This window comes from Pseudomonas sp. GW823-FHT02F05 (genome assembly GCF_058797315.1).
Genome location: NZ_JBXAJM010000009.1, coordinates 194,900 through 235,515, shown reverse-complemented (window position 1 = coordinate 235,515; position 40,616 = coordinate 194,900). Strand labels below are relative to the sequence as shown.

Genomic DNA, 40,616 nt, shown 5'->3' with positions numbered 1-40,616 from the left:
TGTTTACCAAGGAGTTTTCCGTTTCGACTGCGCCGGAAGTGGGGCGAATTATAGGCTTCCAGAATCTGCCGTCAACCCAATTATTCGGTTTTTCTATCAAATACCTCAAAAACCCGATATTCCCACTATATAGATAGCTACAAGTCAGTACTTGAGCAATATATTGCTCATTCACTGACAGGCAAGCATCATAGCGCCACGTATTTATCGATCATGACTTCGGAAGAACTACCGCAATGACCACTTCACCTCGCAGCCTGGCAACCGCATTGTTTCCGATCGGCCTGCTATTGATCGCCATGGCGTCCATCCAATCCGGTGCGTCATTGGCCAAAAGCATGTTTCCTATTGTTGGCGCACAAGGCACCACTGCTCTGCGTTTGATTTTCGCCAGTGTGATCATGCTGGTGCTATTACGCCCATGGCGCGCCACGCTGACAGCCAAGTCCTTGCGCACGGTGATCATTTACGGGATGGCGCTGGGCGGCATGAACTTCCTCTTCTATATGTCCCTTCGCACCGTACCGCTGGGGATTGCCGTAGCACTCGAATTCACAGGCCCGCTTGCCGTCGCTATCTATGCCTCGCGCCGAGCTGTCGACTTCCTGTGGATTGCCCTGGCTATCATCGGCCTGCTGCTGTTGATTCCGACGGGCGAGGCCAGCAGCGGTATCGACTGGGTCGGCGCGGCGTACGCACTGGGCGCAGGCGGATGCTGGGCCTTGTATATTTTGTTCGGCCAAAAGGCTGGGAACGACAATGGTGTTCAGACCGCCGCACTCGGCGTAATGATTGCCGCCCTGTTCGTCGCACCGATCGGCATCGTGCATGCGGGCGCCGCGCTGCTGACGCCGGCCCTGATCCCTATCGCCATTGGCGTCGCGATTCTGTCCACCGCCTTGCCCTACACCTTGGAGATGGTCGCACTGACTCGCCTCCCTGCTCGCACCTTCGGCACGCTCATGAGCATCGAACCGGCGTTCGGCGCCCTCTCCGGCCTGCTCTTTCTGCATGAGCACTTATCCCTGGCCCAATGGCTGGCCATCACCTGCATTATCCTGGCTTCCGTAGGCGCCACGTTGACGATGCGCAACGAATCCAAACCACTGGTGCCTGCCGACTGATCATCTTTAAAGCCAGCTCTGGTATTTGCCGCTCATTTAGGCCATGTTTAGTCCGTAACCGAATGTCATTCATGGAGAATTTCGACACGGACAGCATGAACGCTTCGCTCGAGAGCGAGTAAAGCGGCTCTGTTCTTTTGCAGGGCGGCTATTAAGGATGGGAATGAAACGAATTTTGATACTGTTGCTGGTTATGGGCATCGCTGGCTGTGCTGCAACCACAAAAACAGAAGTGAAACGGGGTAAAAAAGGGCTGCATATCAACTGTTCGGGCCTGTCCTCCTCCTGGGACCAGTGCTACACCAGTGCAGCCAATTCATGCGGTGCCAAGGGCTACCGGGTGATAGCCAAATCCGGCGACAACTCCGAGGAGCCTGGGGACTATCCCTTCGGCCTCAACCCTGCCGGCTATACCAGCCGCAGTATGATCGTCATCTGCAAATAGCTGCCCGAGCAGTCTTTCCTGACTGCTCATCTTAAATTCCGGCCAATTGCGGCACGAAGGCTAAACTCCTACTCGATCATCGAGCCAATGGAGTTCCCATGCCGCACAACAAGAAAATCGTATTAGTAGTGGGTGCCGGTGACGCGACCGGCGGCGCCATAGCCAAACGCTTTGCCCGCGAAGGCTACATCGCCTGCGTCACCCGTCGCAGCGCCGACAAACTGCAGCCCCTGGTAGACAGCATTCAGTTGGCGGGCGGTGAAGCCCATGGTTTTGCCTGTGATGCACGTAAAGAAGAGGACGTGATCGCTCTGGTCGAGCAAATCGAAACCGAGCTGGGACCTATTGAAGCGTTCGTCTTCAACATCGGCGCCAATGTGCCTTGCAGCATTCTGGAAGAAACCGCACGCAAGTACTTCAAGATCTGGGAGATGGCGTGCTTCTCCGGCTTCCTGAACGCACGGGAAGTCGCCAAACGCATGGTCACGCGTAACCGCGGCACTATCCTGTTCACCGGAGCCACCGCCGGCTTGCGCGGAAGCGCGGGGTTTGCTGCCTTCGCTGGCGCCAAGCATGGGATACGCGCCCTGGCACAAAGCATGGCGCGGGAGTTAGGCCCGATGAACATCCATGTCGCCCATGTGGTGGTCGACGGTGCAATCGATACCGACTTCATTCGCGAGAACTTCCCGCAAAAATACGCCCTCAAGGATCAGGACGCCCTCCTCAACCCGGACCATATTGCCGACAACTACTGGTTCCTCCATCGCCAGCCACGGGACGCCTGGACGTTCGAACTGGACCTGCGCCCCTGGAACGAAACCTGGTGACTCCCTCTATAACAATAAGTAGTGAGTACAGACCATGAGTAAAACCCTGGAGTTCTTCTTTGATCTCGGCAGCCCCGCCACTTACCTGGCCTATACCCAGTTGCCGGCGCTGTGCGCCAAAACGGGCGCACAGGTGGTGTATCAACCGATGCTGTTGGGTGGTGTATTCAAGGCCACGGGCAATGCCTCGCCGATCATGGTGCCCGCCAAGGGGCGCTACATGCTCGATGACCTGGCGCGTTACGCCAAACGCTACAACGTGCCGCTCAGGTTCAACCCGCACTTTCCCATCAATACCTTGGTGCTGATGCGCGCCGTCACCGGCATTCAAATCCACCAGCCTGAGCGTTTCCTCGACTTCATCGACTGCCTGTTCCGCGCACTCTGGGTGGAAGGCCGTCACCTGGGCGACCCAGAGGTCGTGGCCAATGTGCTCACCAAACAGGGGTTCGATCCCGAGCAGGTACTGGCCCTGTCCAATGACGCAGCCGTCAAGGACGCTCTCAAGGACAAAACCGAACAAGCCATTAAACGCGGCGTGTTCGGCGCTCCCAGTTTCTTTGTAGGAAACCAGCTGTTCTTCGGCCAGGACCGTCTGGACTTTGTGCGTGAAGCCCTCAGCTAGATGTTGATTGCGGCCGGCAATGCCTTGGCCGCAACCGATCAAATCGCCGCAGTGCGCACCTGCAACCATTCAAGCGCTGCACCCTTGAGCAGCGGGCTCAAACGCTCACGCACCTGGGCGTGATACGCGTTGAACCATTCGCGCTCATCCGCCGTCAGCAACGACGGCTCCAGGCAGCGGGTATCAATCGGGCACAGGGTCAGGGTTTCGAACTTGAGAAATTCGCCAAACTCGGTCTTGCCCGCTTCACGGTTCAACACCAGGTTCTCAATGCGCACGCCCCAACGGCCAGGGCGATAAGTACCCGGCTCAATTGAAGTGATCATCCCTGGCTGCATCGCCGTTTGTGGCGCCGCAGCAGCCTGATAGGCAATCACCTGCGGGCCTTCATGCACGTTGAGGAAATAACCTACGCCATGGCCTGTGCCGTGACCGTAGTCGACGCCTTCTGCCCAGATCGGCGCACGGGCAATGGCATCCAGCAACGGTGAAAGAATGCCCTTGGGGAACTGCGCACGGGACAGAGCAATCACGCCCTTGAGCACTCGCGTGCAATCGCGTTTCTGCTCCTCACTCGGTGTACCGACAGGCACCATCCGCGTGATGTCCGTGGTTCCGCCCAGGTACTGGCCGCCGGAGTCGATCAACAGCAAGCCATCACCTTCGATCAGCGCATGCTCTTCTTCGGTGGCGTGGTAATGCGGCATCGCGCCATTGGCGTTGAAAGCGGCAATGGTGTTGAAACTCAGCGATACATAGCCGGGGCGGCGGGTACGCGCAGCGGTCAGGTGCTCGTCAATCGTCAGTTCGGTAATGCGTTCACGGCCCAGGGCGCTATCGAGCCAGGCAAAGAATTCACACAGCGCCGCCCCATCCTGCTCCATGGCTTGGCGAATATGTTCCGCGTCCGCCAGGCTCTTGCGGGATTTGGCCAGTGTGGTGGGGTTGAGGCTTTCAACCAGCTTGACGCCCGCGTCGAGGTTTTCCAGCAAGCCGGCGGTGACGCGGGCGGGGTCTACTTGCAAGCTTGCACCCGCCGGTACCGCTCGCAACGCTTGCGCCACCTCGCTGTAATCACGCAGGGTCACGCCATCCTGCTCAAGCACCGCCCGCAGTTGCGCATCGACCTTGCCCAACGCCACAAACAAAGTGGCCTGTTGCTGATTGATCAAGGCAAAGGACACAAACACCGGATTGAACGACACATCAGCGCCGCGCAGGTTGAATAGCCAGGCGATGTCATCCAGCGTCGCGATGAAATGCCAATCGGCGCCCTTGTCTTTCAAACTGGCGCGCAAGGCGGCCAGTTTCTCGCCACGACTGACGGTGGCTTGGGGCGGCAGATGCTGATAGATCGGCTGGTTCGGCAACGCCGGGCGGTCTTGCCAGACTTCATCGAGCACATCGATATCGGTACGCAGACGCGCGCCACGCTCGGCTAATTTGCCACCCAGGGTACGTGCCGAGGCCACGGCCATGACCGCACCGTCCACCGCCACCACGCCACCCTCAGGGGTTTGCTCGGCCAGCCACTCCAACGGTCCAGGCTGACCCGGTTGCAGCTTCACCAACTCGATACCGCTGCCCTTGAGCTCCTTGGTCGCTTGTTCCCAATAACGGCTATCCGCCCAGATCCCGGCAAACTCCGCCGTGACGATCAGGGTGCCGACCGAACCATGAAACCCGGACAACCACTGGCGCCCTTGCCAGTAACCCGGCAAATACTCGGACAAGTGCGGGTCCGCCGACGGCACCAGCAGGGCGTGAATGCCTTCGCGGCGCATCAGTTCACGGGTATGCGCCAAGCGCTGGGGAACCGTTCCATGGGTCAAAGGCTGCGTACTCATTGTGTCTCCTGCTAACCACTAATAATTGTTATGTATTGCAAATGAAGTATCAGACAGCCCAGAACGCTGGTGCGCTGGCCTGTACCGTCTTGATCAATTGCACAGCGTCGTCGATATCCCGCTCGGTGGTGAACCGGCCCAGGCTCAAGCGAATAGTGCGACCAGCGCTGCGGGCATCATGCCCCAGGGCCACCAGGACGTGGGACGGTGCATTGCTAGCCGAATTGCACGCTGAAGTCGCCGAAAAGGCAATGCCCGCACTCAAGGCGGCCGCATTGAATTCGCCTTCGCTGAACGTCAGGCTGAGGGTGTGGGGAATACGCTGGGTTGGGCTGCCATTGAGGCGTACTCCGGGAATCGACGCCAACTGCTCCAACAAACGTTCACGCAAGGCCACGATCTGCGCCTTTTCCTCGGCAAAGTACGCCGCCGCCAGAGCGAACGCAGTGCCCATGCCCGCAATCTGATGCGTCGCCAGGGTGCCCGAACGCAAGCCACCTTCGTGGCCGCCGCCATGAATCTGCGCCAACACTTTCTGTTGCGCACGAGGCCCAACGTACAGCGCGCCAATGCCTTTTGGGCCGTAGAGCTTGTGGGCGGAAAAAGACATCAAATCCACCGACCACTGCGCCAGGTCAATGGCAACCTTGCCCGCCCCCTGTGCCGCGTCCACGTGAAACAGCGCGCCCTGCTCACGCACCCGCGCGCCGATAGCCGGAATGTCGTTAAGGGTGCCCAGTTCATTATTGACCAGCATCAACGACACCAGGAAGGTGTCCTCACGCAATGCCTCACTGACAGCCTGAACGCTGATCAAGCCATCGGCATCGGGCACCAGATAGGTCACAGCCACGCCGGCTTCCTGCAACTGCCGCGCGGTGTCGAGTGTGGCTTTGTGCTCGATCTGGCTGGTGATGATATGCCCACCCGCCAGCCCTCGCGCCTGGGCCACCCCTTTGATCGCAAGGTTGTTGGACTCGGTGGCACCGGAAGTCCAGACAATTTGCTCAGGCTGGGCGCCGACCAATTCGGCTACCTGCCGTCGCGCCTGCTCAACCGTTTGCCGGGCCGCCTGGCCGAATGCATGGGAACTGGACGCAGGGTTGCCAAAATTGGCATTGAAACCCAGGCACTCGACCATCACCTGGATAACTCGCTCATCCACTGGCGTGGTGGCGGCATAGTCGAAATACAACGGACGTTTATTCATGGCGTAAAACTCGCAGAGCGTGTTCCCGAGAGCGGCGTCCCGGGGGCATCGAACAGAACAGAGGTCGTCAGGTTTAACTGATCGAGTGCCATTGAAGAAGAACCACGTGATGTAAATGTGCGTAGGAACGCTCCTGATTTTCAGCTTAACAGGCTCAAAGGCGATTGGGTGCAAATGCAAAAAGCCGAAAAATCCGCCATACGGACTTTTCGGCTTTTAGTGCAGCGCGAGGCGACTCAAACGTTAGTAAACAACCCGCTCACCGGATCGATGTTTCCGTTGTAGGGCACAACGGTTCCGGCTGCCCGGGCGATGGTGGCCCAGATTCGCTGCATATCGACCATTTTATTGCCAATGACCGGGTTGCCTTCTTGTTGACGATCACCCTGGGCCGTGATGTTGAAATAGCGTCCTGCGCCATTGCCGCTCTTCAACAACCCGCTGGCCCCGCCCATCAGTACCAGCGGCATATCCTTCGTATGCTCCGGGGCACCATCGGCCATCTCGCTGGTGAATACCACCAGCGTGTGTTCAAGCAGGCTGTCACCCGGCACATCGGGATCGGCATGCTTCGCCAACTCGTCCATGAACAACTTGGCTCGCTGGGTATACCACTGCCGGGATCGTTTCCATACGTCCAGCCCAGCATAACGATGGGCGCAGTCATGGGGGTTGGTCACATTACTGACGTCCAGTATATTGAGCGACTCCGCCGAGCGCCCGACTTGAATCGTCGCTACACGCGTGATGCCACACCCCAGCGCTGTGGCAACCACCTGATGGTGGTGATGCTGTACCTGGTTACGAAATTCCGCAGATTTGAACGGCAACGTTTCCATCTGCAAAGGCGAACATTCGCCAATGGGTGGCAGAGTTTCTTCCATGTCTTTCATGACCTGCTCAACCGAATCAAGCTGCATATCGAGCTTCTGCTTTTGCGCCCCCACAAGCCTGCCTCGCAGCTCGTTGATATCCGCCAGCACCGGATCAAATACATGCATGTTTCGCACCTGCTGCTCGCGCACCTCACGACTGACCGCGCCAAAGATTTTCTCGTACATCAACACCGGGTCCTGCTCAGGCCTGCGCATTGCGCCGCCATTTTCCGGCCCTTCCCAGGATACCTGCCAGGCGGTCCCGTCAATGCCTGAATGCGGTCCGGCAAAAAGACTCCGCTGGGACGGATCGGTCCCCGGCATATGGCGGCCAAGCAACACATCAATCGACGCCATCTTCTTCTCACGGTCGCGCAACGCCCACGTCCAGCCGTTATGGCCTTCATTGCCAGGGCCCAGAATCGTGCCACGCAGGTACAAGGACTGGTCTTTATAGGCCGCAAGCTCCTGGCTGACCTCGTTGAGCTGGAAGTCGGAAGTGTCCAAAGCTTCGGCAGCGGGATGCCAGAGGCCTCGACCATCACTGGAATAGGCGGTTGCAGAGTCGACTGCCAGGCCATCAGGTACCACAAAGAAAACCACTTTTAACTTGGCCTGCTGGTTTTGCCCGGCCAAGGCCATGCGCGCCAGGCCACACTGGGTGAGCGGGCCGAACACACCTACCGCAGCCAGGCCGGCCAGAAAGCGACGACGACTTTTCAAGATATCCATGATCAATCCCTCTGCGTCTTGAATTGGAACGCGTTGGAGGTACCCAGCGTGCGCAGCATCCCTGGTAATGAGCCATTGCCCTTCAGCCCGTCGACCAATGCCTTGACCGTTGCGGAAGTGGACTCGTCGGATTTGTTGCCCGAAGCGAAACGGAAATAGCTATCCGCCATGCAGAACAGAGACGCCGAGTTGTGCGCGATCAGCTTGGAAATACCTCGTACATCGTCGATAGGCACCGCGCCATCAACCCCAATGAACGGACCGGACGCTTTGATCGGCAACTGCACAGGGAACTGCGCGTAGTTGTAGGCAGGCTCCTGCTGGCGATAGCGCCCGGCAGCGTCGTAATGCTCCATCGATGCGCCGGTGTCGTTCATGTACTGATGGCACTGCCAGCAACGCCCTCCCGAAGCCTGCTCACCATTAATCAGGTCCCAGCGTTCACGGGTACTGATCGCACGCGCAGGGTAGGCCGGCTCTGTGGGCTCGGCTTCGACCGGCGCCCCAAACTCCCGGCAGAAAAGCTGCTCGCGAATGGCAATGCCGCGCTTGACCAGTGAGGTGACCTGATAGTCAGAGGTAGAGGCCTGAAAAAGCCCCAAGTGCAACAAGCCACCCCGTTTCTCATCCACGGCGACTTTGTGCAGCGTGTCACCGGTTACGCCGCCGATACCGTAGTGTTCGGCCAGAGCCTTGTTGAGGAACGTCACACCGGGGTTGAACAGCTCGTCCAACGTCCCCTTGCCGTCGAGCATCACGTGACGGGTCAACAGGGCCTGCTCCTGGGTCATCAACTGGATCATCTGTGCGCTCAGGCCGGGCTTCTCCTGCACCCCGCGCTGAGTCTTGATGTAGTAACTGATGAACCGATTGAACTGCTCAAGCCCGCGCTCACTGCGCATCATCCGGTCTATTTCTGCGCTGATTTGCTGCACTGTCCGCAACTCGTTGCGCTCTGCCTTGGCCAGCAGTTGCGCGTCCGGAGTGGTGCCTTGATAGGTGTAGGACAATGCAGTTGCGGTCTCATAAGGGGTGAGCTTGTAGACCTCGGCCTGCCGCGCGACAGCCTGGCCCAACTCCGAGCGATACAGGAAGTTGGGCGACAACAGCAGCGCAGCGATCAGCGCCCGCTCGCCGTGCTCATCCAACACGGCCTGATAACGCGACAGCTCTGACGGGCTCAAATGGCGGCGGAACACTTGATAACCCAGGGCACTGACCTCAAGGGTACCGGCAGTGGATTTGAAGCGTTTTACACGCTCAGGTGCTACCTGCTCGGCGACCGACACCGCCATGTCATACAACTGCTTGATGTCTTCAGCCTGCAACAGCCCTTTGCTGGCTTCACCTGGGAACTTGAAGTCTTTCTCGGATTTATCTGCCGGCAGCTTCTGGGTATTGACCTCCACGCCGAGTATGTCCTTGACACTGGCCGCGTATTCATCGCGCGTCAGCAAGCGCAACTGGCGCTGACCGTGAGCCTCGTTCGGGCTCAGGTAAGGCGCCCACACCACCTCAAACAAATGCTTGCTGATTTCGGTCGCACAGGTGGTGTCGCAATGCCCGGCCACCGGCATGCTCTGGATTTGCCGCACCAACGCATCCTGGCCAGCACTGCTCCACGCCACCGCCATGCGCAGGTTGTTGAAAAACTCCACCGCGTGGCATTTGGTGCAGGATTCGGCAAGCACTGTTTCGCCCAACTTCGCTTCATGACGGTAACTGATAGGTGTCAGTTGCTCGTCCTGGCTGTCCTCGTTGATACGCAGCGCTACCTGTTCCGGCTGTGGCAGTTCCTGTGGGTAAAAGGGATAGATGACCTCGTAATCCCCATAGTCCAGAAGCTCGGTGACACTTTCGCCCCAAGGCACCTGCACCACTTTGGGCTCGGTGCTCGTAGAGCCCTTGAGCTTGAGGGTGAAATGCCAAGTGGAATCCGTTACTGACGCAGGCTTGGGCGGCGCCAACACCGTGATGTTGATATCCAGCTTGATCGGCCGCTCACGGTACTGCATGTTCAACACGTGCTTGTTGTCGTCGGCAGACAAGGTAAGTGAAGTATTGCGCGTCTGTGGAATCCAGTTTTTCACATCATTGAGCCGAACCTGGTAAGTCCCGTAGGGCAAACCCTTGAGCACCAATGCGGCATAACTGTCAGCAGGGTTGAAGGATGCATGGAACTGGCGGGTATTACCGCCCGGCGCAATCAACGTGCCACTGATCATCTCATTCTCCAGCTCAGGTGCCGGTGCGAGCGCCGGCCGCAGGGTCAACTCTGTGTTCGGCAACCCTGCTGGGTCATAACTGACGCGATAAATCACCCCGGCGACGTCATCGGAGATCAGCAGGCTGTTGTCCGGTAGCACCAGGAAGTCAGCCGGCCGACCAATGCAGGAGTCGTCCAGGCAATACACATCGAAACGCAGGGGGTCTTGGATAAACCCATTGATCAACGGGATCTGATTGACCACTCGCGTTCCGTCCTGGATCGAGACGAGTCGCACATCCATACCCGGCCGCTCGGCCGTGCCCGCCCCATGCACGGCAACCAGCATGTTCTGCGAACGTGCGCGAGCCGGGTAACCACTCCAGAACTTCAGCCCCAGAGGTGCGGTGTTGGTACCCAGCTCGAAGGCGGCAGGCACGTAGTCTTTCGGGTCGATCTGCTGCCGGGACTTATCGGAAACAATCGCTCCCTGAACCAAGGGCGGCTGGATCACCGCCGGGTTGCCAAACTCCTCATCGGTGAAACCCGGCGTGCCTTTGCCAAACAGATAGGGCACACCGAAGTGCTGGTTTGGGCCGCTGATGCGGTTGATTTCGTCGGGGTTGGGGTAGCCCTGGCGGTTGTTGTCGGTGAACCAGATTTCACCGGTCTGCGGGTTCCAGTCGAACCCCACAGAGTTGCGCACCCCTTTTGCAAGAATCTGCGCTTTACCGGTCACGGTGTCATAACGCAGTAACGTGCCGTAACGCGGGTCAGGCGGGATCATGCACAAGTTGCAAGGAATGCCGACGGCGGTGTACAGGCCAGTGTCGGCGGGGTCCAGCGGGTTGAAATGCAAAGGGTGCTTCATATGCCAGAAGCGCGTGCTGGAGCCAGACGCCACGGAAGGCAGAGGAAATGGCGCATCGTCGGCGGGGAATTTGAACACCCGCTCAGGCGAAGGATCCTTGTAATGCGCATCGGCATCGCGCAAACGATAGAGGCCGCCAGTGGTCGAGTAGTACAAATCACCGTCGCGATACACAACCCCGTGCGGCTCCTCCAACCCGCTGGCAATCACGTAGATGCCGGTGGGTTTGCCGGCATTGTCCAGGGGCAAGGCATAGATCATATCGGCGATTTTCCCGTCATAGACGTAGGATGGAATCGCACTGGAGCCCACATAGAGCACGTCCTTGCCCATCGCCATCTGCCGAGGCTGTATCAGCCCCTGGGCAAACAATTCAATCTTGACCCCTGGCAGGCCGCTGAGCCTGCCCACCTGCACCGGTGGCCGATACTTCAGGGTGACCGCCTGTTCTTCGCCCTCCTCTCGCTGGAAGGAAACGATACGCGGTGTGTTCAAGGGCACAAACCCACCAGCAGGGTTCATCACCAGTTGGTAGTCGCAGGCCTTCAGGTTATCGAGGTGAATAGTTTCGCCGGACTTGGCACTGATCGGGATTTCCTCGGCTTTGCAGCGCAATACGCCAGTGACTACCTGATCGGCCCGCGCCACGCCCGGGGTTGGCTGGCTGATCGGCCCCCGGCCGCTTAACGTGCTGAAGTTCAGGGTCAGACGGTTACCCTGGAAGCCACCGCATTCCCCCAGATCCTTCCAGGCATCGCCCCAAATCTCGACACCATGAGAGGATGGCTGCCCGGGGTTGTAATCGGACTGGTTGCACCATTGCCAACTGCCCGGCCCGTGCGGCGACTTGTCAGTGTCTTTCCAACATTCAAACTCGTGGGCTTTGTCCTGCTGGTTTTTGTTCTGCACCCGATTGCCTTGTTCATAGACGGTCCCAGCTTTGTAGGCAGGTGCCGTACAGGCCGCCGCCGAAACCTCCACACTCAGCAACGCGAAGAACACGCCAGGCAAACCCCAACCACAGCGCGAAACAAGCAAACCCCACCCGATCGACATCCTCATGATCACCAGCCTCAATGGCAGGCCAGGCGTATTTCTATCGAAGAAAGACTGCGCAGTTTTACGATCCCGTCAGAAAGCACCCGGCACGGAGTCACGCGCCCCGAACGGCTGACGCAACCCGAAGTACATTCAATTTGGAATGTCTTGCAATGCTATTCCACAGCGAAACTACGACATGGCACGAAGCCAAAGAGACAGGAAAAATCAGACACTCGACTCAACCATCCGCCTGCATCATGCAGCCGTGATGCGTTGCTAAGGCTAAGTTCTAGCCGACAGATATCAGCTCGTCAAACTGGAAGACGTACCTATCGTCACCCGGCTCTCAACTCGCACGGCCGCTGCGCTGTGCGGCGCGCTGTGCGTTCATTTCAGCCTGCTGATCAAAGCCAAAGGTTTTCTGTGGCTGGCCAGTCAGGGCAGCACGCTGCTGTTGGTATTCATCAAATGACAACCCGCGACGACTCAACGCTTCCAACGCCAACTGTTTGGTTTCTTCTGCCGTGTAAGGGCGCATCTCAGGCGATGGGTGAGTCGCGCACCCGGCGAGAACAGAGATGACAAACAATAACGAAATAGCGAATAGACGGTTCATGGCGGCGGTCCTGCTGAGGAGGTTTCGAGTCAATGAACACAGGCTACTCCCGCCCCCCTGCCATGAAAAATCAACGCCCGTGATAGTCGCTATCAACCGTTACAGCAGGTTCGATAGCGCAACCTATATATTCGTTTTCGATCTATAAATATTTAAATGCATTCGTTTACGGAATAAATTCAACCCTCTATAAATGGCGTCACGTAGCCCGACTGTTCGCTACGCAACCGTTGCCCTGGCGACAGCCCTTCAACGAGGTGCCCATGCAGTTGTTGACTCTACCGCCCTCCCCCACACTCGCGACCTCGATCCGCGCCACCGCTCAGGTCTTTGAAGACCCTAAATCCCAGGCCTTGCTCAACCACATCCAGCAAGTGGCGCCCAGCGACGCAAGCGTGTTGATCATCGGCGAAACCGGTACCGGCAAAGAGCTGGTGGCGCGCCATATCCACAACCTCAGCGCACGGCGCAACCGGCCGTTCGTGGCGGTGAACTGTGGGGCATTCTCCGAATCCCTGGTGGAAGCCGAGCTGTTCGGCCATGACAAAGGTGCCTTTACCGGCGCCCTGAGTGCCAAGGCTGGCTGGTTCGAAGAGGCCGAAGGCGGGACCTTGTTCCTCGATGAGATCGGCGATCTGCCAATAGCAATCCAGGTCAAACTGTTGCGGGTATTGCAGGAGCGTGAAGTCGTACGCCTGGGCTCGCGCAAAAGCATTGCGATTGATGTGCGCGTGCTCGCCGCGACCAACGTACAACTGGAAAAGGCCATCAACGCCGGGCATTTCCGCGAAGACCTCTACTACCGTCTCGGCGTGGTCGGCCTGGAACTCAGCCCACTGCGCGAGCGCCCTGGCGATATCCTGCCGCTGACCTGGCACTTTATCGAAGTCTACAGTCGGCGCCTGGGCTACGGCCCCATCACCATCAGCCGTGAGGCCGAGCACAAGCTCAAGAGCTACAGCTGGCCAGGCAACATCCGCGAATTGGAAAACGTCATCCATCACACCCTACTGATCTGCCGCAAAGGCGTGATAGGGGGCGACGATTTGCGCCTGTCGAACATGCGTATCGAGCGCCAGGACGACAACCCGCACCACATTGGTAACAGCGCCGAAGCCTTGCTGGCGCGGGCGTTTCAAACGCTGTTCGAGGAACAGACCGGCGCCCTGCATGAAAAGGTCGAAGACGCACTCTTACGTGCGGCCTACCGCTTCAGCCATTACAACCAGGTGCATACCGCCAACCTGCTGGGCCTGAGCCGCAACGTCACGCGCTCGCGCTTGATCAAGCTCGGCGAGCTGGCGGTGAACAAACGTCGACCTGGCGAAAACGTGCAGGGCGGGCGGATGCTGCATTTATCCATTTAGGCGACAGTGCAGCGCGTTGTCATGGCTGCGCTCAAAGCTTTGCAGCACCTGGAACGAACCGAAGGTCACCGCCGTTGCCTGGTGGGCGCGAATCAGCGTCCAGAAATCTTCGCCGCGCTGCTCGAAGAACTTGAACGCCGCCTCGCCATCTGCGCGCGATTGCCATTGCAAGTAATTGAGCACCCGCCGGCCGTCCTCGCTGACCTGCACGCTGGCACTCAGAAAACCATCGTGGCCCTCGGCCAGTCGTTCGCTTTGAGTGGACAAGGCCGCCACCAGGGCATCTTGCTGCTGGGGGTTGATCTGAAACTCGATCAATTGAGTGAAGCCGCGACACTTCTCCGATACCTGCATGAACACTCCCCTCTCGTTGTAGGCAGAATCTTGCGATTCGATGCCACGCAGGGTAAAACCTCTAGTTAAGTCGAGGTCAAGCACTGTTTGGGAGATGTTCATGCTCAATAAGGAACTCAGCGTCGGGCAGCTCGCTGCTCGCAGCGGCGTAGCGGTTACTGCCCTGCACTTCTACGAGGCAAAAGGGCTGATCAAGAGCAATCGCAATGCGGGTAACCAGCGGCGTTATCCACGGGATGTATTGCGGCGCGTAGTGGTGATCAAGATCGCCCAGCGCCTGGGCATTCCGCTGGCTACCATTGGCGAGGCATTACGCACCTTGCCCGATGAGCGCGCACCCAATGTTCACGACTGGGAGCGCCTATCGGCGTTGTGGCGTGAAGATCTGGATGAGCGCATCAACAAACTGGTGCTGCTGCGCGACAAGCTCAATGGCTGCATCGGTTGCGGGTGCTTATCGATGGAGGCGTGCCCGTTGCGCAATCAGGACGATAAGCTCGCTGAGTATGGGCCGGGCGCCCAACTGCTGGAGCCCACCACACCGCCTTGATAAAAGCACCTCGTCGGTTGCCCGCAGGCCACGCATTACGTGGCCTATAGTGAAATGTTCATACCTCGACTCAGGGAGAATGTCATGAACGTTAAAGCTATTCCCGACGGTTATCACAGCCTCACACCTTATATGGGCATCGACAAAGCGGGCGAGGCCATCGAGTTCTACAAAAAAGCCTTGGGCGCCACGCAAGTCATGCGCCTGGACATGCCCGACGGCAGGGTGGGTCATGCCGAACTGCGGATTGGTGATTCGTCGCTGATGCTCGGTACGCCCTGCGATCAAATGGCCCTGCGCAATCCGGATGAGCACACCAGCATTGGTCTGCATCTGTATGTGGAAGATGTGGATGCACAATTTCAACGAGCGGTTGATGCCGGCGCCACCGTGGTGTCCGAGCCGAAGGATCAGTTTTATGGCGACCGCTCTGCGAGCGTGAAAGATCCGTTCGGTCATCTCTGGTTCCTGGCCACACACAAGGAAGACCTCACCGAGGAGCAGATCCGCCAGCGCGCCATGGAGTTGTTCAAGCAAGGCTGATAGTTGCAGCGCAATGCACCTCCCATGTAGGAGCTGGTTTGCCTGCAATGAGACGACTCGGTGCATCCGTTGGATCGAGTCGATGTCATCGCAGGCAAGCCAGCTCCCACAGGGTTACGCCATAACCCTGAATGCAATCCTGAAACATTTTCTTTCATATACGCCTTAGGGATTTCTCATTCTCATCCGTCTTAACTTAGATACAGCCTGTCGCGTCAGCAAAAGCTACGACTGGCCTTTTCCGGGCCTCCATCGCCCCCTCCGATCAAGACCCTCATTCATATGTCGAAGAAGTCACGCTCCAAACTCTGGTTTCTCGTTCATAGCTGGCTGGCGTTGCCCATCTGGTTCTTTGTGCTGATCGTCTGCGTCACCGGCACGCTGGCCGTGGTGAGCCAGGAAATCGTGTGGCTGGCCAACCCGGATATCCGCGCCAGCAAGCCGTCAGATGAAGCCCAGCCGTTGAGCTTTGACCAGGTGATCGCGGCCATCAAGCGCGATGAACCCAAGGCTATCGTCCAGTCCATTATCCGCCCGGATGAGTCGCACTTCGCGCTAAGCGTCGGCCTCAGCTACCCGGATGGGCGCTCCGTGGAGGTGTATGCCAACCCCTACACCGGCGCGATCCAGGGCATCAGCCCCTCGTTCAATTTCCAGCAATTCACCCGCGCCCTGCATGGCTGGTGGCTGGTGCCGTTCACCAATGGGTACAGTTGGGGCTGGTATCTGGTGTCCGCGTTGGGCTTGCCGCTGCTCGCCTCGTTGGTCACCGGCCTGGTGGTGTACAAGCGCTTCTGGAAAGGCTTCCTGCGCCCTACCCTGCGCATCCGCCATGGCGCGCGAATCTTCTGGGGCGACTTTCACCGCCTGAGCGGCATCTGGTCGATCTGGTTTATCGCGGTCATTTCAATCACTGGCACCTGGTTCCTGATCGAGGCTGTCCTGGGCGACAACCAGATATCCATTTCCAGTGAACCCATCGTGCCAGTGATCGCACGGGATAAGGTGCCGCTGTCGGCGCCGGGCGTGCCGGCACCGATGATCCCTATCGACAAGGCGATCGACATCGCCGCCGAGCGAATCCCCGGCCTGGACGCCAGCTTTGTGTTCATGCCAAGCAACGCCTACAGCCACCTGCAGATCGGCGGGCGTGGCTGGTACCCGTTGATGTTCCAGACCGCACAGCTGAACCCCTATGACGGTGAAATCGCGGTCTCCAACCTGTTGTCCGACCGTACCCCGCTGGAATTCGTCACCGAGTCGATGCGCCCACTGCACACCGGGGACTTTGGCGGTTTGTGGATCAAGCTGATCTGGGCATTCTTCGGCCTGGTGCTGAGCATGATGGTATTGAGCGGCTTGCTGATCTGGACCAAGCGCACCGCCCTGGCCACCCTCAACGCCCTCAAGCGCGAGGCCAAGACGCAACGTCAGCACGCGCCCATCCCGGCCATGCACGCCGACACCTCGGAGGCTCAGCGATGAGCAAGGTCGCAACCGTACTCCCGTCCCCGCTGCGCGCCTTTTGGCTGAAATGGCGTTTCCATATCAACATCCTGATGTTGCTGGTGCCGCTGGGGTTCATGCCCAAATACTTTGCCGACGCCGCGTTGTTTCGCGGGGATACCGGCATCGGCGAGCGCGTGGCCGGGCAAGTGCAAGTCGGCCCCTGGAGCCTGACGCTGGCTGAGTTTCGCAACGAAGGCCCGAGCCCGAACCCGGCTGGCCCGATGAAGTTCTTCAACGCTGCCCTGTGCGATACCTGTGCCGAGCAGGTCAAGGCCACTTACCTGCGTATCGGCAAACCCCGCAGCCTGCGCGCCGCCGGAGTGATCTTCTTCGGCACGCCGTACCGTATGGGCGCCGCCCTGCCGATCCCCGAACGCACCCCGGCGGACGCCGAAATATGGGTGACCATGGAAGGGTGGGACGGCAGCATGCACCAGGGTTCCATCCCGCTGAGCCAGGCCTCGCCTGCCACCATTGCCTGGCTGAACAAGCAAGGAGTCAAACCATGACGTTCAAGCGCTTCACCCGCGCCGCGCTGTTGCTGTGCGCCGGCCTGAGCACCACCGCCTTCGCCCACAACCCGATGTGCGAATGCAAGGAAATCCCCGGTGAGCAGATCCAGTGCAAAGGCGGGTTCTCCGACGGCAGTGGCGCCCCCGGCGTTACCCTGGATGTGATCGGCTACGACGAAACCATCCTGGTGCCGGGCAAGCTCGGCGAGGATTCGACCCTGACCTTCAAGAAGCCCGCCGCCGAATTCTACGTGCTCTTCGATGCCGGCCCCGGCCACGTGGTGGAAATCGACCAAGCGGATATCCCGTCGCAATGAGTACCACACAGGTTGTACGCCCCGCCGGCGCGGGCCACGAAACCCTTTATGTGTTGCTGTTGTGTCTGATCATCCTCGCGGTGGCGGGCACGGTCGTGGCGCTGCATGGGGAAACCCAGGAAGTCGCGGCGGTGCCAAGCCATCAGCTGGACGCCCGCCGCGACCTGAGCGCCGCCGAGCAAGGCATCTACGCCGACCTGCGGGTGACCCTGGATGAAATCCACCTGTTGCAGCAGGAACACAGCGCCCTGCCGACGCCTGAGCAACTGGCCGAAGAAGGCTTCGCCCCCTTTGCCCAGGACGCTAGCTCAGTAAGCCGAGGCGGCCACCGCTGGCAGTTGCTGGCACCGGCTGCCTACCTGGGCTTGAGCCAGGCGCCGGCCACCAGCGGTTCGCTGCTGATGCGCGTGCAAGGCAGTGAGCCGGATATCTGGCTCAACCGCAGCGCCAACCTTGCCGCTCCATCCGACCTCACTGACCAGGCGCTGATCGCGGCCGGCTGGCAGCAGGTGGTCGCGCAATTCGATGCCGGCGTTACCCGCCAGCACCGTCACTGAACGAGAAGACCGATTGCCCATGTCTATGTCATCGCCCCTGTTGCGCCTGTTGCTGGTTGGCCTGTTCAGCCTGATGCTCGCCCCCCTTGCCAATGCCGAGGCGGCCAAGCGCCTGCGTATCGGCATTACCTTGCACCCCTATTACAGCTACGTGGCCAATATCGTGGGCGACAAGGCCGAAGTGGTGCCGCTGATTCCCGCCGGTTTCAACCCCCATGCCTACGAGCCGCGCGCCGAAGACATCAAGCGCATCGGCACCCTGGATGTGATCGTGCTCAACGGCGTCGGCCATGACGACTTCGCCGACCGCATGATCGCCACCAGCGAGCGCCCGGACATCCCGGTGATCGAAGCCAACGCCAACGTGCCGCTGCTCGCCGCTACAGGTAACGCGGCACGCGGTGCGGGCAAGGTGGTCAACCCGCACACCTTCCTGTCGATCAGCGCGTCGATTGCCCAGGTCAATAACATTGCCCGTGAGTTGGGCAAGCTCGACCCGGACAACGCCAAAACCTACACCCAGAACGCCCGCGCCTACGGCAAGCGCCTGCGCCAGATGCGCGCCGACGCCCTGGCCAAGCTGACCAGCGCGCCCAACCCCGACCTGCGTGTCGCCACCGTACACGCGGCCTACGACTACCTGTTGCGCGAGTTTGGCCTGGAGGTCACCGCCGTGGTCGAGCCGGCCCACGGTATCGAGCCAAGCCCCAGCCAACTGAAAAAGACCATCGATGAACTGCGTGCTCTGGATGTGAAAGTGATCTTCTCGGAGATGGATTTCCCGTCCACCTACGTCGATACCATCCAGCGTGAATCCGGGGTCAAGCTGTACCCGCTGTCACATATTTCCTACGGCGAATACAGCGCCGAGAAATACGAAGTGGAGATGACCGGCAACCTCAACACCGTAGTACGGGCGATTCAGGAGTCGGGAGCATGACCGCCGCACAGCAACTGAACCCCGTCAGCGTCGGCCCCACCCTGAACTTCGACCAGGTCTCGCTGACCCTGGGGCGCACCGTGATCCTTGATGGCGTGAGTTTCCAGGTACAACCGGGCAGCATCCACGCGCTGGTCGGCCCCAACGGCGGCGGCAAAAGCTCGCTGATCAAGACCCTGTTGGGGCAGACGCCGCACCAGGGGCGTTTGAGCCTGGAATGGCCAACCACACCCGGCACCATCGGTTACGTGCCCCAGGCGCTGGAATTTGACCGGGGCTTGCCGATGACTGTGGACGATTTCATGGCTGCCATGTGCCAGCGTCGCCCGGCGTTTCTGGGCCTGTCCAGGCATTACGCAGCAGCGATTGGCGATGCCCTTGAACGCGTCGGCATGCAAGACAAGCGCAAGCGCCGCATGGGCGCGTTGTCCGGCGGTGAGCGCCAGCGCGTACTGCTGGCCCAGGGGCTGATTCCGGCGCCGCAGTTGCTGGTGCTGGATGAACCGATGTCGGCCCTCGACGAGGCGGGTATCCAGGTGTTCGAGCGGCTATTGAACGACTGGCGCCTGGCTGGGATTACGGTGCTGTGGATCGAGCACGACCTGGAGGCCGTTGGCCGCCTGGCCGACCGCGTCACCGGTCTGAACCGCCGCGTGCTGTTCGACGCCACACCGAAAGAGGCGCTGACCCCGGACCGCCTGCTCACTCTGTTCTCCACCCACCCTCGGAGCCCGGCACCATGAGTTATGAAGCCTTTCGCTTGATGGTCCAGGGCTGGGCCTCTGCCGGTTACTTGCCCGAAGCCCTGGCCTACGGGTTTGTGGTCAACGCCCTGCTCGCCGGCTTGCTGATCGGCCCGGTACTCGGCGGCCTGGGCACGCTGGTGGTGGTCAAGCGCTTTGCGTTTTTCTCCGAAGCGGTCGGCCATGCCGCGCTGACCGGCGTGGCCGTGGGCATCCTGCTGGGAGAACCCTATACCGGGCCTTATGGCAGCCTGTTTGGCTACTGCCTGCTGTTCGGCATCCTGCTCAATTACCTGCGTAACCGCACCGGCCTGGCGCCCGATACCTTGATCGGCGTGTTCCTGTCCGTGTCCCTGGCACTGGGGGCAAGCCTGCTGCTGATCCTGGCCGGCAAGATCAACGTGCACATTCTCGAGAACGTGCTGTTTGGCTCGGTGCTGACGGTCAACGGCAACGATCTGCTGGTACTGGCCATTGTCGGCTCGCTGGTGATGGCCCTGGCATTGCCGTTGTACAACCGCATCATGCTGGCCAGTTTCAACCCGCAATTGGCGGCAGTGCGCGGGGTGGCGGTGAAAAGCCTGGACTACCTGTTCGTGATCCTGGTGACCCTGATCACCGTTGCCGCGGTCAAGGTCATCGGCGCAATCCTGGTCGGCGCCTTGCTGGTGATTCCTGCCGCTGCGGCGCGCCTGTTGAGCCAGTCACTCAAAGGGTTTTTCTGGATCTCGGTGTTGATCGCTACCGTCAGCACCCTGTGCGGCATCCTGCTGCCGATCATCTTCGACCTGCCCATCCCATCCGGCGCCGCCATCATTCTGGTTGCCGGTATCGCCTTCGCCTTCGCCGCCATCGCCCGTGGCGTTGTGCCCAGCCTCAAAGGGAATCTTGGATAATGCGCCCTGTCTTTCGCCCATTGGTCCTGGCCATCGCTTGCTTGATGAGTACGTCGGCGCTGGCCGTCGACGGTTTCGACGCCAAGGACTTCAAAGTCAACCAGGGCCTCGGTCACGCAGCCCTGACCAAGACCAAGCAGCCGGTCAAGGTGCTGGCCTCGCTGCCGATTACCTACGGCTTGGCCGAGGCGCTGCTCAAAGGCACCAACGTAGCGCTTGAACGCGCCGCGCCGGCCAATCTGCCGGGTTCGCGGCAGGTGTCCTACTTCACCGGCCGCGGTGCTGCGGCACTGAATAAGCTGGCGCTGGACGCCGACGCGGCTATCGGCCTGCGCTCGCTGTGGGCCGATGACCCGCTGTACCCCGTGGCGCGGCGCAGCAATATCCGCATCGTCGAAGTCGATGCCGCACGCCCGGTGGACGGCGGCTTGCCGGGTATCGCAGTACAACCGGGTGTCACCGATGGCTTGAACAGCCAACCCTGGCAATCGAGCAACAATATGGGGCGCATGGCCGACGTGATGGCCGCCGACCTGAGCCGCCTGGCGCCGGCTGCCAAACCCAGGATCGACGCTAACCTGGCCGCGCTCAAACAGCGTTTACTCAAGCTCACCGCCGACAGCGAGGCGCGCTTGGCCAAGGCCGACAACCTGAGTGTGCTCAGCTTGAGCGATCACTTCGCGTACCTGGTCAGCAGCCTGAACCTGGAAGTGCTCGGCACCGATGCACGGCCCGATGCCGAGTGGACGCCCGAGGCGCTGCAAAAACTCAGCAGCACGTTGAAGGACAACGATGTGGCCGTGGTGCTGCATCACCGTCAACCCAGCGATGCAGTCAAAACCGCCATCACTGCCGGCGGCTCCAGACTGTTGGTATTGAATGTGGACGGCGCCGACCCGGTGACGGAGTTGGAAACCAATGTGGACCAAGTGATCAAGGCACTCACACCCTAGGCAAGCCACCGATCCGTCAGAGATAAACTCGGTTCATTGTGGGAGCTGGCTTGCCTGCGATGCGGACGCCTCGGTTTATCAGGCGCACCGAGTCGATACCATCGCAGGCAAGCCAGCTCCCACATGGGTTCGCGGTGCACAAGCCGCTACACCACATCCACACCCACATGAATCGCATCATGCCGCCAGAACTCCAGGTCACAGTCGATCAGGCGTTGATGCTGGTCGTAATTGACCCGGGCGATGCGCAAGCCCGGGCTGCCTACCGAGACGCGCAGCGCAGCGGCCGCTTCCACCGGCAGTGAGGTCGGCACAATCTCGAAGCGCACCCGCCCGTAGTGCAAGTCATATTTGCTGGCATACAGCTCAGTCATCGACTGATTCAAATCACACGCCAGGATTCCCGGAAAATACTGCGGGTTCAGATAGTGCTCCACATACAACACCAGGCGCCCGTCAATCCTGCGCCCCCGGCAAATCTGGATCACGCTCGACAACGCCGGCAACTGCAACCACGCGCACACCGCCGCCGACGCTGGTTGCAAGCGTGCGGAAATGACCTGCGTGGAAGCCTCACGCCCCTGGTCGCTGACCATCGCGTGAAAATGGCTGCGCTGCATCAGGTTATAGGCCAGCCGTGGCGGCGAGACGAACCAGCCCCGACGCTCTTCGCGGTAAATCTGCCCTTGGGCCTCAAGCTGTAACAAGGCTTCCCGCACGGTAATCCGAGTGGTACCAAACAACTCGCTGAGCTTGCGTTCGGCGGGCAGTTTGCTGGCAGGCGGCAACAGGCCATGGTCGATCTGCTCTTGCAGCGCCAGGCCGATGGAGGTTACCGCCTTGATTGCCTCATCACGCATCAACGTTACCTATCTGGACTAGACCAGCACCGTTCAGGTGCACAAAACGCGCTCTATCTGGGCTTCTGCTGCTGTGTGCCAGCCTAGGCACTCCACATGACCGACAGATGACAAAGGCTGTCGACTGCCTCTACCACCCCCTGCAATACATCGGCCAAGTCCAGGGCCTGCGGGCACTTGGGCATGGTCTACGCTAAGTCGGAGCTGAGCGACATCAGCGCTTCAAAAACGACATCGACATGAAACTGTCATCCATGGGGCCTAGATTGGCTCAGGTATTGCTGACCTAGACCAAACCACCGCTAACGTTCAGATAAAACGCCGCGTTGAAAACGCCCATAGGAGCTTCGGATGAAACAGCTTTTCCTGGCATCACTGTTAGGCTCGACCATTGCCATGTGCACCGCCGCCATGGCTGCTGATACCGATCTAAAAACCTTGGAAGCCGCCGCCAAAGCGGAAGGCGCCGTCAACAGCGTCGGCATGCCCGATGACTGGGCCAACTGGAAAGGCACCTGGGAAGACCTGGCCAAGACCTACGGCCTCAAGCACATCGACACCGACATGAGCTCGGCCCAGGAAATCGCCAAGTTCAAAGCCGAAAAAGACAACGCCAGCGCCGATATCGGTGACGTGGGCGCAGCCTTCGGCCCGATCGCGGTGAAACAGGAAGTCACCCAGCCATACAAACCGTCCACCTGGGCGCAGGTGCCGGATTGGGCGAAAGACAAGGACGGTCACTGGGCCCTGGCCTACACCGGCACCATCGCCTTTATCGTCAACAAGAAGCTGCTGCACGGCTCCGAAGTGCCCACCACCTGGGCTGACCTGCAAACCGGTAAATACAAGGTCTCGGTGGGTGACGTGAGCACCGCCGCCCAGGCTTCGAACGCAGTACTCGCCGCAGCCATCGCCAACAAAGGCGACGAGAAAAACATCGCGCCGGGCCTGCAATTCTTCACCAAGATCGCCCAGCAAGGTCGGCTCTCGCTGTCCAACCCGACCATCGCCACCATGGAAAAAGGCGAAGTCGAAGTGGGCCTCGTCTGGGACTTCAACGGCCTGAGCTACAAGGCCAAGATGGCCAACCCGGATGACTACGTGGTGCTGATCCCCTCGGATGGCTCGGTGAAATCCGGCTACACCACCATCATCAACAAATACGCCAAGCACCCGAACGCCGCCAAGCTCACCCGGGAATACATCTTCAGCGATGCCGGCCAGCTCAACCTGGCACGCGGCAATGCGCGTCCGATCCGGGCTGAAACCGACTTGAAACTGCCGGCGGACGTTGCCAAAAACCTGATCCCGGGCGAGCAGTACACCAAGGCCAACCCGCAGCCGATCAAGGATGCCGATGCCTGGGAAGCGACGTCCAAGAAGCTGCCACAGATGTGGAACGAGCAAGTCATCGTAGAAATGAAGTAATCGGTCTCTCTGATCCAAAGGCGGTCAGTGTGGGAGCTGGCTTGCTGTGGCGAGGGAGCTTGCTCCCGCTCGACAGCGTAGCTGGAGCCGGCTTTTTGGGGGTGCTCCGCACCCCAGCGCAAGCAAGCTTGCTCGCCACAACAAGCCAGCTCCCACATTTGATCCCATTTCAAGTTGATACTGAGCCATACCCTCTGTTGCGGAGCCCCAGCCCCCATGAAGCACAATGTCATCCTTGTGGTGCTCGACGGCCTCAACTTCGAGGTTGCGCGGCACGCCATGGGGCACTTGCAGGCCTATGTCGGCGCAAGACGCGCAGCCCTCTACACACTGGAATGTGAACTGCCTGCCCTGTCCCGCCCGTTGTACGAGTGCATCCTCACCGGCGTGCCGCCGATCCAAAGCGGTGTCGTGCACAACAACGTCTCGCGCCTGTCCACCCAGCGCAGCATTTTCCATTACGCCACCGACGCCGGCTTGAGCACCGCGGCGGCGGCTTACCACTGGGTCAGCGAGTTGTATAACCGCACGCCCTTTCTCGCCGCCCGCGATCGTCATACCAACGACAAGGCGCTGGCGATCCAGCACGGGCATTTCTACTGGAATGACCACTACCCCGATTCCCACCTGTTCGCCGACGCCGAAAGCCTGCGGCTCAAGCACGCGCCAAACTTTTTGCTGGTGCACCCGATGAACATCGACGACGCCGGCCACAAGCATGGCCTCGACACCGCGCAATACCGCAACAGCGCACGCTCGGCCGACATTATCCTGGCCGACTACCTGCAAGGCTGGCTCGACGCCGGCTACCAGATACTGGTCACCGCCGACCATGGCATGAACAACGACCGCTCCCACAACGGCCTGTTGCGCGAAGAACGGGAAGTGCCACTGTTTGTCATCGGTGACGCCTTCAGCCTGGACACCGACGCTGCGCCGAAACAGACCGACCTGTGCGGTACCGTCTGCGAGCTGCTCGGCGTGCCCCACGACAAACCTGTGTGCCGGGAGCTGCTCAAGTGAATGCATTGACCCGCGGCAAATGGCTGGCCCTGCTGTGCCTGCTGCCCTTCGCACTGTTCTTTATCGTGTTCGAGATCGCGCCACTGGTGTGGGTGCTGATCAGCAGCCTTCAAACCGAAGAGGCCGGCTGGGGCCTGGAAAACTTCACCCGCATCTTCACCTCGAAGTTCTACCGGCAGGCCATCCAGTTCAGCCTGGAGATCAGCTTTTACTCCAGCATCTTCGGCATCATCATCGCCACCTTGGGCAGCTACTCACTGCGCCGAGTGGATTCGCCGCTGCGCAACTTCGTCACCGCGTTCGCCAACATGACCAGCAATTTCGCCGGCGTGCCCCTGGCCTTCGCGTTCATCATCCTGCTGGGGTTCAACGGCAGCATCACCCTCATGCTCAAGCAGGCCGGGATCATTGAGGACTTCAACCTGTACTCGAAAACCGGCTTGATCATCCTTTATACCTATTTCCAGATCCCCCTCGGCGTACTGTTGCTCTACCCGGCCTTTGACGCATTGCGCGAAGACTGGCGCGAATCTGCCGCGCTGCTCGGTGCGAATGGCTGGCAGTTCTGGCGCCATATCGGCCTGCCGGTGCTCACCCCGGCCCTGCTCGGCACCTTTGTGATCCTGCTGGCCAATGCCCTGGGCGCCTACGCCACGGTCTATGCGCTTACTACCGGCAACTTCAACGTGCTGCCAATTCGCATTGCCGGCCTGGTCTCTGGCGATGTGTCGCTGGACCCGAACATGGCCAGCGCCCTGGCCGTGGTGCTGGTGGCGCTGATGACCGTGGTCACGGTGGTGCATCAACTGCTGCTCAAGAGGAGCTACCATGTCTCGCGCTGAAGCCGGTACGGCCTCCCTCTACCATCGGGTGGTGGTGTACCTGTTGTTCCTGATCCTGGTGCTGCCGCTGGTGGGCACTTTTGTCTACTCGATTTCCAGCAGTTGGTCGGCAACCATCCTGCCTGCCGGCTTCAGCGTGAAATGGTATGTACAGCTGTGGAGCGACCCGCGCTTTCTGATGGCCTTCGGGCAATCGTTGCTGGTGTGCGTGGGCGCACTTATCCTCTCGGTGGTGTTGATCTTGCCGCTGCTGTTCGTGGTGCATTACCACTTTCCCAAGCTCGACGCGCTGATGAACATCCTGATCCTGCTGCCCTTTGCGGTGCCGCCGGTGGTGTCCTCGGTGGGTCTGCTGCAACTGTACGGTTCCGGGCCGCTGGCGATGGTGGGCACGCCGTGGATTTTGATCGGCTGCTACTTCACCGTCGCGCTGCCGTTCATGTACCGAGCGATCACCAACAACCTGCAAGCCATCAACCTGCGCGACCTGATGGACGCTTCGCAACTGCTCGGCGCCAGCACCTGGCAGGCCGCGATCCTGGTGGTGCTGCCCAACCTGCGCAAGGGCCTGATGGTGGCGCTGCTGCTGTCGTTCTCGTTCCTGTTCGGCGAGTTCGTGTTCGCCAACATCCTCGTCGGCACCCGCTACGAAACCCTGCAGGTGTACCTCAACAACATGCGCAACAGCAGTGGCCATTTCACCAGCGCCGTGGTGATCTCTTATTTCTTCTTTGTACTGGTACTGACCTGGGCCGCCACTCTCTTGAACAAGGACAAAAGCCAATGAGCTTCGTCAGCGTCCAACACCTGCAAAAAGGCTACGCCGGCACCCCGGTGTTCAGCGATATCAATTGCGAGGTCGCCAAAGGCGAGTTCGTCACCCTGCTCGGCCCGTCCGGTTGCGGCAAATCCACCCTGCTGCGCTGCATCGCCGGGCTTACGCCGGTGGACAGTGGCCAAATCCTCCTGGATGGCCAGGACATCGTGCCCCTGAGCCCACAGAAGCGCCAGATCGGCATGGTGTTCCAGAGCTACGCGCTGTTCCCCAACATGACCGTGGAACAGAACGTTGCCTTCGGCCTGCGCATGCAAAAGGTCAACGCCGACGACAGTCACAAGCGCGTGCAAGAAGTGCTGCAACTGGTGGAACTCAAGGACCTGGCCGGCCGCTATCCGCACCAGATGTCCGGTGGCCAGTGCCAGCGCGTCGCCCTCGCCCGCTCCCTGGTAACCCGCCCGCGCCTGCTGTTGCTCGATGAACCGCTGTCGGCGCTGGATGCACGTATTCGCAAGCACTTGCGCGAGCAGATCCGCCAGATCCAGCGCGAGCTGGGGCTGACCACGATCTTCGTGACCCATGACCAGGAAGAAGCGCTGACCATGTCCGACCGCATCTTCTTGATGAACCAGGGCAAGATCGTGCAGAGCGGCGATGCCGAAACCCTCTATACCGCGCCGGTGGATGTGTTCGCTGCTGGGTTTATCGGCAACTACAACCTGCTCGATGCCGACAAGGCCAGCCAACTGCTGCAGCGACCGATCAGCGGGCGTATCGCGATTCGCCCCGAGGCCATCGAGTTGAGCCGCAGTGGCGAGCTCGATGCGTTGGTGCGTAGCCACAGCCTGCTGGGTAACGTAATTCGCTACCGCATCGAAGCCCGTGGTGTCGAGCTGGTGGTGGATGTGCTCAATCGTTCGGCCGACGACCTGCATCCGGACGGCCAACGCCTGGCACTTTCCATCGACCCCAGCGCACTGTGTGAAGTAGCCTGACAGGCAGCGACCTATTGAGAGAGAGCATCACCGATGGCATTGGTAATTTTTGATCTGGACGACACCTTGATCCACGGCGACTGCGCCACGCTGTGGAGCGAACAGATGGGCCGCCTCGGCTGGGTAGACCCTGAGTCATTCATGCGCAGGAACAACGAGCTGATGGATGCCTACAGCCAGGGCAAGCTGTTGATGGAAGATTTCATGGATTTCAGCCTGGAGCCGATGATCGGCCGAACCCCGGAAGAAATCGAGCACCTGGTGGAGCCGTGGGTCGAGGACGTGATCGAGCCGCTGATCTACAGCGACGCCACCAAGACCATCGCCCGCCACCGCGCGAACGGTGACCGGATCCTAGTGATTTCCGCTTCGGGCACTCACCTGGTCACGCCGATTGCTGCGCGTATCGGTATCGAGGAAGTGCTGGGGATTAACCTGAGCGTCAGCCATGGGGTATACGACGGCAAGACAGAGGGTGTACTGACTTACCGTGAAGGCAAGATCACGCGGTTGCTGGAATGGCTGGAGCAGGAAGGCGAAACCCTTGAAGGTGCCTATTTCTATTCGGACTCGCGCAATGATTTACCGCTGCTGCTCAAGGTGGATCACCCGCAGGTGGTGAACCCGGACCCGGTGTTGCGCGCCAATGCCGAACAGGCCGGCTGGCCGATCCACCACTGGACCTGAATCAATAGACATCAACCTGTGGGAGCTGGCTTGCCGGCGATAGCGGTGCAACAGTGAAGAATTCTTCATCTGGCGCACCGCTATCGCAGGCAAGCCAGCTCCCACACTGACTGCATTTCAATCTAGGATTCGGTCAGGCTATTGGCAATATGGACTACACCGGACGTAGGACGAGGTTGTTCTAGCCCCCCACATCACCGTCAACGCCTTGCAATGCTTTCACAGTGCCTCCATAGTGAGTCTGGACTGAGCCCGGTGCTGTAGCGCCGGGCTTTTTGCATTATGCGACCGGACCATATGGAACCGGCTCCCTCAAAGACGGCCTAATATGCGTTATCAATTGCCCCCGCGTCGAATCAGCATGAAGCATCTGTTCCCCAGCACCGCCCTCGCTTTTTTCATTGGTCTCGGCTTCGCGTCGATGTCGACCAATACGTTCGCAGCCAATAGCTGGGACAACCTTCAGCCTGATCGCGATGAGGTGATTGCCAGCCTTAACGTCGTCGAGTTGCTCAAGCGCCATCACTACAGCAAGCCGCCGCTGGACGACGCTCGCTCGGTGATCATCTACGACAGCTACCTCAAGCTGCTGGACCCCTCGCGCAGCTACTTCCTGGCCAGCGATATCGCTGAGTTCGACAAGTGGAAGACCCAATTCGACGACTTCCTCAAGAGCGGCGACCTGCAACCCGGCTTCACCATCTACAAGCGTTACCTGGACCGCGTCAAAGCGCGTCTGGACTTCGCGTTGGGTGAGCTGAACAAGGGCGTCGACAAACTCGATTTCACCCAGAAAGAAACCCTTCTGGTAGACCGCAAGGACGCCCCTTGGCTGACCAGCACCGCAGCCCTGGACGACCTGTGGCGCAAACGCGTCAAGGACGAAGTGCTGCGCTTGAAGATCGCCGGCAAAGAGCCCAAGGCCATTCAAGAACTGCTGACCAAGCGCTACAAAAACCAGCTGGCACGCCTGGACCAGACCCGTGCCGAGGATATCTTCCAGGCCTACATCAACACCTTTGCGATGTCCTACGACCCGCACACCAATTATCTGTCGCCAGATAACGCGGAAAATTTCGATATCAATATGAGTCTGTCCCTGGAAGGCATCGGTGCCGTCCTGCAAAGCGACAATGACCAGGTGAAGATCGTACGTCTGGTGCCGGCAGGCCCTGCTGACAAAACCAAGCAAGTGGCACCGGCCGACAAGATCATCGGCGTGGCCCAGGCCGACAAAGAGATGGTCGATGTGGTCGGCTGGCGCCTGGACGAAGTGGTCAAGCTGATCCGTGGGCCTAAAGGCAGCGTGGTGCGCCTGGAAGTGATTCCGCACACCAATGCACCGAACGACCAGACCAGCAAGATCGTGTCCATCACCCGTGAAGCGGTGAAGCTCGAAGACCAGGCCGTGCAGAAGAAAGTCCTCAACCTCAAGCAGGATGGCAAGGACTACAAGCTGGGCGTGATCGAAATCCCGGCCTTCTACCTGGACTTCAAGGCGTTCCGCGCCGGTGATCCGGACTACAAGTCCACCACCCGCGACGTGAAGAAAATCCTGACAGAACTGCAGAAAGAGAAAGTCGACGGCGTGGTCATCGACCTGCGCAACAACGGCGGCGGCTCCCTGCAGGAAGCCACCGAGCTGACCAGCCTGTTTATCGACAAGGGCCCGACCGTATTGGTACGCAACGCTGACGGCCGTGTCGACGTGCTCGAAGACGAGAACCCAGGGGCCTTCTACAAAGGGCCGATGGCGCTGCTGGTCAACCGTCTCTCGGCCTCGGCCTCGGAGATTTTCGCCGGCGCCATGCAGGACTACCACCGCGCACTGATCATCGGCGGCCAGACCTTCGGCAAAGGCACCGTGCAGACCATCCAACCGCTGAACCATGGCGAGCTTAAACTGACACTGGCCAAGTTCTACCGGGTATCCGGGCAGAGCACCCAGCATCAAGGCGTACTGCCGGATATCGATTTCCCTTCGATCATCGACACCAAGGAAATCGGCGAAAGCGCCCTGCCTGAAGCCATGCCGTGGGACACTATCCGCCCTGCGATCAAGCCGGCGTCGGATCCGTTCAAGCCCTTCCTGGCTCAGTTGAAGGCTGACCATGACACCCGCTCTGCCAAGGACGCCGAGTTCGTGTTTATTCGCGACAAGCTGGCCCTGGCCAAGAAGCTGATGGAAGAGAAGACCGTCAGCCTCAACGAAGCGGATCGCCGTGCACAGCACTCCAGCATCGAGAATCAGCAACTGGTGCTGGAAAACACCCGCCGCAAGGCCAAGGGTGAAGACCCGCTCAAAGAGCTGAAGAAAGAAGATGAAGACGCGCTGCCGACGGAGGCGGATAAAACCAAGCCGGAAGACGACGCTTACTTGGCCGAGACTGGCCGGATCCTGCTGGATTATCTGAAAATCACCAAGCAGGTGGCCAAGCAGTAAATGATGGCGATTTAATGTGATCGCTCCTCGGAGTGTCATCATATAGACATCATTCTGTCGTGAAATAAAAGGACCGCAGGTTTACGCCTGCGGTCCTTTTTTTTGATCGAGACCGCCATGACCATGACCGAACAGCTGAATGCATTGGGCTCAATCCTGGCTCAAGGCAGTTTGCACAGCCTGTTCCAACCGATCATCTGCCTGTCGGAGCGGCGCATCCTCGGTTATGAAGCTCTCAGTCGTGGCCCGTCCAACAGCCCGCTGCACTCCCCCGTCGCACTGTTCTCGGTGGCCAGCCACGCCGGGCGCCTGAGCGAATTGGACATGGCGTGTCGAGAGAGTGCATGCCGGCGCTTCAGCGAGCAGAAACTGCCCGGCAAGCTGTTCCTCAATATCTCTCCCGAATCCTTGATGGAGAACGCACATCAGCCAGGGCGCACGCTGCAACTGTTGCGCGACTTCGGCATTTCTCCCAGCCAAGTGGTGATCGAGCTAACCGAGCAGGCACCCACCGACGATTTCGCGCTGCTGCAAACTGCCTTGCACCACTACCGCGACATGGGTTTTGCCATCGCACTGGATGACTTGGGCGCCGGTTATTCCAGCTTGCGGTTGTGGTCCGAACTGCGCCCGGACTACGTGAAGATCGACCGGCACTTTATCGACGGCATTCACCAGGACGCCCTCAAGCGTGAGTTTGTCGGCTCGATCCTGCAGATCGCCAGGGCGTCCCGCGCCCAAGTGATTGCCGAGGGCATCGAGTTGCCGGAAGAACTGGCGGTGTTGACGGAGATGGGCGTCGACCTGGTCCAGGGCTACCTGCTCTGCCGCCCTCAGGAAAAGCCGCCGCAGGAAGCGCGCCTGATGCTGCCCAAGCCGGATAACGCCACGCTGGCCCTCAATGACGAAGGCAGTGACTTGAGCGCCCTGCTCAATGAGCAGCCCGCCGTGGATCAAGACACCGCCACCGCTCAAGTGCTGGAATCGTTCCGCCGCCAGGCCAACCTCAACTCGCTGGCGGTATTGGACGGCCGCGGTTGCCCGGTCGGCATTGTGCACCGGCACTCGTTGTCGGACGCGTTGCTCAAGCCGTTCGCGACCGATCTGTTTGCACGTAAACCCATCAGCCGCTTGATGAGCGATGACTTTTTGGCGGTGGAACTGAGCCAGTCCTTGCAGCAGGTCAGCCGCTTATTGACCAGCCGCGCGCGGCAACGCATCGAAGAGGATTTCATCATCACCCTGAACGGTGATTACCTGGGACTGGGTCGGGTCATCGACGTGCTCAAGTTGATCACGGAGCTGAAAATCCAGCAGGCCCGCTATGCCAACCCGTTGACCTTGTTGCCTGGCAATGTGCCGATCCAGCAGTGCCTCACCCGGCTGCTGCAGCAACAGCGCGAGTCGGTGATCTGCTATGTGGATATCGACAGTTTCAAACCGTTCAACGATATCTACGGCTACGGGCGCGGGGATGAAGTGCTGCTGTGCCTGGCGCAGTGCCTCAACGACCGGGTAGACCCCAGCCGCGACTTTGTCGGGCATATTGGTGGGGATGATTTTTTGCTGGTGCTGGGCCCGCAGGATTGGCGCAAGCGGCTCAACCAGTTGCTGGATGACTTCCATACCCAATGCCGACGCTTCTACCGCGCTGAACATCTGGAGGCTGGGTGCTTCGTGGCCCTCAATCGCCAGGGCGTGCGCCAGGAGTTTGCGTTGCTGTCGCTGTCCATCGGTGTAGTGCACTTGTATCCTCAGGCCTGCGCACAACTCGATGCCAGCCAGTTGGCAGAACTGGCGTCACAAGCCAAGCACCAAGCCAAGGATGTGGCGGGCTACAGCATCCACGTGATCGACAGCATGGACACCTGCCCCCAGGCGCTTTAGGCCTCGGCGGACTCCGGATACTCGTACTCGAACACCCGCACCACTTCGGATGCATGCCAGGACGCGGCGGCGACGCCATCGGACGGCCCGCTGAACCGCCCCAGACGCTCCACACATTCGAAAAAACCGGTGCGCGGCAGGCGGCTGGCGCCCTGGCTGATCACCAGGGAACTGCGCAGCGGCTGCTCGGCCTTGGCATCCAGTGCCGCCAGGTGCTCCAGGGCCGCCGCCAGGGTCTGCATGGCCGGCGTGGGGAATTGCAGGCGCTCAAGCAGTGCACGGTAGGTGAGCAAATGGCGCTGGCGCCGCGCCTGATCCAGTTCGTTGAGCAACCCATCCCAGTGTTGACGGCTAATACGTAGGCTCAAGACTCATCCCTCCAACCTGCTACGCCCAATTCCCAAGCCAGGCTGCGGCGAATGGCGGCATCCGGCTGGCGTTCACCACTTTCAATCAATCCAAGGTATGAGGGGCTGATCCCCACTGTGCGTGCCAGGGTCTCGATAGCCAGCCCTTTGGCTTCACGCATGCCGCGCAGGGCTGCGAGCGGGCGCAGGTCCTGATCAATGGCGGTAGAGACGGCAGGGGAAGAAGCGGGTGTAGGTTGCTGCTGACCGGCAGCTTTTAGCAGCGCCTGGTACTGGTCCCATGGCAACACCGCGTATTCGGGTGCGCCATCGCGTGAAATGATCTGAATATCCATGACTGCCCCGTAGGATAAAAACACTTACTAAGTAAGCTCTTTCCTTAGAAGTGTAATCCTAACAGCCACAAAGGTCGCAGGGGATACCGGGCAACATTAGTTTTTTTGTGGGTTTTCCCGGGCCAGCAGCTCAGGCGTCGCTGGCAGGCGCTCAACCACCGCGAGTTTTTCCGGGCGTTGCGCATCGCGCCACGCACGAAAGGCGCTCAGTTCGCCGCTCAGGGTCTTCATGACCCATGCCAGCACGGCGATGTCATCCAGCATGCCGAACATCGGGAGGAAATCCGGAATCGCATCAATCGGGCTGAGAAAATACATCAGCCCCGCCACCACCGAGATCAGCGCCTTAGGGCTGATCGCACGGTATTCGCCGCGCCAGTAAGCCAGGCACAGGGCCTGCAGTAACTTGAGATCATCCTTGAGCTGGCCGAGCCGATTGCCTTGGCTTGAACCTTTGGCAGCGACGGCAAACAGCAAGGTTGGCAAACGCCCCCGACCGAGCAAGCGTGCGGCCATAGGCAGGAAACGGGTGAAATTGAACGGTGGTTTCATAGGGCACTCCAGTTCCAGGCGACATAAAAGGTTATCCACACAAATTGTGGATAACCTTGTGAACAGAGCCTGTTTTATCGGCTGAAAGCCACGGACTACAAGGCCTACAGTCAGATCGGGCGTTTTTTGCGCACATAAAAAAAACCCAAGAATTCATTGACTTGGCATGTATGTGCGGCTACCCGTGCTCGAGTCTTATATCAGACTGTGTCCGATTGCGGACGTTCGTTTGGATTTTTCGAGGCTTCAACGCAGGGGCTCGCTGGCGTGCGATAGTCATAGGCATATGCACAACTCCGGTACGACGCTGACCCCTGTGGCGAGGGAGCTTGCTCCCGCGGCGGCCTGCCAGCCAATGCCTATCTCTCAGACACCCTGGGCTCTAAATGTGGGCGGTGGCTTGCCTGCGATTGCCATAAGTCTCTACACAACACTACAGGCTGTAGCAGCCAACGCTAACCACGATGCGAAGCGAGCCGCTCTTGATCTTGATCTGCTTTTGATCTTGATCTCAGGCGCCCCGTTAAACCACGCTGGCCGAACGCAGGCTTGAATTCGTGGGTAACCCGGCAGGACGCCGGGTTAGCCGTCCTGGGCCAAGGATGGCCCATGACGGCGGCCCACGGATTCAAGCCGGAGTGAGGGCACACCGAGCCTAGGCGAGGTGCCGAGTGGTGGGGCAAGAGCCCTTTTGGTTACTTTTGGGGCTCTTTTCCAAAAGTGACCCGCTGTCAGAGCGGAACCCTAAGTGGTCGTTACCGCAGGAATGGATATGTACCCGGCATAACTGTGTCGACTGTGAGGCTGTCCTCTCAGGCAAGCCAGCTCCCACATTTGGAGTGCGGGGCGTCAGGTAAGGTAAGTGGCGGCTGGCAGTCCGTCATCACAGCGATGCGGCGACCCGACAAGCCAGCTCCCACAGAAATTTTTTGCATCCTTTGATACAACCCCGAAAACAACAACGCCCCGTCGAGACGGGGCGTTGTGTGTTCAGGCGCCGATTACTTCTTGGCGGCTGGTGCAGCAGGTGCGTCTGCTGCTTCTGCCTTGGCTGGGTCCTTGATGGCCAGCAGCTCCAGGTCGAATACCAGCACGGAGTTGGCTGGAATCGCCGGGCTCGGGCTCTGGGCGCCGTAGGCCAGGTCGGACGGGATGTACAACTCGACCTTCTCACCAACATGCATCAGTTGCAAGCCTTCGACCCAACCCGGGATCACGCCGCTGACCGGCAGGTCGATCGGGCTACCGCGATCTACGGAGCTGTCAAAGGTAGTGCCGTTGGTGAGCTTGCCGGTGTAGTGAACAGTCACCACGTCGGTTGGCTTAGGCTGGGCGCCGTCGGCCTTCTTCACGATCTTGTACTGCAGGCCGGAAGCGGTGGTGACGACACCGTCTTTCTTCGCGTTGTCTTCGAGGAATTTCTTGCCAGCGGCTGCCGACTCTTCGCTCATTTTGGTCATGCGTTCTTCAGCACGCTTTTGCAGTGCGGCAAACGCTTCAACCAGCTCATCGTCTTTGAGCTTCTGCTCTTTCTTGCCGACGGCATCTTCGATGCCTTGGGCAACAGCTTTGGAGTCCAGGTCGTCCATGCCTTCTTGGGCAAGGCTCTTGCCCATGTTCAGGCCGATGCCGTAGGAAGCTTTCTGCGCCGGGGTTTTCAGCTCTACGCTGGTTTGCGAATCACAACCCGCAAGTACCAGGCTAACCAGGGCCACCGCCGCCGCCAACCGATGCTGTTTCATGCTATTTCCTTGTTCATGCGCCAAAAGGGCATTCGAATAAAGTCGCGAGCTTATCAGGCGGCCCCGACCAATGGCTACCGGCATGTGAGCAGGAAACTTCTGATAAGTTCACGTGTTTAAAAGCATTTCCATTTATCATGGGGGCCCGCGACGGATCGCGGAACCGCCTGATAGCAGGCTAATCGTCACTTGCCGCACCTGTGGCGCAGTGGCATAACAACGCGACAATTCGACAAGGATAGTTATCTTGCGCATTTTTTCCCGAGTTTTACTCCTGATACTGATCGCACTGGGCCTGATCCTGGCCGTGGTGCTCTATTACACCCTCAACCCCAAGCTGCCGGATTACGTGCCCGTGAAACAGGTGCACTATCAGGAGCAATGGAGTGCCGCCGACCGCCAGACCTACTACTTCACGCCCCAGGGCACTCAAGTAAAAGGCCTGCACTACGACTGGTTCACCGCCCTGGAGCTGCCGTTCTCCGAGCAACGCTTTGCCGCGCCGCAGTACCTGGCGCGCTTTGGCTTCCTGGTCGATCCCAAACAGGTGCCCACCGCGCAAAACCCTGGCAACCTGCCGGTAGGGTTCGCCCGGCACCAGAACGCCGACAGCAAGGCTCAGTACCTGGATATCACCTGTGCGGCCTGCCACACCGGCGAATTGCACTTCAAGGGTCAGGCCCTGCGTATCGACGGCGGCTCGGCGCAACACGTACTGCCCTCCAGCGTTCCCACGTTGCGTGGCGGCAGTTTCGGCCAGGCCCTGGTCGCCAGCCTGGCCGCTACCTATTACAACCCATGGAAGTTCGAGCGCTTTGCCCACAAGGTCCTGGGGGATCAGTACGACGCCCAGCGCGATCAACTGCGCAAGGACTTCAAGCAATCGCTGAACCAGTTCCTCAAGGTTGCCTGGAATGACACCCACCGCGGCCTTTACCCCACCGAAGAAGGCCCGGGCCGCACTGACGCCTTTGGGCGCATCGCCAACGCCAGTTTTGGCGACGCTATTTCCCCAGACAATTATCGCGTCGCCAATGCGCCGGTGGACTACCCGCAGCTGTGGGATATCTGGACCTTCGACTGGGTGCAGTGGAATGGCTCGGCCCAGCAGCCCATGGCGCGCAACATCGGCGAAGCCCTTGGCGTAGGCGCGACCCTGACGTTCTTCGACGCTGCCGGGCAACCGCTCAAAGGCGATGCCCGCTACCCGTCCAGCGTACGGGTGCGGGACCTGCACCTGATCGAAGAAACCCTGCAACGGCTCAAACCGCCGACCTGGCCGCAAGACTTGTTCGGTGCCATCGACAAGCCCCTCGCCGCCCAGGGTCGCGCACTCTTTGCCGAGAACTGCGCCGGCTGCCACCTACCCACTGTCACCCAAGAAAACGGCCGTCCGGTGCAGCAGTTGAAAATGCTGCCGGTGAACTACATCGGCACCGACCCCGGCACGGCCAACAACATTGCCGACCAACGCTATGACCTCAGCGCGTTGCAATGGGACCCAGCCGAACTGGCCCGGCTCAATGTCGAACTGCACCCCACCCCCACCGCGCCGCTGGACCTGAAAAAAATGTCGGTGGCCCAGGGTTTGGCCTATGTCACCGCCTTCGTCGAAGAGCATGCCTACCGTGCGGCCGGCGTTACCGCGGCCGAGCGCCCAGGCCTGGACGGGTTCGGCCTGCCCATCGGCGTGCGCGAATTGCGTGCCTACAAGGCGCGGCCACTGGCCGGCGTATGGGCCACCCCACCGTTCCTGCACAACGGTTCGGTGCCGACGATCTACCAACTGCTCTCGCCCCAGGACGAACGCAGCACTACCTTCTATAAAGGCACCTTCAACTACGACCCGCGTCACCTGGGGTTTGAGACCATCGCCTTCAAGAATGCCTTCCTGTTCGATACCAGAATCACCGGCAACCACAACAGCGGCCACGAATTCCGTGCCGGCGAACGTGGCAATGGCGTGATCGGCCGTGGCCTGCTGCCGCAGGAACGCTGGGCGCTGCTCGAATACCTCAAGGTGCTAGGCGGCCCGCTGGAGCAACAACTGCCATGATTATCCGCTCGCAAAACAAGGACCGCTCCATGCTTGCTCGTCTCTGGCTGCGCCTTGGCGCCTTTGTTGGCAAAACCCTGCTGTGGCTGCTGGGCCTGGGCCTGCTGGGATGGGTGTTGGCCACGGCCTGGTTCGCCTGGCAGCACAGGGGCCCAGTGTCGGTGAAGGAACAGATCCCGCCGGGTGAAGCGGCGATGACCCAAGGCATCATCCAGACCGCCGTGCGCATCGTTGATCAGCATCGCGAAGGCACTCGCTACCTGCGTGATGCCCATGCCAAGGCCCATGGGTGCGTGAAAGCCGAGGTCAGCGTTCTGGCAGATCTCGACCCGGCCTTGCGCCAGGGCGTGTTCGCCGAGCCGGGCAAGACCTGGCAGGCGACGATGCGCCTGTCCAACGGCAACGCTTATCCGCAATTCGACAGCATCCGCGATGCACGCGGCATGGCCATCAAGCTGTTGGATGTGCCGGGTAAGCAACTGATGGCAGATCAGCAAGCGCGCACCGAGCAGGATTTCGTGATGTTCAGCCACCCGAACTTCTTTGTCAGCGATGTCGCGGAATACGCGCAAAACATCGGCGCGCAAGCGGATGGCAAGAAGGTCCTGGCTTTCTTTCCCAAGCTCGACCCGCGCAGTTGGCAAGTGCGTCACCTGTTTATCGCCCTGGCAACCCTGGCGCCCGCACCGGCCAGCCCGACGCAGACGACTTACTTTTCAGTGTCGCCCTACAAGTTTGGCGCGGCCAACGCCAAGTTCCGCGTCGCGCCAGATCCGCAAAGCTGCCCGGATTATGTGTTGCCCAAACAGAACCAGGCCCTGCCCAACTTCCTGCGCAGCGCGCTCAACCAGCAACTCTCCACCGATCGTGTAGATGCGTGTTTTGTGCTGCAAATCCAGCGGCAAAACCCGCAGGCGTTCATGCCGATCGAAGACACCAGCATCGAATGGAAGGAAAGCGACGCGCCGTATGAAACCGTGGCCAAGGTCAGGATTCCCGCCCAGGACTTCGACACGCCGGCGCAGAACCTGGCGTGCGATAACCAGTCGTTCAACCCCTGGTTCGGGCTGGAAGCGCACCGCCCCATCGGCGGCATCAACCGGCTGCGCAAAGCGGTGTACGAGGCCGTCAGCGATTACCGCCACAGCCGCAACGCACCGTAAGGCGCGTTAAATCGCAGGCGAAAAAAAACCCGCTCAATGAGCGGGTTTCTTTTGGCTACCTGGCGTTCAGTATTCCAGGTGACCGAATATGGCGCAGCGGACGGGACTCGAACCCGCGACCCCCGGCGTGACAGGCCGGTATTCTAACCGACTGAACTACCGCTGCGCGTAACACTTGAAGCGAATGGTGGGTGATGACGGGATCGAACCGCCGACCCTCTGCTTGTAAGGCAGATGCTCTCCCAGCTGAGCTAATCACCCTTCGTTTCGGTGTGGGCGCATCATACACCAAAAAATCGTAATGTCTTGATTTAAATGCAATTTATTTAAAAAAAGTTTAGCGCACGATTTTTTGCCATATTTCGGACAGAAAAAAACCCGCTCAATGAGCGGGCTTTCTTTGGTTACCTGGCGTTCAGCATTCCAGGTGACCGAATATGGCGCAGCGGACGGGACTCGAACCCGCGACCCCCGGCGTGACAGGCCGGTATTCTAACCGACTGAACTACCGCTGCGCGTAACACATGAAGCGAATGGTGGGTGATGACGGGATCGAACCGCCGACCCTCTGCTTGTAAGGCAGATGCTCTCCCAGCTGAGCTAATCACCCTTCGTTTCGGTGTGGCGCGCATTCTACGGAGCGACCCTAAGTCTGGCAAGCACTTTCTTAAATCTTTTTTTTCAGCCCTTCCAATGGCTTAGGCAGGGTTGGCCTGCGGCGTGATCAAGAGAATAATGCCCCCCTTTGTATAGAGGAGAGACTCACCCCATGTGGTTCAAGAACCTGCTTATCTATCGCCTGACCCAAGATCTGCCTGTTGATGCCGAGGCGTTGGAAGCGGCCATGGCCACCAAGCTGGCGCGCCCTTGTGCAAGCCAGGAGTTGACCACTTACGGTTTTGTCGCGCCTTTTGGTAAAGGTGAAGACGCCCCCCTGGTTCACGTCAGCGGCGATTTCCTGCTGATCGCCGCTCGCAAGGAAGAACGCATCCTGCCGGGTAGCGTGGTGCGTGATGCACTTAAAGAGAAAGTCGAAGAGATCGAAGCCGAGCAAATGCGCAAGGTCTACAAGAAGGAGCGCGACCAGATCAAGGATGAAATCATCCAGGCCTTCCTGCCGCGTGCCTTTATCCGTCGCTCGTCGACCTTCGCTGCAATCGCGCCGAAACAGGGCCTGATCCTGGTCAACTCGGCCAGCCCCAAGCGTGCCGAAGACCTGCTGTCGACCCTGCGTGAAGTGATCGGCACCCTGCCCGTCCGCCCTCTGACGGTAAAAACCGCACCAACTGCAATCATGACTGACTGGGTCACCACCCAGAAACCGGCTGATGACTTCTTCGTCCTCGACGAATGCGAACTGCGCGACACCCACGAAGACGGCGGCATCGTGCGCTGCAAACGCCAGGACCTGACCGGCGAAGAGATCCAGCTGCACCTGACCACCGGCAAGGTCGTAACCCAACTGTCCCTGGCGTGGCAGGACAAGCTGTCCTTCATGCTCGATGACAAGATGACCGTCAAGCGCCTGAAGTTCGAAGACCTGCTGCAAGACCAGGCGGAACAGGACGGCGGCGACGAAGCCCTGGGCCAACTGGATGCCAGCTTTACCTTGATGATGCTGACCTTCGGCGATTTCCTGCCGGCGCTGGTCGAGGCACTGGGCGGCGAAGAGACACCACAGGGCATCTAAGCAACACCGATCCAATGCGGGCACGGTCAGTGTGGGAGCTGGCTTGCCTGCGATAACGGAGTGTCAGCCAGAGGAGTGCCGACTGACACTCCGCTATCGCAGGC

General features: G+C 59.7%; 37 protein-coding genes and 4 tRNA genes. 26 read left to right on the top strand and 15 right to left on the bottom strand.

Going from position 1 to position 40,616, the window contains the following annotated elements; genetic code table 11:
* The first annotated feature begins 236 nt into the window (after nt 1-236).
* From rhtA to AC1RAC_RS13480, 4 genes are all read left to right on the top strand, one after another.
* Entirely contained in the window at nt 237-1,124 is an 888-nt protein-coding gene (gene rhtA / locus AC1RAC_RS13495) for a threonine/homoserine exporter RhtA (RefSeq protein ID WP_492616644.1), read from the top strand.
* A gap of 163 nt (nt 1,125-1,287) precedes the next feature.
* Entirely contained in the window at nt 1,288-1,569 is a 282-nt protein-coding gene (locus AC1RAC_RS13490) for a hypothetical protein (protein ID WP_186527855.1), read from the top strand.
* Nucleotides 1,570-1,667: 98 nt separating this feature from the next.
* Nucleotides 1,668-2,399, top strand: coding sequence for an SDR family oxidoreductase (locus tag AC1RAC_RS13485; RefSeq protein ID WP_014717823.1), 732 nt, complete (start codon nt 1,668-1,670; stop codon nt 2,397-2,399).
* A gap of 34 nt (nt 2,400-2,433) precedes the next feature.
* Nucleotides 2,434-3,024, top strand: coding sequence for a 2-hydroxychromene-2-carboxylate isomerase (locus AC1RAC_RS13480; RefSeq protein ID WP_072448074.1), 591 nt, complete (start codon nt 2,434-2,436; stop codon nt 3,022-3,024).
* Between the two features lie 38 nt (nt 3,025-3,062).
* Here AC1RAC_RS13480 and AC1RAC_RS13475 read toward each other — a convergent pair whose 3' ends face one another.
* The 5 genes from AC1RAC_RS13475 to AC1RAC_RS13455 all read right to left on the bottom strand — a co-directional run bounded on the left by AC1RAC_RS13475 (nt 3,063) and on the right by AC1RAC_RS13455 (nt 12,422).
* Nucleotides 3,063-4,871 (bottom strand): aminopeptidase P family protein, encoded by a 1,809-nt coding sequence (locus AC1RAC_RS13475; protein ID WP_096144442.1) that lies wholly within the window; start codon nt 4,869-4,871, stop codon nt 3,063-3,065.
* A 49-nt stretch (nt 4,872-4,920) separates the two neighbouring features.
* Complete coding sequence (locus AC1RAC_RS13470) at nt 4,921-6,081, bottom strand: cysteine desulfurase family protein (protein WP_072448078.1); 1,161 nt, start codon at nt 6,079-6,081, stop codon at nt 4,921-4,923.
* 236 nt (nt 6,082-6,317) lie between these two features.
* Nucleotides 6,318-7,688 carry a DUF1552 domain-containing protein gene (locus tag AC1RAC_RS13465; protein WP_089042785.1) on the bottom strand — a complete coding sequence of 457 codons (1,371 nt, stop codon included), beginning with the start codon at nt 7,686-7,688 and terminating at the stop codon, nt 6,318-6,320.
* A 2-nt stretch (nt 7,689-7,690) separates the two neighbouring features.
* The gene (locus tag AC1RAC_RS13460; RefSeq protein WP_492616643.1) at nt 7,691-11,821 is read right to left on the bottom strand and encodes a DUF1592 domain-containing protein; all 4,131 of its coding nucleotides are present in this window, start codon (nt 11,819-11,821) and stop codon (nt 7,691-7,693) included.
* Nucleotides 11,822-12,152: 331 nt separating this feature from the next.
* Complete coding sequence (locus tag AC1RAC_RS13455) at nt 12,153-12,422, bottom strand: hypothetical protein (protein ID WP_236452540.1); 270 nt, start codon at nt 12,420-12,422, stop codon at nt 12,153-12,155.
* Nucleotides 12,423-12,685: 263 nt separating this feature from the next.
* Between AC1RAC_RS13455 and AC1RAC_RS13450 the strand changes: the two genes are divergently transcribed.
* Nucleotides 12,686-13,789: a sigma-54 interaction domain-containing protein gene (locus AC1RAC_RS13450; RefSeq protein WP_236452538.1), complete on the top strand. Its 1,104-nt coding sequence runs from the start codon at nt 12,686-12,688 to the stop codon at nt 13,787-13,789.
* On the opposite strand, the gene AC1RAC_RS13445 is transcribed toward AC1RAC_RS13450, so the two are convergent.
* Complete coding sequence (locus tag AC1RAC_RS13445) at nt 13,778-14,143, bottom strand: antibiotic biosynthesis monooxygenase (RefSeq protein ID WP_034127271.1); 366 nt, start codon at nt 14,141-14,143, stop codon at nt 13,778-13,780. The genes AC1RAC_RS13450 and AC1RAC_RS13445 overlap by 12 nt on opposite strands.
* Before the next feature lie 100 nt (nt 14,144-14,243).
* Between AC1RAC_RS13445 and soxR the strand changes: the two genes are divergently transcribed.
* From soxR to AC1RAC_RS13395, 10 genes are all read left to right on the top strand, one after another.
* On the top strand, nt 14,244-14,693 hold the full coding sequence (gene soxR, locus AC1RAC_RS13440) for a redox-sensitive transcriptional activator SoxR (RefSeq protein ID WP_034127251.1): 450 nt from the start codon (nt 14,244-14,246) through the stop codon (nt 14,691-14,693).
* Nucleotides 14,694-14,777: 84 nt separating this feature from the next.
* Entirely contained in the window at nt 14,778-15,236 is a 459-nt protein-coding gene (locus AC1RAC_RS13435) for a VOC family protein (RefSeq protein WP_034127250.1), read from the top strand.
* Between the two features lie 282 nt (nt 15,237-15,518).
* Nucleotides 15,519-16,721 carry a PepSY-associated TM helix domain-containing protein gene (locus AC1RAC_RS13430; RefSeq protein WP_089042781.1) on the top strand — a complete coding sequence of 401 codons (1,203 nt, stop codon included), beginning with the start codon at nt 15,519-15,521 and terminating at the stop codon, nt 16,719-16,721.
* Nucleotides 16,718-17,254, top strand: a complete 537-nt coding sequence (locus AC1RAC_RS13425; protein ID WP_492616642.1) for a PA2404 family protein — start codon at nt 16,718-16,720, stop codon at nt 17,252-17,254. Before AC1RAC_RS13430 ends, AC1RAC_RS13425 begins: the two co-directional genes overlap by 4 nt.
* Nucleotides 17,251-17,574 carry a hypothetical protein gene (locus AC1RAC_RS13420; protein WP_020301064.1) on the top strand — a complete coding sequence of 108 codons (324 nt, stop codon included), beginning with the start codon at nt 17,251-17,253 and terminating at the stop codon, nt 17,572-17,574. The genes AC1RAC_RS13425 and AC1RAC_RS13420 overlap by 4 nt, the downstream gene beginning before the upstream one ends.
* Nucleotides 17,571-18,131, top strand: a complete 561-nt coding sequence (locus AC1RAC_RS13415) for a DUF6162 family protein (protein WP_014717807.1) — start codon at nt 17,571-17,573, stop codon at nt 18,129-18,131. The genes AC1RAC_RS13420 and AC1RAC_RS13415 overlap by 4 nt, the downstream gene beginning before the upstream one ends.
* Before the next feature lie 19 nt (nt 18,132-18,150).
* Nucleotides 18,151-19,071, top strand: coding sequence for a metal ABC transporter substrate-binding protein (locus tag AC1RAC_RS13410; RefSeq protein WP_054897879.1), 921 nt, complete (start codon nt 18,151-18,153; stop codon nt 19,069-19,071).
* Nucleotides 19,068-19,814: a metal ABC transporter ATP-binding protein gene (locus AC1RAC_RS13405; RefSeq protein WP_034127246.1), complete on the top strand. Its 747-nt coding sequence runs from the start codon at nt 19,068-19,070 to the stop codon at nt 19,812-19,814. The genes AC1RAC_RS13410 and AC1RAC_RS13405 overlap by 4 nt, the downstream gene beginning before the upstream one ends.
* Complete coding sequence (locus AC1RAC_RS13400) at nt 19,811-20,710, top strand: metal ABC transporter permease (RefSeq protein WP_032901932.1); 900 nt, start codon at nt 19,811-19,813, stop codon at nt 20,708-20,710. Before AC1RAC_RS13405 ends, AC1RAC_RS13400 begins: the two co-directional genes overlap by 4 nt.
* Nucleotides 20,710-21,663, top strand: coding sequence for a metal ABC transporter substrate-binding protein (locus AC1RAC_RS13395; protein WP_072448088.1), 954 nt, complete (start codon nt 20,710-20,712; stop codon nt 21,661-21,663). The genes AC1RAC_RS13400 and AC1RAC_RS13395 overlap by 1 nt, the downstream gene beginning before the upstream one ends.
* A gap of 146 nt (nt 21,664-21,809) precedes the next feature.
* Here the strand turns inward: AC1RAC_RS13395 and AC1RAC_RS13390 are convergent, their stop codons facing one another.
* On the bottom strand, nt 21,810-22,523 hold the full coding sequence (locus AC1RAC_RS13390) for a UTRA domain-containing protein (protein WP_003190151.1): 714 nt from the start codon (nt 22,521-22,523) through the stop codon (nt 21,810-21,812).
* 351 nt (nt 22,524-22,874) lie between these two features.
* Here AC1RAC_RS13390 and AC1RAC_RS13385 point away from each other — a divergent pair, with 351 nt between their 5' ends.
* The 8 genes from AC1RAC_RS13385 (at nt 22,875) to AC1RAC_RS13350 (ending at nt 32,606) form a co-directional block, all read left to right on the top strand.
* Complete coding sequence (locus AC1RAC_RS13385; RefSeq protein ID WP_003190150.1) at nt 22,875-23,951, top strand: ABC transporter substrate-binding protein; 1,077 nt, start codon at nt 22,875-22,877, stop codon at nt 23,949-23,951.
* A 216-nt stretch (nt 23,952-24,167) separates the two neighbouring features.
* Nucleotides 24,168-24,974: an alkaline phosphatase family protein gene (locus tag AC1RAC_RS13380; protein WP_127881420.1), complete on the top strand. Its 807-nt coding sequence runs from the start codon at nt 24,168-24,170 to the stop codon at nt 24,972-24,974.
* Nucleotides 24,971-25,816: an ABC transporter permease gene (locus tag AC1RAC_RS13375; protein ID WP_044267910.1), complete on the top strand. Its 846-nt coding sequence runs from the start codon at nt 24,971-24,973 to the stop codon at nt 25,814-25,816. The genes AC1RAC_RS13380 and AC1RAC_RS13375 overlap by 4 nt, the downstream gene beginning before the upstream one ends.
* A complete protein-coding gene (locus tag AC1RAC_RS13370) occupies nt 25,803-26,603 on the top strand; it encodes an ABC transporter permease (protein WP_032892564.1) in 801 nt (266 codons plus the stop codon). Before AC1RAC_RS13375 ends, AC1RAC_RS13370 begins: the two co-directional genes overlap by 14 nt.
* Nucleotides 26,600-27,589, top strand: a complete 990-nt coding sequence (locus AC1RAC_RS13365) for an ABC transporter ATP-binding protein (RefSeq protein WP_034127242.1) — start codon at nt 26,600-26,602, stop codon at nt 27,587-27,589. Before AC1RAC_RS13370 ends, AC1RAC_RS13365 begins: the two co-directional genes overlap by 4 nt.
* Nucleotides 27,590-27,622: 33 nt before the next feature.
* Nucleotides 27,623-28,276, top strand: coding sequence for an HAD family hydrolase (locus AC1RAC_RS13360; RefSeq protein ID WP_054897873.1), 654 nt, complete (start codon nt 27,623-27,625; stop codon nt 28,274-28,276).
* Between the two features lie 361 nt (nt 28,277-28,637).
* Complete coding sequence (locus AC1RAC_RS13355; RefSeq protein WP_223816873.1) at nt 28,638-30,719, top strand: carboxy terminal-processing peptidase; 2,082 nt, start codon at nt 28,638-28,640, stop codon at nt 30,717-30,719.
* A 117-nt stretch (nt 30,720-30,836) separates the two neighbouring features.
* Complete coding sequence (locus AC1RAC_RS13350) at nt 30,837-32,606, top strand: bifunctional diguanylate cyclase/phosphodiesterase (RefSeq protein ID WP_492616641.1); 1,770 nt, start codon at nt 30,837-30,839, stop codon at nt 32,604-32,606.
* On the opposite strand, the gene AC1RAC_RS13345 is transcribed toward AC1RAC_RS13350, so the two are convergent.
* The 4 genes from AC1RAC_RS13345 to bamJ form a co-directional block, all read right to left on the bottom strand.
* Complete coding sequence (locus AC1RAC_RS13345; protein ID WP_005786715.1) at nt 32,603-32,974, bottom strand: hypothetical protein; 372 nt, start codon at nt 32,972-32,974, stop codon at nt 32,603-32,605. The two genes, AC1RAC_RS13350 and AC1RAC_RS13345, sit on opposite strands and share 4 nt — an antisense overlap.
* A complete protein-coding gene (locus tag AC1RAC_RS13340; protein ID WP_492616640.1) occupies nt 32,971-33,309 on the bottom strand; it encodes a helix-turn-helix domain-containing protein in 339 nt (112 codons plus the stop codon). Before AC1RAC_RS13340 ends, AC1RAC_RS13345 begins: the two co-directional genes overlap by 4 nt.
* 96 nt (nt 33,310-33,405) lie before the next feature.
* Nucleotides 33,406-33,861 carry a YkvA family protein gene (locus AC1RAC_RS13335; protein WP_056788425.1) on the bottom strand — a complete coding sequence of 152 codons (456 nt, stop codon included), beginning with the start codon at nt 33,859-33,861 and terminating at the stop codon, nt 33,406-33,408.
* A gap of 1,001 nt (nt 33,862-34,862) precedes the next feature.
* On the bottom strand, nt 34,863-35,603 hold the full coding sequence (bamJ, locus tag AC1RAC_RS13330; RefSeq protein ID WP_003190133.1) for a BamJ family beta-barrel-assembly machinery protein: 741 nt from the start codon (nt 35,601-35,603) through the stop codon (nt 34,863-34,865).
* Between the two features lie 247 nt (nt 35,604-35,850).
* Between bamJ and AC1RAC_RS13325 the strand changes: the two genes are divergently transcribed.
* Both AC1RAC_RS13325 and AC1RAC_RS13320 read left to right on the top strand, forming a co-directional pair.
* On the top strand, nt 35,851-37,659 hold the full coding sequence (locus AC1RAC_RS13325; protein ID WP_089042777.1) for a di-heme-cytochrome C peroxidase: 1,809 nt from the start codon (nt 35,851-35,853) through the stop codon (nt 37,657-37,659).
* Nucleotides 37,660-37,688: 29 nt separating this feature from the next.
* Nucleotides 37,689-38,822, top strand: coding sequence for a catalase family protein (locus AC1RAC_RS13320; protein WP_054921709.1), 1,134 nt, complete (start codon nt 37,689-37,691; stop codon nt 38,820-38,822).
* 89 nt (nt 38,823-38,911) lie between these two features.
* Here the strand turns inward: AC1RAC_RS13320 and AC1RAC_RS13315 are convergent.
* From AC1RAC_RS13315 to AC1RAC_RS13300, 4 genes are all read right to left on the bottom strand, one after another.
* A tRNA-Asp gene (locus AC1RAC_RS13315) sits at nt 38,912-38,988 on the bottom strand.
* 19 nt (nt 38,989-39,007) lie between these two features.
* A tRNA-Val gene (locus AC1RAC_RS13310) sits at nt 39,008-39,083 on the bottom strand.
* Between the two features lie 177 nt (nt 39,084-39,260).
* A tRNA-Asp gene (locus AC1RAC_RS13305) sits at nt 39,261-39,337 on the bottom strand.
* A 19-nt stretch (nt 39,338-39,356) separates the two neighbouring features.
* Nucleotides 39,357-39,432, bottom strand: a tRNA-Val gene (locus tag AC1RAC_RS13300).
* Between the two features lie 159 nt (nt 39,433-39,591).
* Here AC1RAC_RS13300 and rdgC point away from each other — a divergent pair.
* Nucleotides 39,592-40,512 (top strand): recombination-associated protein RdgC, encoded by a 921-nt coding sequence (gene rdgC, locus AC1RAC_RS13295; protein ID WP_005786703.1) that lies wholly within the window; start codon nt 39,592-39,594, stop codon nt 40,510-40,512.
* Nucleotides 40,513-40,616: the final 104 nt, after the last annotated feature.

Coding starts and splice junctions, on each gene's coding strand:
- rhtA (WP_492616644.1), top strand. CDS start 237: ATGACCACTTCACCTCGCAGCCTGGCAACCGCATTGTTTCCGATCGGC.
- AC1RAC_RS13490 (WP_186527855.1), top strand. CDS start 1,288: ATGAAACGAATTTTGATACTGTTGCTGGTTATGGGCATCGCTGGCTGT.
- AC1RAC_RS13485 (WP_014717823.1), top strand. CDS start 1,668: ATGCCGCACAACAAGAAAATCGTATTAGTAGTGGGTGCCGGTGACGCG.
- AC1RAC_RS13480 (WP_072448074.1), top strand. CDS start 2,434: ATGAGTAAAACCCTGGAGTTCTTCTTTGATCTCGGCAGCCCCGCCACT.
- AC1RAC_RS13475 (WP_096144442.1), bottom strand. CDS start 4,871: ATGAGTACGCAGCCTTTGACCCATGGAACGGTTCCCCAGCGCTTGGCG.
- AC1RAC_RS13470 (WP_072448078.1), bottom strand. CDS start 6,081: ATGAATAAACGTCCGTTGTATTTCGACTATGCCGCCACCACGCCAGTG.
- AC1RAC_RS13465 (WP_089042785.1), bottom strand. CDS start 7,688: ATGGATATCTTGAAAAGTCGTCGTCGCTTTCTGGCCGGCCTGGCTGCG.
- AC1RAC_RS13460 (WP_492616643.1), bottom strand. CDS start 11,821: ATGTCGATCGGGTGGGGTTTGCTTGTTTCGCGCTGTGGTTGGGGTTTG.
- AC1RAC_RS13455 (WP_236452540.1), bottom strand. CDS start 12,422: ATGAACCGTCTATTCGCTATTTCGTTATTGTTTGTCATCTCTGTTCTC.
- AC1RAC_RS13450 (WP_236452538.1), top strand. CDS start 12,686: ATGCAGTTGTTGACTCTACCGCCCTCCCCCACACTCGCGACCTCGATC.
- AC1RAC_RS13445 (WP_034127271.1), bottom strand. CDS start 14,143: ATGCAGGTATCGGAGAAGTGTCGCGGCTTCACTCAATTGATCGAGTTT.
- soxR (WP_034127251.1), top strand. CDS start 14,244: ATGCTCAATAAGGAACTCAGCGTCGGGCAGCTCGCTGCTCGCAGCGGC.
- AC1RAC_RS13435 (WP_034127250.1), top strand. CDS start 14,778: ATGAACGTTAAAGCTATTCCCGACGGTTATCACAGCCTCACACCTTAT.
- AC1RAC_RS13430 (WP_089042781.1), top strand. CDS start 15,519: ATGTCGAAGAAGTCACGCTCCAAACTCTGGTTTCTCGTTCATAGCTGG.
- AC1RAC_RS13425 (WP_492616642.1), top strand. CDS start 16,718: ATGAGCAAGGTCGCAACCGTACTCCCGTCCCCGCTGCGCGCCTTTTGG.
- AC1RAC_RS13420 (WP_020301064.1), top strand. CDS start 17,251: ATGACGTTCAAGCGCTTCACCCGCGCCGCGCTGTTGCTGTGCGCCGGC.
- AC1RAC_RS13415 (WP_014717807.1), top strand. CDS start 17,571: ATGAGTACCACACAGGTTGTACGCCCCGCCGGCGCGGGCCACGAAACC.
- AC1RAC_RS13410 (WP_054897879.1), top strand. CDS start 18,151: ATGTCTATGTCATCGCCCCTGTTGCGCCTGTTGCTGGTTGGCCTGTTC.
- AC1RAC_RS13405 (WP_034127246.1), top strand. CDS start 19,068: ATGACCGCCGCACAGCAACTGAACCCCGTCAGCGTCGGCCCCACCCTG.
- AC1RAC_RS13400 (WP_032901932.1), top strand. CDS start 19,811: ATGAGTTATGAAGCCTTTCGCTTGATGGTCCAGGGCTGGGCCTCTGCC.
- AC1RAC_RS13395 (WP_072448088.1), top strand. CDS start 20,710: ATGCGCCCTGTCTTTCGCCCATTGGTCCTGGCCATCGCTTGCTTGATG.
- AC1RAC_RS13390 (WP_003190151.1), bottom strand. CDS start 22,523: ATGCGTGATGAGGCAATCAAGGCGGTAACCTCCATCGGCCTGGCGCTG.
- AC1RAC_RS13385 (WP_003190150.1), top strand. CDS start 22,875: ATGAAACAGCTTTTCCTGGCATCACTGTTAGGCTCGACCATTGCCATG.
- AC1RAC_RS13380 (WP_127881420.1), top strand. CDS start 24,168: ATGAAGCACAATGTCATCCTTGTGGTGCTCGACGGCCTCAACTTCGAG.
- AC1RAC_RS13370 (WP_032892564.1), top strand. CDS start 25,803: ATGTCTCGCGCTGAAGCCGGTACGGCCTCCCTCTACCATCGGGTGGTG.
- AC1RAC_RS13365 (WP_034127242.1), top strand. CDS start 26,600: ATGAGCTTCGTCAGCGTCCAACACCTGCAAAAAGGCTACGCCGGCACC.
- AC1RAC_RS13360 (WP_054897873.1), top strand. CDS start 27,623: ATGGCATTGGTAATTTTTGATCTGGACGACACCTTGATCCACGGCGAC.
- AC1RAC_RS13355 (WP_223816873.1), top strand. CDS start 28,638: ATGAAGCATCTGTTCCCCAGCACCGCCCTCGCTTTTTTCATTGGTCTC.
- AC1RAC_RS13350 (WP_492616641.1), top strand. CDS start 30,837: ATGACCATGACCGAACAGCTGAATGCATTGGGCTCAATCCTGGCTCAA.
- AC1RAC_RS13340 (WP_492616640.1), bottom strand. CDS start 33,309: ATGGATATTCAGATCATTTCACGCGATGGCGCACCCGAATACGCGGTG.
- AC1RAC_RS13335 (WP_056788425.1), bottom strand. CDS start 33,861: ATGAAACCACCGTTCAATTTCACCCGTTTCCTGCCTATGGCCGCACGC.
- bamJ (WP_003190133.1), bottom strand. CDS start 35,603: ATGAAACAGCATCGGTTGGCGGCGGCGGTGGCCCTGGTTAGCCTGGTA.
- AC1RAC_RS13320 (WP_054921709.1), top strand. CDS start 37,689: ATGCTTGCTCGTCTCTGGCTGCGCCTTGGCGCCTTTGTTGGCAAAACC.
- rdgC (WP_005786703.1), top strand. CDS start 39,592: ATGTGGTTCAAGAACCTGCTTATCTATCGCCTGACCCAAGATCTGCCT.